Below are 53,833 nucleotides of genomic sequence, written 5' to 3'. Positions count from 1 at the left end.
TTGAAGTCAGTGTTATTAAGGCTATCCATGGTTAAATTTCACAATAATTCATCAATCTTAATTAGATCACATTTTTACTTTAATTGGTATAACTTCCTTTTAAAATGGTCCCGAATGAAACTGAAGTACTGCAGTTTTAGGCTGGTGAAGTACTTTGATACAATGGAATGATTAACTCATTTATGTTGATGCAGGGCCTGAACTGCTTGATTGTTTTCGTTGGCAACCGCTGCTTAAGGCGTACCGCCATACTCGATTGCGTTTGGCAACTGCGTCCTCGGTTTGATGCTCCTAGCTATGCCGAGCGATTAGAAAGCTTTGAATGGTGGCATTGGGATGATGAAACACTAGCAGAAATATTGCCACCATTCCAAAAAGATTGCGGTGAGTTTTTGGCTTACTTTGAGCAAGTCTAACCCCAATATATTTTAAGTCTGAAACTAAAAAAGCAGCCTAAGTGGCTGCTTTTTCGTTTAATAACTTTATAGCGGTTTAGCTGGCAAGCCGTTTAGTTCGCTAACTGATTAATTAGAAAGCTTAGCCTCGACTTGCCCAAGTGCGCGTTGGTACATAAACCAAGCACATGTACCGGCAAGTACATTACCCACCATGGCACCCCAGAACAGGCCTTCAATACCAGCAAGCTGCGAACCAATCCACAAGCAAGGCAAGAAGAAGGCGAACAGGCGCAGTGCTGATATCGTTAAGGCAGTATAAGACTTACCAAGCGCATTCGAGATAGAAACCATCAGCATACAGATACCCAACGGCCCTAAACTGATAGGAACGATAAGTAAGTGGTAGTTCAAAATGGTCGAGACTTCGTCTTCGCTGGTCATGAGATTTACCAACCCGCCAGAGAACATCCAAGTTACTAGTGCGATCACCAATTGGAATCCTAATACAAACATCACGGCAATCTTCACAAGACTACGTATGTTCCCTAGGTTCTTTTCTCCCAACATTCGGCCAATCATAGGTGGCATCGACATAGTCAGAGCAAGCACTGCAACAATCGAAAAGAACTCAAAACGTGAACCTAGCGCCCAAGCTGCAACGGCTGCTGTGCCGTAGCCTGCAAGCAGTTTGGTGGCGAGCATCGAAGAGACTGGTGGCAGTAGCTGACTGATCATCGCAGGCCCCATGATGTTTCCTATAGAACGAATACTCTTGCCGATATCAAGATCGTGCCAGTCGAATGTCATCCAATGCTTCTTAGTTACCTTCGGAGCAACGATAAAGATACCCGCACCGAACGCCAAGATGGTCGCAATCGCGGCTCCGTTGATGCCCATGTCGAGCGTGAATATGAAAATCGGGTCCAATATCAAGTTGATGATGCTGGTCGCGATCATCATCGAACCGGGCAGCATGGTATTACCATTGGCACGACACACACTGTAGAAAAAGTAGAGCAGTGCGCCTGTCCAAGAGCTTACCAGCCAATAGATCCAGTAATAATCAATGATCGGCAGTACCGTCGGTGGTGCATCGAGGAGTTGTAAAATAGGACCACGCAACAGATAGATGATGACCGAGAACAGCGCGACACTCACACTGCCCATCGCAACGACTAATCCGCCGAGCTGTTTGGCATAGCGTATCTCGTTAGCCCCAATAGCTCTCGCGATCACAGCCGTTGTCGCGATGCCTAGTCCGACTTGAATCCCGATAATGATCATTTGAATTGGTAGCGTGAAGCCTTGAACCGCGAGCGGCAGTACGCCTAACTGGCCAATAAAAGCACTGTCTACAAGTTGGAAGCTCATCAGGGAGAGCACCCCAAACAGCATTGGCCATGTCATTGTATAGAGTTGTCGGCCAAGAGAAGGCGAGGGAGTTGCGGTCGTAGAATTCATAACACTCTTATCAGTCTTGAAGGTAGGTTTGTCGTAGTGACAATCCACTCAATGAAGAATTGCGTAAAGGATAACGTAACGTTAGCTCGATACCAATAAATGTCATTAAATCTATCGATATTACCTTTGCACAGTTTCATCGGTATGTGAGCATTGTGCAATGCAACTTTATGCGTTCGCTTATTGAAATTTAAGGTGTCGTATCTTGTTTCTGAGTTTTATATTAGCGGATTGGGTCTAAAGGTTTTCCATTCGACTATTTCTAATGTTTCACTTTATCCCGATAACTTGGTGGCGTGACTCCAACCCAACCTTTGAATGCACGATTGAAATTACTCAAGTCGCTGTAACCCACTTGCCAACTGATGTCTTGAACAGAAAGGTTGGTCTCTTCAAGTAGCTGTTTTGCTTTAGCTTCCCGAACTTGTTCTTTGGCTTGTTTAAAGAGAATGTTTTTGCTCTTCAGGTTTCTCTGCAGCGTTCGTTTTGTCATGCCGAGCATGGTCGCAAACCACTCAATATTGAACCAAGGTAGAGTCGCATAGGTGTCTATTAATATCTCGACAGCGTGATGCCAATCTTGGGTACTATTTCGTTCTGAAATGGCACGATAATCATCGGGCAGCGGAATCGAGAACGCACCGTATTGCTCTTCAAACTGAATATCAGAATCAAAGAAATGCTTAGGTAATTTACGTGCGCTGTTGTGCTTAGAGACCAACTTGGCGTGTGATGGTTGCCAGCGACTGTCAATGAACTTACGGCATAGGCTAATCACGGTCAGGGCGCGAAACCATTCTGCTTGTTCAAAACCTGAGGTCGATGGGTGATAGCAACTTCGATGACACAGCCACCACAATCCATCGCTTTTTTCCGTCCATATGGTGACGTGATTACTTAAGGTCGATATTTCAGTAATCAAGCAGCGTACCGCTTGCTCGAGAGAAGTGCATTGTTCAATTTTTCGGTCTAGCTCAGGTGACAATTGCTCTAGAGAGGCCTTACGTCCAACCTCAATCCCTATCGAATAGCCAAACTTACGCTCAAGGCCATGAATGAAGCGAATCACGTCTTGTGTAGGAAGCCATTGATTGGATTGTGTCAGTTCAATGGGTAGACCGCACGCAACGGCGACGGTGCGCCAATCCAGTCTATGTTTGTCACAATACTGAATATATGGAGCAATGTTACTGGTCGAAGTGAGCAGTATGCTGGTGGTGTTCGATGATGCTTTCATTGTTTTGTGCCTACCATTAAATGTCATCAAGTGACCTAATTAAGTGTAGCGCATCTCCCTATACTTTTCCTAACCCAAACAGGAGAACAATTATGAAACTTAAACACATTGCCGTTCTAGTATCGTTAGCGACCCCATCATCATTTGCTCTTGCAGCAAACCCAGTTGAAGAAGCTCTGAAAGTTGAAGGTGCTCAAGTTACCTTGACCGTGAAAGAGGCGAGCACAGCATTTACCCCAAGTTTTACTGACTCAGCTCGTGAGTTATTCAATAACTTTCATTGGCAGATGGGCGGCGACCACAGCGTTTACTACAACATGCACATGAGTGAGTTTCTACCAACGGCACTGGCGGCTCCAAACGAAGAGTACAAGCCTTTAGTCAAAAATATCGACCCACGACTCGCTGCACTGAAAGTTGATACTGAAAGCAAAGGTCAGTTGACAATGGATGAGTACTTGGCGGATGAACAGTTCCGTACCCAAGGCTTTATGTTGATTCACAAAGGGGAGATCGTTTACGAAGCTTACCCAGGTATGAAGCCGACAGATACGCACGTTTGGGCATCTACAGCAAAAACGACGGTTGGCACAGTGATCGCAATGTTAGTGGAAGAGGGCAAAGTCGACCCTGAAAAAGAGATCGCTGAGTATGTTTCTGAATTGAAAGGAACGAACTGGGATGGCATCACAGTACACCAAGTTCTGAACATGTCGACCGCGCTAGACAATGAAGAGACATTAGAGTCTATCTTGAACCCAGACTCTGATGTGGTGCGTTTCTTTGCGGCATCGTTTAACTCACCAAGAGCAAAAACGGGTGAGATGGAAACTTGGATGGAAGTGGCTCAAGGTGCACAGAAACTGGAAGGTGAAAAAGCCGGTGACCATTTCCGTTACGCATCTATCAACACCATGGTGCTGACTAAGTTAGTTGAAAACGTTGAGAACAAAACTTGGACTCAAGTATTCGAAGATCGTGTTTGGTCAAAAGTGCACGCACGTCAACCAATGCAATTCAACTTGACGCCAGATGGCATGGCGATCGCGGTTGGCTTGGTTTCATCAACGGTAGAAGACATGGCTCGCTGGGGAACACTATTTACACCTAGCTGGAAAGCGGTGGCTGATGAGCCAGTGGTGTCACAAGCTGTGATTGATCGTATCCGCAACGGCGGTGATCCAAAAGCATTCGTAGGTACTAGCAAAGAGAGCAGTTCACTGCACGCATACAACGAAAAAGCAGACTACAACGCATACCAATTTGATTTCATTTTCAATGACGGTGCAATGTCGAAAAGTGGCAACCTAGGCCAATTTATTTACATCGATCCTGCACGTGACTTTGTGGGTGTGATGTTCTCAACCAACCCATACCACTCAGGTTTTGGTGAGAATAAAGGCCCTGCACTAATGCGTTCGGCAGCAAAACTACTTGCTGACAAGTAATCTATTTATTACCTAACAGGATGTTCCAGGCTTCAAGGAGGAAGCAAACGACTTTCGAGAGATATAATGAAAAAGTTTGCTCTATTAATCCCGTTGAGTTTAGGTCTAGCCCTTCCTGCACATGCCGATTCAGATTCCGAACGTGTTATCGATCCTGCTGATGTCACTAAAGTTTATACTCAAGCTGCATTGATGCTGAATGGTAGTTCAGATATCCAATTTCAAGGGCAAGTTTCTGGCGGTTTAGAAAACGGTCAGCAGTTTGCCCTACTGGCCGAAGGGACGTTTGTCGATGAAAGCAACACAGCGCTTCGCGATCCAGACAAATTCGGTACAGAGTACAGCAACTCTAGAATTCAGTACTTCCACGTCTTTGAAACAGGGACGAAAGCTACGCCTAAAGTGGGTCTTTCATTAGATTATATTAATACGCGCAACAGTATTAAAAATGACTTATTGTCGGTTGGCGGTGTTGTTGCGATTAATCCAGCTTATACCGGTGGATTCCTGGTATTTCCAAGAGCAGGACTGATGACTGGTAGTATGGAGATCCCTGGCGTCACTTCATCTAAAGATTATTTAACGGGATACTCGCTTGGTTTGATTACCGCGAAGCATCTCGGTGACTCTGGCGCTTATGTGTCTTTGGTTCCTGAGTGGCAAGATCTTTCTGGTGATGATATCGACATGCAAAACTTCTCATTTAAAACATCGTTAAATGTGCCGATGAACACTGCAAGAACTTGGTGGTTGAATACGCGCTATGACATTACCAAAGCGGATGTTGATGTGAAAGGTGTGCCAATGCCGAATGGTTGGCAAACCGAAGCTTGGGTTGGTGTGAGATACTACTTCTAGCGCTCTAGCCAGCTAATTTGGAAAGAACCTAAAAAAGCCAGTCAACGTGACTGGCTTTTGTCGTTAAGGTACCGCGTGAAGCGTTACTTATTTACTTATTTACTTATTTATTAGCAACGTTACCTAGCTTCAACCACGTATCGATAACCGTATCCGGGTTTAGTGAAACAGAGCTGATGCCTTGCTCCATTAACCACTCTGCTAGGTCGTCATGGTCAGATGGACCTTGGCCACAAATACCCACGTATTTACCCGCTTTGGTTGCCGCATCGATCGCCATTTTCAGCATTGCTTTCACGGCTGGGTTACGCTCATCGAAGAGGTGTGCCACATCGCCTGAATCTCGGTCGAGGCCAAGTGTCAGTTGCGTCATGTCGTTTGAGCCGATAGAGAAGCCATCGAAGTACTTCAAGAACTCATCAGCCAAGATTGCGTTCGATGGTAGCTCACACATCATGATCACTTTCAGACCTTGGTCGCCACGGCGAAGGTCGAATTTAGCCAGAATGTCGATAACCGATGCCGCTTCGCTTGGAGTACGAACGAATGGGATCATGATTTCAACGTTCTTAAGGCCCATTTCGTTGCGAACGCGTTTGATCGCTTGAGTTTCTAGCTCGAAACAGTCTTCGAATACTGGTGAGATGTAACGAGATGCACCACGGAAGCCCAGCATTGGGTTCTCTTCATGCGGTTCAAACGTTTTACCGCCGACTAGGTTGCTGTACTCGTTCGACTTAAAGTCAGACATACGTACGATCACACGCTTAGGCCAGAATGCAGAAGCGATAGTCGCGATGCCTTCTGTTAATTTGCTTACGTAGAAATCGATAGGATCTTTGTAGCCACGAATACGTTCGTTGATTTCCGCTTTTAGCTCATCCGTTTGTGCATCGAAGTTAAGCAGCGCTTTAGGGTGAATACCGATCATCTTGTTGATGATGAATTCTAGACGAGCAAGGCCAACACCTTCGTTCGGGATTTGTGCAAAGTCGAAGGCACGATCTGGGTTACCCACGTTCATCATTACTTTGGTTGGTAGCATTGGTAGCTCATCAACCTCAGAACGTTTGATTTCAAAATCGAGTTCGCCGTTGTAAACGTAGCCTGTTTCGCCTTCTGAACATGACACTGTCACGGTATCGTCATCGTTTAGGCTGCTTGTTGCGCTGCCACAACCAACAATCGCTGGGATACCAAGCTCGCGAGCAATGATCGCAGCGTGACAAGTACGGCCACCACGGTTAGTGACAATCGCAGACGCTTTCTTCATCACAGGTTCCCAGTCTGGGTCTGTCATGTCAGTTACCAGCACGTCGCCTTCTTGAACCAGTGACATTTGGTCTAGAGAATCAACCAAGCGAACAGGGCCAGAGCCGATACGCTGACCGATAGCGCGGCCTTCAACCAAGACATCCGCCTTATTGTTTAGCTCGTAACGCTCGATAACGTTTTGATCGCTTTGAGAACATACGGTTTCTGGGCGAGCCTGAACGATGTAAAGCTTGCCGTCGATGCCATCTTTCGCCCACTCAATGTCCATTGGACGTTGGTAGTGCTTCTCGATGATCATCGCTTGTTTTGCTAGCTCTTTGATCTCTTCATCGTTGAGTGAGAATTCGTTACGCTCTTGAGTGTCGGTGTCGATGATATCGACTTGCTTGCCGATTTCTTGATTGGTCGAGTAGATCATCTTGATCAACTTAGAACCAAACGTCTTTTTAACGATTGGGTAGTGACCCGCTTCTAACATTGGCTTGTGAACGTAGAACTCGTCTGGGTTCACTGCGCCCTGTACAACCATTTCACCCAAGCCCCAAGAAGAGGTGATGAATACCACTTGGTCGAAGCCAGACTCAGTATCAAGCGTGAACATCACACCTGAAGAGGCTTTGTCTGAGCGAACCATGCGCTGGATACCCGCAGACAATGAAATGCCACGGTGGTCAAAGCCTTGGTGTACACGGTAAGAGATAGCGCGGTCGTTAAAGAGTGACGCGTAAACGTGCTTGGTTGCTTCGAGTACCGCGTCGATGCCTTTCACGTTAAGGAAGGTTTCTTGCTGGCCTGCGAATGAAGCATCTGGAAGGTCTTCTGCGGTTGCAGATGAACGCACAGCTACAGACAATTCTTCGTTGTCTTCGATTAGCTCGCGGTAGTTATCACGGATGTCTTGCTCTAGTGATTCTGGGAAGGGTGCGTCTAGAACCCATTGTCGAATCGTTGCACCTGTCTTACGCAGTGCGTCAACGTCTTCAACATCAAGTTCATCAAGTAGTTGGTGGATGCGCTCATCAAGACCTTTGTAGTCAAGAAAGTCGTTAAACGCATAAGAGGTGGTAGCAAAACCATTAGGTACAGAAACACCAGCATTGGACAGGTTAGAAACCATCTCGCCCAGTGAGGCGTTCTTACCGCCGACTTTGTCGACATCTTCCATGGATAGGCCATTGAACCATAGGGTATTATTTTGCATTTATTTCTCCAGAAACATAGCAAGCATTGTAGGGATTTAAAGGCAAACGATTACGTGTCAGTTTAAAAAAATGTAAATTATTTTCTAAAGCTGTGGGGGACGTAATAGTCAGCAGGGTTTTATTATCTATATTATGGTTACCATCCTACTCAAAATAATTTTAAACATTAAATAAAAAATGCAAATTGATATTCAAAGTCGTGATGTATTCTATGTTTCTGATGGAACGGCCATAACATGTGAGACTTTAGGGCATGTTGTTCTAGGTCAATTCCCTTTTAAAGCCAATGAAAAAACCTTTCCGTTTGTGGAAAGTGAGGACAAACTTTCTGATTTATTAAAAGAGATTGAAATTTCGTATCGTGATACCGGATTAGAACCGCTAGTGTTCTTTTCGATTGTGATACCTGATATCAAAACCAAATTGCTAGAAGCGCCCGCGCACTGTTATGACGTGTTAGAGAGCATCGTGCAGAAAGTACAGGATGACATTCAGGTGGCGCCTGTTCCTAAGTTGCAGCGCTCACGCAGTGTAAACAAGGACTCGGTGAAGTATTTCGACCGTATTGCTGCGATTGAGTACACGCTCGCGCATGATGATGGCATCACGCTAAAAGGGCTGGAAGAAGCCGACATCATCTTGTTGGGTGTTTCTCGAAGTGGCAAAACACCAACAAGTTTGTATATGGCGATGCAGTTTGGCTTACGCGTAGCAAACTACCCATTTATCCACGATGACTTGGCACGCTTAAAGCTGTTGCCAGAGTTTGAGATTTACCGACATAAGCTGTTTGGTTTGACCATTGATGCAGAAAGGCTCACTGAAATTCGTGAGAACCGCTTAGCCGGAAGTGAATACGCGAGTGATTCGCAATGCTTGTATGAGTTGCAAACGGTAGAGGCGATGTTCCGTCGAGAAGCGATACCTTACATCAACACCTCTTCACTATCGGTTGAAGAAATTTCGACACGAATCTTGGAGCGAACAGGTTTGAGAAGGCGTCTGCTGTAAGACAAAACCTTAGAGAAATAGAATGGCCAGATAAAAGAAAATCGAAGCACGCAGTTTACACCTGAGAGCTTCGATTTTTTGTTTGTGCTCGTTGTAGTCGCTTGCGAGTCAGAGCTTGTTTTCTTAATCAGAGCTTGCTTTCTTAATCGAGATAGCTTTCTAGCGAAGTAAAGACAGCTTTAGCGTTTCACTTTTCTTTTCTAACCAGCGTTCAAGTGCTGGTGGCCATGTGATGCTTGGTTCTACGCAAAAGCCACGAAGCATCGAGAAATACACCGCTTGATCGACTAGAGGCAGTGATGACTCACCATTCTCTAGATCCAGTAAGAGTTCGGCATCTTTCAGTAATGGGTTAATCAGTTGAACGAACTGAGGCGTCTTTTCTAACAGTTCTTCAAAGTTAAAACCTTCGGTCTCTTTACTGGCACGCCAAGCTTCTTTGGCTCCAGCAGAGCGATATTCAGCCAAGTCGAGGTTCCACCAACGTGGGCGTCCAATCTGTTGAGTAAGAGGGAATGCGCGAGTTTGGAACACAGTCACTTGCTCAGATGGCACACGCTGCTCATCGCTTGATTTCAAGTCCATGAAGTACGCGATGATATCTAGGCTCTCTGCCATGATAGAGCCATCGTCTTTTTGTAAGACGGGTACCATCTTTTTACCGATCAGATCGATAAGGGTTTGGGCATCATCATAATCGACAGAAACAAGCTCAATGTTCAAGCCTAGCGATTGAGCAATGTAGGAGACTCTTGCACAGAAAGGGCAGTGATCGTAAATGTAAAGCTTCATAGCTTCCCTCATTCGGGTCTTTCTTAGTATAAGATGATGCTAATGTACCAGAAACTTTCGCAGACAATAAGCCTTTGTTAACAAGAACTATTCACTGCGATTAAGTGCACGGGAATATCAAGAGAACGATGAGAATAAGCACCTAATGTAGAAACTCGTTGCCTAATTCTATTGTCAGTTGAGTGCGGTTTTATTGTAACGAGTAAGCTAATGAGAAAGCTGGTGGGTAAATGACGGGCATAAAAAAGGCTCTGGCTGCTTACTCTAATGCAGAAGAGTGAAGTCAGCCAAAGCCTCAATTTTGTTACCTTTAGTAGAGTGACTACTAAAAGGGCAGAGTGGTTAAACTATGCTTTTTTAAGATCTTGCGCTGGGTAAGTAAGCGTCATTGCGCCTTCTACCGTTGTAACGTGAACGTAGCCGCCACCAGCACTTAGGCCAGTTACTACCATTTCACCTAGTTCAACACCTTTTGTTGCTACAACGCGATCATCAACTGAAAACACTTTACACACCTTCAATAAATTAAATAAATACGATAGATATCGAACGCGGATTTAAACAGATGGGACCTCAATCAACTAATCCGGTTATTTGTCGTAAAGATTAAATTCAGTTATGTATAAATAATTATGTATTAAAAATCAGTTTGTTAACTTACGCTGTGACGTTATTTATCCGCTGGATACACTACACCAACTTGTTGGCGCATCTCTGTAATTAACTTCGCAACCGTTAAAGCGCGCAGTTGGGCCTGCGCTTGTGTTGCGTTGTCGCCAGCAATGCAGCTAGCAAAGGCCTGCGCTTCGTAACTCATGGAGTTTTCGCTTTGTGCTTGAGTAAGGTTTTCTACCGTGCCATCGCGGTAGCGGATCTTAACGTCAGTACATTCAGCGATGTGATCGATGATGATCGCCCCTAATTCACCTTGGATCTCGCTTGGCGCATAAGAGTCGCTGACTTTGGAGTGCGCAAGGGTCACATCAAACTCAGGGTATTGGAAGATCGCACAGCCATGAGCATCGACACCTGAATCAAGTAGCTTTGCAGAAGCCTGTGCGTTTTCAGGTTTGCCAAATAGCGCGACTGTCGCGGCAACACAGTAAAAGCCAATATCGACCAATGAGCCGTTAGAAAAAGCTGGGTTGAAGGTATTTGGGTTCTCGCCGTTTAGGTATTTTTGGTAGCGCGATGAATACTGGCAGTAGTTGATGTGTGCTTTATGTACCTTGCCAATCTTTTCTAACCCAAGTTGAACTTGCTTAAAGTTCGGTAGGAATTGAGATTTATACGCCTCAAACAGCACCACACCGTTTTTCTCAGCGACTTCGAACATGCGTGTTGCTTCATCAATATTTGATGCAACCGGCTTTTCACAGATAACATGCTTGCCGTGTTCCATCATGAAGATAGATTGCTCGCAATGCAGTGAGTTAGGGGAAGCGATGTACACGGCTTCTACAGTGTTGTCATTGGCCAATGCGTCGAGTGAGTCATACGTGGTTTCAACGTCAAATTCTTGGGCGAACTGTGCCGCGCTGTCTAGATTTCGAGAGTAAACCGTAGCAAGTTGCATCGATTGAGATTCGTGCGCAGCTTGAACAAACTTTTGTGTAATCCAATTGGTTCCAATTACAGCAAACTTAATCATATAGGTATCCAGTCGTTAGTATATTGATTCTGCAGAGATAGTAGCACTCAACGGCTGGCAATGTGCCTGAGATTTACGGAACAATTTCCCTAAACATAGTGCCTAATATTAATGTTCAGCCTTCACAGAGCGTCTGAGTTGACCAGTGTAACGGTGCACAACTAAGCCATTTTTGCTAAGGTGTTATTGAATTCAAACAAGGTGATGATATGCAAATCCGGACGGCCAAGGTAACTGATATTAACGCGATCTTAGCGCTCTCTGAGCAGATAAACCGTCAACATCATCTTGGTGCGCCTATGGTATTTGCACCAGCGTCACAAGGCTTGGCCGACAGTGAAGAGTATTGGTTAGGTTTGATGCTTGACCCACTTGGCGCTTTCTTGGTTGCAGTAGACGACAAGCAAGTCGTTGGCTTTTTAGCGGGTAAGGTAACGCAGAACAAAGGCGTCAGTTTTATTCAGCCGCACAAGGTGGCAAGGGTCAATACGATTGTGGTGAACGATCAGGTTCAGAGCAAAGGTGCTGGTCGAGCGTTAATGAAGTCTTTTAATCAATGGGCGCAGGCGAGAGGAGCGATAGAACTTAGGTTGGAGGTAATGGAGTTTAACCAACAAGCTCAGGGTTTCTATGAGTCGTTAGGAATGGAAACTCAGTCACGAACCATGTCCATGCGTTTTGAGGAGATCTAAAGGTGCGTCTGTTTCTGCCTTTATCACTGTGTTTACTGTTTGTGGCTTCGAACGCGAATGCTGAGCAAGTCGTGGTCGAGAAAATAGTCTCTGACGCGACCGCTATCGAAACCATCGTATTCGAGTCTGCACCGGCTCATTCTCAACGTGTCTCAACGTCTTCATCTAACTCAACCTCTTCCACGAGCTCAAACTCCGAGCATGTGATTATTGTGGATGATGTTCTTAACAGTAGCCCTGATGAAAAGGTAGCTCAGCTTTCTCAAGGGTCATCGAAACGTCCACCTCAAAGTTCCTCTCGACAGTTTTACAACGTACCGGATAGCGCATCTGAGATAGATTCGCTGTCGCAAGTGGTTACGTTAGTTAAAGTCGATAAATCGAAACGTAGGATGTATCTGCTAAAAGGTGAAGAGGTGATTCAGGAGTTTCGTATTGCGCTAGGCAAACAACCGAAAGGGCATAAACGCTTTGAAGGGGACAACCGAACGCCGGAAGGGGAATACCAGCTCGATTATGTGATGGAAGAGTCAGACTTTTATCGTTCAGTACACATTAACTACCCGCAACCTTCGGATATGCAATGGGCGGAGCAAAATGATGTAGACCCTGGAGGGAACATCAAAATCCATGGCATCAAAAACGGCGAGCGTCGTTCGCCGAGCTTTATTCAAAGCTTTGATTGGACGGATGGCTGTATCGCGTTAACCAATCAAGATATGGATGAGTTTCTCCAACTTGTAAAAATGGGTACCCCTATCCATATCGAATGGTAGTCATTGGTACCCAGTTTTCTTAATCACTTTCCGCAGTCAATTAGCGCAATCAATTCGCGAAACCAATTCGTAAAAGCAACGTCCAAAATTAAACGCTAAAGCCGTTACAGTAAGACTCGACCTGCACTGAATATTGCAATCACAATCAGCAATGCAATGGTGACTGGCTTAAACTTCGCTCCACCAAATCTTTCGAACAGTTTAGAACCCACATAACCGCCAAGCATGCTGCTTGGTAGAAGCGCGAGAGTCAGCCAAACTACATCGCGGTCGACTAACCCAGCGATAGATGCCGAAACAAACGCAGTGGAATCAGCCAATACAAAGAAGGCTATCAGGCCTGCTCTGGCAATGTGCGGAGCGACTGGGCTTGCTAATGCATGAGTGCCAATTGGAGGCCCTGACATCGAAGCCGCGCCGTTCATTACACCCGCAAGGCTTCCTAGAATATAGGGAGTAAATCTAGGTTCGCTTTTGTACTGGAAACCTTTGTAGATCATAAGTGCAGACGCAAAAATGAAGGCACTGATGATCAAGATGATCGTGTCTTGGCTAACGGATTTAAGCAGAAGTAAGCCGACTGGTGTGAAGGCAAAACAAGGGATAAATACCTTTAAAACCCAGCGCCAGTTAACATGCTTTCGAACTTTAGGCAGTAATTGAACATTGCCTAGGAGATCGATCAACATGAAGACGGGAACCAGTTCGATAACAGGCTCGAATAACGCACTTAATGGCAATGCCACTAAGGTGAAACCGAAACCTGAGAAGCCACGAACAATAGCGGCGAAAATGAAGATTGCACCCAAAATTGGGAAGGTTGGACTAAAAATGAGATTCCATAAATTAAGTAACCAATGAAGCCGTCTAAATAGAGCGAGCTAATGAAACCAAGTGAGTAGCGGAATGTACTCCTACTCACTTGTGTTTGCTACCTAATTTTAAGGTTTCCCGAGAGTTAATTTTAAAGTCTCTCGGGGTTGTTTTTGCGGTATTTGTTTGGTCAATTTATAGAGGTAAATTGATTCGGAAAATCAGTGAATACGGCATCTACTTTTGAGATGAATTTGAAGTGAGACGGATCGTTTACTGTGTAGCACCATGTTTGGATGTTTGCTTCACTGAGTGTATCAAGATCGCTCTGATTCACATGCTCGTAGTTCATGTGACAGCTGAACGCTTTGACCTCATTGATGAGCATAAGATCATCTTGAGTCAGTTGCTCGGTGATCAGACCTACGCGGTATCTCGGCAGGTGACGAGCCATTTCAGAAACGACTTGATGGCTGAAACTTGAAAGCAGCACTCTGTCGGTGTCTAGATTTGAACGAATCAACTCGGTATGCAGCAAATCAACGACATGAGGCGCTTGATGTCGACTGTCGACTTTGATCTCTAAGTTCACGCTGAGATCATGCTGTTCAGCAAGCGCGAGCAACTCTTCCAACGTCAATATTCTTTCACCAGCGAACTGCTCAGACTTCCAACTGCCAAAATCGAGCTGACGCAGCTCAGCAAGGGTGTGTTCATCAACTCGACCCTTGCCATCGCTGCAGCGATCAAGCGTGTGATCGTGACAAACGACCAGTTGGTCATCCTGAGTGGGCTGAATATCAACTTCAATCCATTTCAAGCCGAGTTTAGCCGCTTGTTCAATGCTTGCTTTGGTATTTTCTGGGTGAGTACCTGCAACACCCCGATGACCTACGATGATAGACGACATAATTAATCCTTCTTAAAGACGCACCGTAAAAACGCATTAAATATCAGTGTACTCGATTAAGCTAGAGCCGTCGTTAAGCTTGTCGCATCTTCGTGTGACTCCTGTGAGGTGAAGTTATTTGGGTGAATGCGTTTGCCAAGATTGTCAAAAATATGCAGGTTGGATTTATCGATGCTTAGCCCGAGAGGGACGGCTTGGCACAGCGTCGTTTCGGGTGTCACTGCAATAAAGGGTTGTTCGTTCACAAGGCCATGAACCAATTGATTCGGCCCCAATGGCTCAACCACACTGATACGCAGTTCGAGAGGCAAGGTGTTCATTTTTAATTCGGAACAAACCTCAGAGTGTTCAGGGCGAATGCCAAGCGTGATAGTCGCGTTCTTAACGTGCGCGTACTCTGGCAGGTACATTTGTTGATCACCGATTTCAAGATAGCCATCATCGAGCGTGGCAGTTAGGAAGTTCATCGCGGGGCTGCCAATAAAGCTTGCCACAAAGGTACTGGCAGGCTGGTGGTAAACTTCTCTTGGTGTGCCGACTTGTTCTATCTGACCTTTGTTGAGAACCACGATTCTATCTGCCAGTGTCATGGCTTCGACTTGGTCATGAGTCACGTAAATACTGGTTACGCCTAGCTCGCGTTGTAGCTTTTTGATTTCTAACCTCATGTGAGCGCGCAATGAGGCATCTAGGTTAGACAAAGGCTCGTCAAACAGGAACAGTTGAGGGTCGCGTACAATCGCTCGTCCCATAGCAACGCGCTGGCGCTGACCACCTGAAAGCTTGGCTGGCTTGCGGTCTAGGTACTCTTCGATCTTTAGTGTCTTGGCGACTTTCTCAATCTTCTCTTCAATTACGTGTTGGCTGACACCTCGGTTCTTTAAACCATAAGCGAGGTTTTTGTATACCGTCATGTGAGGGTAGAGTGCGTAATTTTGAAAGACCATTGCGATATCTCGTTGAGCTGGCTTTTCGTTATCAACACGGCGGCCACTTAAGTGAATCTCTCCGCCAGAGATACTTTCCAGCCCCGCTATTGAACGTAGGATAGAAGACTTGCCGCAACCCGATGGGCCAACCAACACAAGAAATTCACCCTTTTCGATATCAAGCGAGACATCTTTCACTGCACGATGACCGTTCTCATAAGTCTTTACCAAGTTTTTGATGCCTAACATGGTAGGTGCTTTGTGCGTATGGTTGTGAGTGGCTTGGGTGTGCCCTAACGTTTGTTTTAACTTTGGCATCGGGGTGTCCTCTGTATTTTTGTGGATAGCTTGGTGAGAATGCAGGTGAGACATCTTGTACTCAGCGAGTGATTGAATGCGGTTATCGTTCATTTGATTTTTGTCGTTATTATTTTTCACTTTCTACTAGCCCTTTTACAAACCAACGTTGAAATACAACCACCACTAAAACGGGTGGCAACATAGCTAAAATCACCATGGCAAAAACATAGTCGTAGCGCGGTAAACTGGTTTCATTGATGTTGTTGAGTACTTGTTTGATGCCCATCACGATGGTGTTGTAGCCTTCGTCCGTGGTCATCATGATTGGCCACAGATATTGGTTCCAACCCACCACAAACATGATGATGAAGATTGCGGCAATCATGGTTTTAGACAGTGGCAATAAGATGTCGACAAAGAATCGAAATGGACCTGCGTTATCTAGCTGAGCGGCTTCTAACAATTCATCGGGGATGGTTTTGAAGAACTGCCTAAAAAATAACGTCGCGGTGGCTGAGGCGATCAAAGGCAGAATTAAACCTGTGTAGCTATTAAGAAGCCCAAGCCCAGCGACAACCTCATAGGAAGGGATAATGCGCACTTCTAATGGCAGCAAAAGCGTCACGAAGATCAACCAGAACCAAGCTGTAGCATAAGGCAGTCTGAAGTAGACCAAAGCATACGCGGCCATCATCGAAATGATGATCTTACCGATCGCAAAACCTAGCCCCATGATCATCGAGTTGGCGATCATTTTGCTGGCGGTGACTTCGCCACTGAAGCCCATGCTTTTGTTCCAAGCTTCGCTATAAATGGCCGTAAAGTTATCGCCTGGCAGCCATTGCAGGCCCTCGCTGACAATGGTGTTCGGGTTATGCGTCGAGCTGGCGAAGATTAGCCAGATAGGGACCAACATGAACAGCATCCCAGCAATTAGAATTAGGTGGTCATAGACCTTATTACTTTTCATAAATAACTCCTGTCGCGTTAAAACCTAGCTGTGGTGGGCTAGTAGTGAACACGCTTTTCTACAACGCGAAACTGGATAAATGTAAGAGTGAGTACCAGTAGCAACAACACAACTGACTGCGCAGAGCTGCCGCCTAAATCTGCGCCAACAAACCCGTCTCGATACACCTTGTACACCAACGACGTTGTGCCGCCACCTGGGCCGCCATTGGTCATGGTGTCGAGCACGCCAAAGGTTTCAAAGAACGAGTAGGTGAGGTTGATGACCAGAAGAAAGAAGCCTGTAGGTGCGAGTAGCGGGAAAGTAATGGTCCAGAAACGTTTTGAGTCGCTGACGCAATCGAGCATCGCCGCTTCTTTTACGGCGTAAGAGATCGATTGAAGCCCAGCCAGAAAGTAGATGAAATTCACCGAAACCTGTTTCCAAACCGAAACCAAAATCAGAGCAAACGTGGCATCTAAAGGGTCGGTTTGGAAGCTAAAGTCCCAGCCTATAACCGCAAATATCTCGGTAAACACGCCAATGTGTGGGTTAAACAAGAAAGCACCGATTACGCCTGCAATCGCAGGAGCAACCGCGTAAACCCAAGTAAGAGTGACCTTGTAAGCGCCTTGTCCGTGAATGATGTTGTCGGCTTTAACCGCGAGCAGCAGCGCTAAGGCAAGCGATAAGAAAGAGACCACGATTGCGAACATTAATGTGAAGCCAATCGAGTTCAGATACTCGCTCGATTCGAATAGCATCTGATAGTTTTCGAACCACACGAAGATGGAAGAGGTGCCCCAAGGGTCTTCTAGCATGAAGGACAGGTAAACTGCCTTTGCCGCAGGGTAGATAAAGAAAACCGCAATGATGAGTATCTGAGGCGCCAAAAATAGGTAAGGCAGCGGAGAGTGAAAGAATTGCTGACGTCGTTCCACAGGGTAATCCCCAAAAATTAGTGACTGTTATCACTGTTAGTTACGGTGAGCACTAGCGCTATAGCAAAGGAATGCATCCAGTTGAGTTGTAGTTTTTGGAGCAAGAAATGGCGCTAGTGAAGAATCTCCTCACTCCTTGCCATTACGTTTTTAATGACGCAGTGACAAGTGGTGAGGAGCAATGAACGGCTTTGGTTTGTTAAGCCTTTAGCTCAGTAATCTGCTTTGGTTAAAAAGCCAAATTAGTTCATCGTACGAGCGAAGCGTTTCAGCAGTTTGCTGCTCTCATCTTCGACTTTATCTAGGCTATTCTCGACGCTAGAGCGGTCAGCGAAGATATTGTCGAACTCACGATGCATCACTTCACGAATTTGAGGGTAGTAACCTAAGCGGTAGCCCTTAGTCCATTCGCCCGATTTTAGGCTTAGCTGCTTAACGCCCACTTCTGCATCTGGTTGTTCGTTGTAGTAGCCAGACTCTTTCGCTAGCTCATAGGCAGCCGTTGTTACAGGTACATAACCAGTGGTTTTGTGCCAGTAGACTTGAGTTTCAGGCTTAGTCAGGTAATCAAAGAACGCTGCGACACCTTTGTCTTGTTGTTGGTCATGGCCATTGAGTGCAAACAGAGCTGCGCCGCCAATGAAGGTTAAGCCTGCGTCTGGGTTAACCGATTTCCAGTATGGAAGGTATGTGGTGCCGAGTTCGAAAGGTACGCGGTTACGTAAGCCACCGAATGAGCCTGAAGAACCCATCCACATCGCCACTTCTTGGCGCTCGAAAGGGGTTTGGTTTGCATCCCAGTCGCTGCCGTAATACTTGTAGTAACCTAGATCTGACCACTCTTTCATCTTGCTAACGTGCATCATCATGTCTTTGGTGTTGAACATGATCTTAGTGGACAAGCCATCGTAGCCGTTGTTTTGATCTGCGACTGGCAGGTTGTGGCGAGACTTAAAGTTCTCGAACATGATCCACGGCGTCAGAGATTGAGAAAACGCGATGTGTCCTTCAGCCTTCAGTTTCTTAGCGACCACTTCTAGTTCTTCATAAGTTTTAGGCGCGTCTGCACCCACTTCCGCGAGAAGATCTTTGTTGTAGTAAAGAACCGGTGTCGAACTGTTGAAAGGCATACCAACCATCTTGCCTTGGTTGTCGGCATAGAAGTTACGAACGCCCGCTAGGTAGTCGTTTGAATTAAAGTTGTAACCCGACTCAACCAGAATATCCTGTACCGGTTTCGCGACGTCTTTCGCGTTCATGATGGTTGCTGCGCCTGCATCGAAGACTTGCAGAATATTGGGTGCTTCACCTGCTCGGTATGCCGCGATACCGGCTGTTAAGGTCTCTGTGTATGAACCTTTGTAGATTGGCGTGATCTCGTAATCATCTTGTGACGCATTAAAGTCGGTCGCAATTTTGTTTACTGTTTCTCCAAGCTGGCCGCCCATTGCGTGCCACCAAGTGACTTGAGTCGTTGCGAACGCTGGCATTGCCGCTGTCGCAGAAAGAACGCCTGCCAAAATTAGCTTATTCATCTTCGTTTCCTTTTGGATGAAATCGATGTCGAGGTATTGGATAAGAGTGTTAACGAGACGGTAGGGGTGTCGTTTGAAGCTATCTTGAACAGGGCGTATTTCACTTAAGTGGCTAAACCGTTTCACTGATATGAAAGATTCATTTCGATTTCATTTAAGAGAAAAGTTATTGATGGTTTTAATATTTATTGCGTGCGGTTTTTAAGAGGTATGTTGTTCAATACTCGCTCAATATTTGTTCCATAAAAAAGCCTCTCGAAGGAGAGGCTTTGAATAAGCTAGAGCTTGTTATAATCGGCTTTGTTCTAGTGTGCGATATCGAGTTGGTTGTCTTTCACGCCGTTAATACGGAACCAACCTGCAATACTGAATCGCTCTGTGTTTGTCGGCAGTACCTCGTGTGGGAACTGTTCAGATAAGAACACAAATAAGCGGCCTGACTTTGGTGGAATGGTCGCGATGTGGTTGTCTTTTAGGTCGTAAACCACAAGTTCACCAGCGTCTTCTTCTGTCCACTCATCATTCATATAGAACACAGTGGTCAGGCGGCGGTTTTCATTGCCCTTGAAACAGTCTAAGTGCTTCTGGTAGAAGTCGCCTTTTTCGTATTTAGCAAAGTGCGCTTCGTACTCGAACAGACCCAAAAAGAACGCTTGGTTTGCCGCTAAACGAATTTGTTCCATTTTGTCTAGGAACAGAGATGCTGGCTGACCCATATCGCGGCGCACCCATTGAATCTTGTCACTACGAATGGTCGACTCTCGCGTTACTTCATCGTTACGGCCAATCCTAGCCTTTTTCCAGTTCTCTGGAATGCAATCCCTCAATGCCACCACTTCTTCTTGAGTTAAGAAGTCATCCCAAACGAAATAACCTTGGGTAGAAAGAGCATCGATTAATTGGTTCATGTATAGCACTCAGACAATAAATTAGAGGCGCATATATAGTCCTAATAACTCAGGCCAACAAATCACATGTTTTGTCGTCACGATAAAACATGTGGAGGCTAGAGTAGCAAGGCCTATAGAGTAAGGTTTACGGCAATGCGGGCATTCGATAATGCTGAAAAATATCGGATGAAATTGATGGCAATCTTTGGAATTTGTTCCTGTGCACTGAGTTGAATTGGAATTGAGTAATTGAGTGAATACCAATAGAAATCTTGATTCGGGTTCTCTATCCGGTTTTAGATTGTTGTCTTTAACAAAATGATCACAATTGAAGTTGAATTTGCTATTGTATAGGTCTGACCAGTTGTTTTATCACAAGGAGCGGTTTTGCAGCTGCATACCATCAAAGGCTATATCCAAGACATGTATCTCGTAGAGTACCCAGATAGGTTGCTGTTACTTGATGGCGCGTGCCGTGCGGATATACCCCATCTTAAAGCTTTCATTGAAGATGAGCTTGGCCGTGAATTTAGCGACCTACACACTGTAGTTGTGACGCACATGCATCCCGATCATGCAGGCGCTGCGCATACGCTCAGAAAGCTGACGAACTGTAACTTGGTGGCAGCAAATAGAGACAAGGATTGGTATCACGGCATCGATGGCATTTTGATGCACCTGACCGACTTAGCGCTTGCTAGGTGGATGGCGAACCGCTTAGGCAAGCCTAAAGCAAACCTATGGTATTCAAGAAAGTTAAAGCCGGATTACAAGCTGTCTGATGGGGATAGCATTCCGGGATTTGATGATTGGTTGGTTCTAGAAACCCCGGGCCATACCGACCGTGATCTTTCTGTCTATTGCCCATCACACAGCGTGGCTTATGTAGCCGATTTAATGGTCGAGGTTAAGAAGAAGCTGATTCCGCCATTTCCTATCTTTCACCCTAATAAGTATCGAGCGTCTGTATCGCGTATTTACGACATGCAGCTTGATACCTTGCTGGTGGCACATGGCGGGCGAGTCGATTTCAGTCAGAAGGCTTTTGAACATCTGCTGATGAGTGCCCCAAGAAGGCCTGTTACACATTGGCGAGTGACGAAAATCAAAACCAAGAAATTACTGTTATCGATTTGGCGATTTGGTTTTCAATCTCATGGTAAATCGAAGAAATAGATCAGAAGTCTGAATGCAAAGTCGTGTATTCAGAGCTGAAAGTAGAAATAGAAAAATAGATAGCAATAAGGCCAGTCATGAGACTGGCCTTATATCGTTGTGAGTAGCTTTAGTTATAACCTGTGGAGCGGTTACGATGACTCGGATTAGTGAGTCAGCAGGAATTCACCCGCAGGGTCAACAATCACTTTGTCACTCATGCCTTGACGTCCAAGCAACATCATGTAAGTCATGTCTTGACGGTTGCTTAGCGTGATATCGATCGGCCATTGTTGGCCACCGATTCTTAGCATGGTTTCAATCACGCAACGGTGTTCAACTTCGCCGTTAGATGATTTAATTTTCTTACTTGTTTTCAGTTTCGCCTTGCAGCGCACCGTCTCTTCTAGGTGATAAACGTCTGGGTGAAGGTCGAACTCTACGAATTTCTCACCATTTGATTTAACACATAGTAGATTGTCTACGTGTAGAGAAGAGGTTTTAGCCCCTGTATCAACACGTGTATGTAGTCCAGTTATCCCTAACTCTGGTAAGCAAAGTGCTTCGGTATTCCCTATGATCATTTTATTGTTCATTTTCTTTCCAATCATGAGTTATCGGTATTCAATCAGCCCTTGCCACGAGTACGGTTAGCGTTTGGTTTTGCATTCTTCTCGATGAATTCGAAAATCATGTCTGCTACATCTTTACCCGTTGCTTTCTCGATGCCTTCTAGGCCTGGAGAAGAGTTTACTTCCATTATTACTGGGCCGTTCTTAGATTGTAGGATATCTACACCACATAGGTTTAATCCCATGATTTTCGCTGCATTGATTGCTGTTGCGCGCTCTTCTTTGGTTAGTTTAACCAGCTGAGCAGTGCCGCCACGGTGCAGGTTAGAGCGGAATTCACCTTCACCAGCTTGACGCTTCATTGCAGCAATTACTTTGTTGCCAACAACAAAACAACGGATGTCTGCGCCATTTGCTTCTTCAATGAACTCTTGAACCAAGATGTTCGCTTTTAGGCCCATGAACGCTTCGATAACGCTTTCTGCTGCTTTGTTTGTTTCTGCTAGTACAACGCCGATACCTTGAGTGCCTTCAAGAAGCTTGATCACAAGTGGCGCGCCGCCTACGTTTTTGATCAGGTCTTGAATCTTGTCTGGGCGGCTAGCGAAACCTGTTTTTGGTAAGCCAATACCTTTACGAGACAACAGTTGTAGTGAGCGCAGTTTGTCGCGAGAGCGACTGATTGCTACTGACTCATTGATACAAAAAGTGCCCATCATTTCGAATTGGCGAACAACCGCAGTTCCGTAAAAGGTAATGGAAGCGCCAATACGTGGAATAACAGCATCGTATTGAGGTAGCTCTTCACCCATGTAGCGAATCTTCGGATTGTTACTCGCGATATCTATATCACAGTGCAACGTGTCGATAACATCGACCTGATGACCACGTGCTTCTCCAGCCTGCTTTAGACGAGCGGTAGAGTATAGATTTTCGTTGCGAGAAAGAATTGCGATACGCATGGCGTTTCCTTAGTTAATACCTGATTGGTAACTGCAAATAAATTAGTTGTTAGCTGAGCTTTCAGTTTTTTCTGAGGCTCCTTGCTTGCTTCGGGGCGAACCTTAAGGCTTTTCGTTCAACTAAGAAAACGAATTAAATTTGTCGAGTCGACAACGGAAATTTATCGATTGTGTGAGCTATTGGTACAGCAGGCTTGAGAGGGGAATTGGAATGGAAAAGCGAGTTGAGACCTAACTCATATTGGGGGTAGGAGCATATTAGGTTGTACCCAACTCGCGTTTACTCGGTGCTAAAAAGTGTACTAATAACGCCAGTTACATAGATCTATAAGTGTTCGTAGTGCTTCTCTTTCGAGCTTACTGCAGGTGCTTTTTAGCTTGTTAAGATAGTATTTTCTCATGGTCATTACTCTCTCTGGTTAGGCTTTATTTACAACCTATGGTTTGTTGCTGACCCGTTCATTATGGATAATTAAGAGGAACTAAAAAACAGATGTTATTTTTATTGGTTGTTCCTGTTTTGGTCGCATTACACTACTTTTTGATGAATGTGTTTTATAATGGGCTTAATTAGGAAGAGCTATCTTTAAAAGGTTCATTATTTGTCTGATCTAAACATGATGCGTTACTACACGCGGCTAGAGTCGTTCGAGCCAAACATTTCTCATTCAGTCACCCTAGCCGAAGTAGCGGATATGCTGTTTACAAGCTTGCGTCACGCTCGAACCTTACTTGGTAAGATGCATCAAGCTGAATGGGTGGTGTGGGAGCCAAAAGTTGGCAGGAATCAACGCTCTAACTTAACACTGCGTTTTAGCAATTCAGAGTTGGCGCAGCATGTTGCAAGTAAACTGATAGAGCAGGGCAAGTACGAAAAAGCACTTTCCATATTGGATAATGACCGCGCTGTGTTTGGTTCTTTACTGCAAGAAACTTCCGGCGCGACCATGCGTGAAGGGCTGCTGCACGTTCAATTAACCTATAAGCGTAAGTTTGAGGATTTGTTTCCGCACCATATACACCGCAGTAGCGAACGATTTTTGATAAGACAGGTTTTTAGCTGCCTAGTGACGTGTAATGGTAAAGGTGAGTTAAAGCCTGAATTAGCTCACCATTGGGAATATGACACAGAGCAACTGGTTTGGACTTTCTATCTGCGCCCCGGTCTGACTTTTCATGATGGGCAACCTGTGGATGCTAAGCAATTAGTTTCGATGTTTTCTGCGTTGCAAACCTTACCTTTCTATCAGACAGAGCTAGCCCATGTCGCTTCAGTTTACAGTGAGCAGCCATTGAGGATCAGCTTTCAACTCACCAAAGCAGACACCGGGTTCGCGGGCTTATTGGCTGGCGTTAAGTATTCGATTCAACCTGCTGCGCAAGTCACACGAGAGCCATCGCCATTAAATTCGGTCTCTCATGCTGTGATTGGAACCGGCCCATTTAAAGTGGTTGATGCCAACAACGAACGAATCAAGCTCGCCGCATTTGAGCATTATTATGGTTGTCGCTCGTTAACCGATGAGGTGACTATCTGGCAGTTTGAGGAATCAATGACGGGCACTGCTCGTTTCGATGACAGCCAAATGCACGTATCGCCTTATGGAAATTCTTCTTGTTTCCATCAATTAGGGAAAAGCGATGCGGAACTTGTTTCAGCAGACACAGACGGCCTTCGTAGCCGAGTCGAGGATGGATGCTTGTTTATCCTGTTCAATCAGAACTCAGCGGCTAGCCCACTAAATAATGAGCAGCGCAAATACCTTTCACAACTGACCAACCCACAAGCGATTTTGTCTCAGCTGGAACACAACAAGGGTTTGTTTAGTGTCTCTTTAGCTCAAAATATACTGCCAAGTTGGCAGAAATTGTATCGAACGCCTTCCAGAGAGAGCGAGTTGCCTAAGAAATTGAGCATTGCGGTATATAACTACTATGCCCTTTATCGGTGTGCCATTTCCGTGTCGGACATCCTTAAACGACATGGAGTGGAAGTTGAAGTGAACACCTATAGCTTTCGAGAGTTGGCGCTGCTTTCTCAGCGGGGCGATTTAAAAGAAGATTTGGTATTGTGTAACCTGAATCTCGATGATAATGCGCCATCTTCGCTGTTCTCGTGGTTGATGAATGACCCTGTATTGCATTCCGCGCTCGGAGAGATGAACAGTGATTGGCTTAAACAGCGCTTAGATCATCACAAAGCCTCAGTTGAACTGCCGAATTACTTGGCAGAGTTGGAGCCTGTTGCATCGACGTTGATTTCTGATTATTGGCTAGTGCCTATGTTCCATCACCTACAAACCGTGCGTTTTCAAGGCATTTTGAAAAACGTGGCCATTACCAACTGGGGATGGCCAGATTTCAAGAATGTATGGTCTGCTGATTAACCTTTCTTACTAGCTAAATAACTAAGTTAACTCGTTGCCAAAATTGGTTTTTCCAAAATCGACTTTGACACGCTTACGTCTAGATAAATTAAAAATTACACTCGGTGGTTTACTTTTGGTTTTGGCATATAAACTAGTCGGTGTAGTTTATGTGTTGGGTCTATCCCAACGGTTAAAGAGATACCAATGAAAAAATATCTATTACCGATTTTAGGAGTACTTGCCGTGGTCGCTATCGTAAGCACAGGTTCACAATCAAACGACAATCTAGATAAGCTTCCAAAGAAGTTTGCTAACAGTGAGTTGGAATACAAATCGGGTATGTCTGATATTTTTTCAATCTTGAAAGCATACGTGACTGTGGAAAGAAACGAGCCAGTGCCGCGCGCTGCATTGCCTTTGATTCCAATGACAGCTGAGCAATTGATCGAAGAACAAGACGACGTTGCGTACCGCTTAGGTCACTCAAGTGTGATGATGAAGCTAGATGGCAAGCTAGTGATGACTGACCCTGTGTTCAGTGATCGAGCATCACCAGTGCAATGGATGGGGCCAAAGCGCTTTCACCCAACCCCAATCTCACTGCAAGATCTACCTGACATCGATGTGGTAGTGATCAGCCATGATCACTACGACCATTTAGACAAAGGTGCCGTGAAGGTATTAGCCGACAAAGTAGGGACGTTCTTAGTGCCATTAAGAGTGGGCGCACTGTTGGAAAAGTGGGGCGTGGATAAAGAGAAGATCATCGAATTGAACTGGTGGGAATCGGCAACGGCCTCAGACATTGAGTTCACGTTGACGCCGACACAGCACTTCTCTGGACGTGGCTTGCTTGATCGTGACCAAACACTGTGGGGCAGTTGGGTTATTAACGCTTCAGATAAGAAAGTCTTCTTTAGCGGTGACTCTGGTTACTTCAATGGCTTTAAAGAGATTGGAGACCGTTTTGGGCCGTTTGATTTAACCATGGTAGAAACGGGCGCGTATAACTCACTTTGGGCAGGTATTCATATGTTCCCAGAGCAAAGCGTTCAAGCGCACATCGACCTGCAAGGTAAGGTGATGATGCCAATCCACAACAGCACGTTTGATCTCTCTATGCACGATTGGCAAGACCCAATGGATCAAGCTCTCACGATAAGCAAAGAGCGAGATGTACAAATGGTAAGCCCTGTGATGGGTGAACGTTTGGTGATCTCAGAGCCCGTACCTGTTCAGGCATGGTGGAAACTGGCATCGAATAATTAGAACGGACATCTAATTAACACTCTCATCTAAGTGAGAAGTAGTCATGCTGCTAATCTATATAAAGCCAGTTGATACAAAATACGCCACCGATCATTCGATTCGGTGGCGTTTTTTCGTTTTATTTTGAAGATCAGCTTTCTAAGTTCTGCGCCATTTTCTTCGCAATTTTTCTGAATTGCTCTAACTCATCTTCGGCCATGCCTTTGGTCATTCTCTTCAGCATGTCTCGATCTATATCCGAGACCTTAGTCATGATCTCTTGACCCTTATCGGTCAGAACCAATAACTGGCTACGCTTGTCTTCTGGGTTCGGAGATTTCTTTACAAGTTCCTGACTGATCAAAGCGTTAATCAATCGAGTGACCTGTGCTTTATCGCGATTTAGGAAGTGTGCGATATCGATAGCCGTACATGGAGACTTCTTGGTAATGATCTTCATGACACGAATGTTCATAGGTGCGATCTCTGAGTCTAAGCTCTCAATCTGTTCGCTCATTTGACGTTTCAAAGAGTGCACTAGACGAAAGATTGATTCTAGCGATGTGTTATCAGACATAAACGATCCTTAGAAATATAGTTGACATTATCAACCACTGTATTTATAGTTGACATTATCAACTTAATTGTTCGTAAATTCAAGACAGGAAATAGATATGACGATTCAAGCAACTCTAACGCCAACTCTTCCTGAGCAAAAAGGCACACCGGTTTTATACAAAGTTTTGGTCATGATGAGCTTAATGCTGACGATTGGCGGCAGTTTAACGGCTGTGATGACTTACATGAATGTCGGATTCGGCGAGGAATTTATTGGCAACTGGCTTTCTTCGTTAGCCCTTGTTGTCGTGATCATGATGCCAATGGGCACGGTGATGATGGCTTTAGTCACCAAAGCCGTTGCTAGAGTGTTCACAACTTATAGCGAGAAAGTTCGCAACCTGATCGTAGGACTGATCATGGCATTCATAATGGAGTCCATGATGGCATTTGTAACAGCGGCAAATAACATTGGATTTTCGGATACATCGGCGTTTACCAGTGGATGGTTTAATGGATTTATTGCCGCACTTCCCATTGGCCTTGCGATCATGGTCGTGATGTCGATGACGGTTAAACCTAAGCTCGAACGATTCATGAAGAGCTAACCAAAACACTTTTTAAGCATTTTAGGAGGTCCAAATGAAAGCATTCACAGGCAAACACAATAACTACCGTATCACTATCGAAGAAGTGAACATCAAAGAAGATCGTGAACTTCAAACCATGCAGTTTGAAATTGAAGACAGAGAAGATATGTTCGCGATTGTTGAGAAGATCAAACATGACAGCGGCTTAGACGAGCAATCAGCAGCGCGACTAGGAGTGAGCATTCGCTTGTTAGGCCCATTGATGATGCAAGATAGAAAACACCCTCTGTTTGTTGATTTCATGCCTCACTTCAGAAACTTCATGCAGAATTTGAAGAAGACGTTGAAAGGGCAGTAAAGCCTGAACATCAGTAATACATCGAAAAGTCAGTAATCAAATTACTGGCTTTTTACATTTAAATCAAAATAGTTTCAGTTGTTTGCGTCTAGAATATGCGAAAATTGATGGCTGAATTTTCGGTGTAGTACCGTTGTTGAATTGTCTATTCAAGCTTTAAGAAATCCGATATTATACTGGTCATAAAACTAAAGGTGGTATTATATGACAAATGTATTTAAACAAGCAGCTGAAGAACTGTTGAGTCGTCGTGTTGCTGGCACCAAAGCACCAAGATTGGACGAACAGTACCGTCCGAATAACTTGGAAGATGCGCTAAAGATCCAATCTTCAATGATCGATTTGAAAAGCGATAAAGTCGGCGGTTGGAAGTGCTTACTTCCTCTGGCTGAAGACAAGTTTGTTGTTGCACCAATCTTCTCGGGCAGCGTTCAACAAGGCGAAGTTTGTGAACTGTTTGCTGACAACGGCGTAGTACGCGTTGAGCCTGAAATCGCATTTACGCTTGCTAAGAGCCTGCCTGCAAGCCAAGAAGGCTACAGCGAAGAGCAAATCAACGAAGCGATTGGTTCTTGCCACATGGCACTTGAGTTAATGCAGTCTCGTTTTGCGGATGACAGCGGCGCTGAGTTCTATGAAAAGCTGGCCGATGGCCTAGTAAACCAAGGTCTATTTATTGGCTCTGAGATTGATCGCGAAAAAGCGTTCACTTCTGCAGAGATCAGTATTGAAGTGACTCAAGGCGAGCAAGTTCAAGCATTCGACGGTAAGCACCCGAATACACTGCCACCAAGCCCAATTTACTGGCTGATTAACTACATGACACGTCGTGGTGTTGATTTCCAAGCGGGTGAAGCCATTATCACGGGCTCTTACTGCGGTATCGTGGAAATGGAATTCGATAAACCAACGACCTTCCACTACGAAGGCATTGGTGAATACCAAGTAACGTTCAAGCAGAAACGCTAACTTCTAGCGGCGCACTATCTGTTATCGAAAGGCTGTTTACTGATGAGTAAATAGCCTTTTTTATTACGTGATGCTCAATAGGGTTCTTATTACTTTGCATTAAATTAGGCGTTTAGACGTCTAGACGTTGACAAGTTCTAAGTGTGACATTAGTCTGCTCACCTTCCTGTTCTATTGTGTTGTCGTTCCATGTCCAATTCAAAAAATTCTAACGCGGTAATTGCCCCTTCTGCAGTGGCGCTTATCCCTCTGATCGTTTTCCTTGCGCTGTTTATTGGCGTGGGTACATACCTGTCGCTACAAGGCGTCGATTTTGCTTTCTATCAACTTCCAGCTCCGATTGCGGCTCTGCCTGCTGTGATGTTAGCGTTGCTATTGAGCAAAGATAAATTGAACCGTGCGATTGAGCAGTTCTTAGGTGGCGTGGGTCACAAAGACATTATCGCAATGTGTATGATCTACCTATTGGCGGGTGCTTTTGCTGCTGTGGCTAAAGCTTCTGGTGGCGTGGACGCGACGGTAAACCTTGGTCTATCGGCTATCCCAACGAGCATGATCCTACCGGGCATCTTCCTTATTTCGGCGTTCATTGCGACAGCAATGGGCACCTCTATGGGTACTATCGCTGCGGTTGCTCCTGTTGCACTAGGCATTGCTGACTCAGCTGGTATGAGTATTCCTCTAACCGCTGGCGTAGTGCTAAGTGGCGCTATGTTTGGTGACAACCTTTCTATCATCTCAGATACCACGATTGCCGCGACTCGCTCGCAAGGCTGTGAGATGAGAGACAAGTTTAAAGAGAACATCCGTATAGCACTTCCTGCTGCACTTATCGCGATTGTTATCTTTGCTTTCAACAGCACAGCAACTCAAGTTCCTGAAACAGGCCCAATTGAATGGCTGAAAGTCCTTCCGTACATCACTATCCTAATCCTTGCGGTATCGGGCATGAATGTGTTCGTTGTGTTGACGATTGGTATCTTGCTGGCGGGTGGCGTGAGCCTAGGTTCTGTTGAGAACTACGGTATGACTGATTACGCTCAAGATATCTATGCAGGCTTCGGCAACATGCAGGAGATTTTCTTATTGTCGATGCTAATTGGCGGTTTGAGTGAGCTAATGCGTCGTCAAGGTGGATTGGCGTTCCTGACTAACTTAGTAAGTGGTGTGATTCGTGCGTTTGGCTCTTCACACTCTAAGCAAGCGAATGGTCGTGCGAGTGAGCTAGGCATTGCTGGCTTGGTATCTATGGTGAACCTATGTACTGCAAACAACACGGTAGCGATTATTGTGTCTGGTAGTGTGGCTCGTCAATTGGCGGAAGAGAACAATGTGTCTCCACGTCGTTCTGCAAGCTTGTTGGATATCTTCTCTTGTGTGATTCAAGGCGTGTTGCCTTACGGTGCGCAGGTATTGCTGTTAGGTTCGGTATTTAACCTATCGCCTTTGGATATTGTAGCTAACTCTTACTACTGTTTTGCTCTTGCAATCGTGGCTGTGGTTGCTGTGTTTATTAAACACCCAGCACGTCAAGTGGCTCAAGCTTAGTAACAATTGACCAAACTGAGTGCTCACTGGCTCTGATAAGAAGGCTCCTTAATAGGAGCTTTTTTGTGCGTGAAACTCATGGCTTGAAAATTCAATGTACGTCTTCAAATACAAGAAAACCGCCTATGTAGACGGTTTCTAATTTCGTTATAGCGGTTTTCAAGTTTATTGTAGTGTGAATGACAATTAGGCTTGAGAGCTTTAATTCAGCTTATTAGTCACGAACTCTTTGTTTCTGACCATTAGCCACATCAGGCCGCCTAGCGTACCGACGGATAATTGAATAAAGCCTAGGTTTTCAATTAGTGACTCTGGGCGTATTGAAACCAACACCATGCCAAGCGAGCCACAAATCATGCTGAAGAACTGTATCAGTGCGACGGCAGAGCCCGTGTCATGATCTTGCTGATTCAACATCAAGTTGGTACCCGGTACTCGCATGATGATCGCCATTAATGTCGCTGGTGCAGCGATGAACATGAAGAACCAAGGGGACAGGTCGCCAATGGTTAGGGTGAAGATTCCCGCAAGCGCTAATAAAGCAAAACATCCTGAGATGACCTTTTGAACCGGCATTCGGTAGGACAACTTCATGTAAATTGTTGGACCAAATGAGGCGCACAGTGCATTGAATGCGAACGCGTAACTAAACTGTTGTTCGGTCAATCCAAAGTGATCTATGTAGATATAAGAACCCGCCGCAAGAAAGCCCATCAATGCCATCGGTATGATAGAGAAAATGACCAGTAGCTTGAGGAACGAGCGGTTTTTCATGACCACGCCCATTCTTCCCCATGAGCGGAATATAGAACCTTGGTATTTGTTTTCGAGTGTTTCTCGGTAGCAGCAAGCTAATACTGACGCAAATGCACCAAAAACGGCGAGGGTGACAAACATCATTCGCCAAGACGCAATTTTCAGTAGAAAGGCACCAAATACAGGCGCAACCATTGGTGCGATGATCACCAGTGACATGATAGTCGCCATGATCTTTTCACGTTCTCGGCCGTCGTAAAGATCTTTTACAATGGCAGTCGCGATAACGGTGATGGCACTGCCCGCAAAGGCTTGGAATACACGAGCACCAATCAACTGTTCGATGCTATTGGTCATCGCGCACAATATGCTCGCGACCATATAACCCGCTAATCCAATTAATAGGATCGGCTTACGACCAAATTTTTCGCTGAGCGGCCCCCAGAACAAAAGACCGATGGCGTAAGTAACGAAGTAGCTGCTCAGGGTTAGGTTGACCATGGATCGGTCAGTATTAAACACCTCGACCATCTGCGGAAGCGCAGGTAAGTAAAGGTCGATGGTCAATGGAGGGAAAGCACTTATTATGACGAGAAAAAATAGCATACCGGTCTTTCCCAGTACTGGTTGTGGTCTCTTCAAGGTGGCTCTCCGTTGTCCAAGGTAGGTTTCTAATTGATGTGATATTGATATACAGCAGGTTAAGGCACGTCAGACAAGAAGGATAGAGTCGTTCAAGAATATGGTGAAAGTATCGATGAACTTATCTCTATGAGTCCGAATCTACGAAGTCGGTCTGCGCACTGAATTGTATTACAAAACATTATTACTTTTATAGCTAACGAGTTCAATCAGTTAGTAGCAGGGTGGCTTGTGATCGCCAACGACACATTGTAATGATTATCGAGTTGGCTTGTTATCTTTTCTTTGGTCGTTTTTCGACTAAACCGTTACGCTCTAAACCGCGTCTAACACTGCTGCATAGCTTACCAAAACGGCGCAGTTCTTCGAAGTTGGGGCCTTGGCCAATGGAAATACTGTGCTCCCAGTACATCAACTCACTGTCGACCATCTCTAGTAGCTTCTTAGAGCAACCCGAGCAGTTTCCTTTTGGCCCACAGATAAACGTCTCCGATTCGTAAAGTGGGAGTTCGTTTTTAACTTCTTCAATTAAGCTTAGCATTGCCAAATTTAGATTAGGCTTTTTGGTTGCTAGTGGTTTCAAGCTTGGTGCTTGCGCAGTTATCAAAGAAGAAGTTTGTGTGTTGTGGTGTAAATTCAAAGCAGCTGATGACATATCAAAGGCCTCAAGGAGAGAAGAAGGAGGGCATCCTACTCTTCACAACAAAGTGAATCTTGATGTAGTGCAATAAGCGTTGAGATATACCCAAAAGAGGTAGGAGCCACAAGCGGTGTGACTCCTTTTAAAGCTCGGTACTAATGAGAGGTTTTAGAATTCAGCGTTGAACTGGAATTCCATCCACTCTTTGGTGACTGGGTGGTGCAGTGCAAGTCTTTCTGCGTGTAGGTGCAGTCGGTCGGCTTTATTGCCATATAGGCCATCACCGACGATAGGCATGTTAAGCCCTTCTTGGTGTGAACAGTGAACACGTAACTGGTGTGTACGGCCTGTTTTAGGGTGCAGGTAAACCTTAGTGGTTTGCTCGTTTCGCTCAATCACTTCCCATTTGGTTTCTGCAGGCTTGCCGTGTTCGAAGCAAACAATCTGACGAGGGCGGTCATACAAGTCACCACGCAATGGCAGTCGAATATAGCCTTCGTCTTGGTCTAGCACACCTTCAATCATTGCGACATATCGCTTCTCAACTTCACGAGTAATGAACTGCTTCTGTAAGCTTTTGTTCGCACGTCGTGTTAGAGCAAATATCAGAATGCCAGAGGTCGCCATGTCTAAGCGATGAATCACAAATGGGCCTTCAACATCGGGATGCATTTCTTGAACACGTGTGTAGGCGGAATCTTTGATGGTTTTACCCGGCACGGATAGAAAACCTGCTGGCTTGTGTACTACCACGATGTGCTCATCTTGGAACAGAATATCCAGCTCTTTGCCTTCTGCTGGGTTCTCTAGCAATGGGTTTGGATCGACTTCTAGGCCTTTCATCATATGGCCTAAAATCGGCACACATTTACTCTGACAAGAAGCGTAGTATTTCTTGTGCTTGCGGATTTCCGACTTTGGAGAGCGGCCCCACCAAAATTCAGCCAGTGCCAATGGTGTGTAACCGTTTAAATACGCGTATTGCAAAAGCTTGGGTGCGGCACACTCGCCAGAACCTGCTGGTGGTATCTTGTTTGGGGTGTCTTCAAAGATCTGGTTCAGATCCTCAATGTTTCCTTCCGCATTTTGGAAAGCGTATTGTGAAAACAACTTGTGTTGAAGCTGATGAGAAAGGTGTGCTCTTTGCTCTTTGAGTTCAGCTAATTGATTAGTGAACACATCAACTTTGATTTGTAACTCGTTTAGGATCTGTTCCCAGTTGAGCTTTAGGTACTTCTGCTGGTTCTTGTCGGCAACACTGGCCTTGTTAAGCTCATTATTCAGTTGTTCGAAGGCTTGTTCATCAAGGTTTTCTTTACCTTGTTCGCGTTGTTCTTTACGTGTTTTTCGGCCTTCTATAATCAACAAACGTTGCGCTTCGATCTCCTGTTCTGCCTGTGCTTTCTGTTGTGCTAACTGTTCACACAATTCAAGGTATTCAGCGTTTGCTTGCAGCGCTTTAAATTTCGCATTTACAGCCATCATGTCGGCTGTGTCTTGATGGAAAAAGCTGTCGCTGCTCAACATGTCGAATACGGGTGGCACAAAATGGGGCAGTAGGTTTTGGTCGGCGATTTTTCCAGAGAAAGCAGAGAAGTAACCCAATTCACCTTCTGGGCTTTTCACCAGTAACACACCAAACATTTTGCCGCGACCAGCGTCAGAATCCAGTCCGAAGTCATGCTGCCAGTCGGTTTGAGTTTCTAGATATTGTTGAAGCTGATGAGAAGCGATTTCACACAGTGCGTGTGGTTCATAATAGAACGGGAAGGTGAAACGCTCAGGCAACGAATATGACTCGATCGGCTGTTGAAAGCGAGTGAAGCAATGCTCAGGTGTGTGGCTGTTTTCTGAGACGTGCGTTGGTTTGGATGAGTGCATATTGTCGTCTTACTACTTATATCGTGGTGATAAATGGTTGTGAGTCTACTGTGTATGTTTAAAGGCTTTAAACACAGTACAAGGCGGCGATTCTACTCTTTATCGAAATACGCCTCAAATAAGAAATGGTTCTATTACTGGATAGCTAAGCGAGATGGTTAACACTGAACCCATGAGCTATGGCTTGAACTTCATTAATTGATGAGTAACTTCTCGTTTTTAATCATAGAAGGTAACTTCACAAACGAAGAGTGGTAGCCTTGCCGCCCTCTTGTTCAACCTAAGGTAACGCTATGATTCCACTCAATACTTCGATTGTATCCGGTGTCGCTATTTCAGAGATCGACGGACAAATGAAAATGCTATTAATGAAGCGTGTGAAAGGCGAATTTTGGTGCCATGTCGCAGGCTCGATTGAAGCGGGCGAAACAGGTTGGCAGGCTATCGTGCGCGAATTTGAAGAAGAGACCCAAATTAAAGTGGAAGCTTTGTATAACGCGCAGTTTCTGGAGCAGTTTTACGAGGCGCACGTGAATGTAATTCAGCTAATCCCGGTCTTTGCAGTGCTATGCCCACCCAACCAAGCGATTGAACTGAATGACGAGCATACCGAGTATCGTTGGTGCAATTTAGAAGAGGCAAAAGCGTTGGCGCCATTCCCTAACCAACATGCCGTCTACGATCATATCTGGTCGTATTTTGTCGATAAGCCAGTTAATCCGCTTTACCGAGTGAAATTGAACTAATACTGGCTGTTTAGATCTAGGACTTACCAAGGTAAGGGGTTAAAAAGGCGCTCACTTGTTCTTGGCATAGTCCTACATCCACTTTCACTCCGTGTGATTCAAGTATCACCACACCACGACCATTATTGCGAGGGTCTGGGTCTAGCATCGCCATTACTACGTGTTTTACACCTGCTTTAACCAATGTATTGGCACAAGCGGGTGTTCTGCCAACAAATGAACATGGCTCTAGAGTTACGTAAGCGGTAACGCCTTCCATTTCTCCGTCCGTTTCGCTGTCATAGCTATTCAGTGCTTCAACCTCGGCGTGGTTTCCACCGACCTTTTTCGTATATCCAACAGACACCACCTTATCGTTCTTCACCAAAATACAACCCACAGGCGGGTTTGGTTGGCAATCGGGTAGGGCTTGGCGCGAAGCTTCGAGTGCTTGCAGCATGTATTGTTGGTTCATGGTCGTTACTCAGTATGACGAGAGAGCGTAGCAGCTAGTCGCCACGCGCGGTTGATGAGTTGGTTAGTTACTAACTAACTAACTTACTAAGCTAATAAGTTAATAAGTTAATAAGCTAACAAGTGGGGCATGTTCGATCTGATTGGGATTTTAGTCAATGGTTTTAGCGTTTGAATTCGAAAGCTAGTTCACTGCGACTAATCGTTAACTTGGGCCACTGGGTCAGCCAGTTCTTGGATTGTACTCTTTGATCAAAGATATCTCGGCTACGCTTTGGATTGGGTGTGATTTGCAAATCAAACAAACTCTCTAAGCCAAAGGCAGAAATACACTCGATGTTTCCATGGAGGCTTTGTTTCACGGCGACGGCGGTTTCTTTCTCTGGCCAATAACTCATCGCATCCAATGAGCCTTGGTAAGGTTCATCCCCATTTCTAGTGTGCATGTAGGCTTGATTGCGAACTTGCCAATTCAGTTCGGGTAACCGTTGTTTAAGCTGAGCCTCGTATCTAAGATCCGATTCGTAAGAGGTATCAATGGGATCAAAGTAGATCACATCAATATCATTGAATGGAGTCGGGGAGGCATAACCATGCTGGTGATCCCAAACGAGGTTTCTCACAAAGCCCGCAGCGACATAACACTGCGGCAAATCCAACTGAGCGACACAGTCTAAAACCTTCATTCGTAAGGGATCTTGTTTGATCAACGTGACGATGCGTTTGGCTAGCGGATGTATCATTATGATGTCGGAACATCAGTGACTTGGTAATGACGTGTCACGTTCTGGGAGATTTCACCCCATTCAGAGGCTTTTACTCGCTGTTGGTGCATTTCGAATGCTTCTCGGCTAGTGAATTCTTCATACACTTCAAAGCGATTAGGTTGAAGCGTGCTTTGACTGACTCGAAACACAATACAACCAGGTTCTTCTAGTGTCAGTTCTTTGTGCACAACCAAGGCTTGTGTCACTGCTTCTAGGTCGTTGTCTGGCACTAGAATATGCCCTTGCAGAATTACTTTACTCATAATTACGTCCATTTAATTACGTCTATTTAATTTGGTCCATTACGGCTTTTTTCTATCAAAAGCTCTATCCGTTACAAACATAATCCCATTTTGATGTTGTAACGTATAGGCTAATGTGGCAATTATTAGTTCACATTGAATGTATTTTTTAGTTACACCGTAACTTTAAAGGTGATGTAATCAACAAATGATAAGACACTGGAACTAAATCAGCGTTGGTCCGGTCTATTAAATTAGTATCATTGAACTGTATTGATACTGAAATGAATTTGTCATCTGAGAGAACTAACCTTAATTTTGAACAGCGGCTCATAGGATTGAATTGAGCCATAGTTGATATCTAGGTCATACTTTGATGTAAATGGTACTAAAAACTCTATATATTTTGTGATTTGTATCATTGAACTGGGCATCAAACACCGTTAGATTCGAATGGTTGGCAATAAAAATAGCTCATGAAGAGCAGTTAAAGAAAAGGAAATATCCCTTATGAAAAAAATGAGAAGAGCACAGCTTCATCGCGTTCGTATCCAATACTGGAAAGACACGTCAAAAGAAGCATCAAAGAAATAAGCTTTAATCGTAGAGCTTTAAAAGCTGAAAAGCTTAATCAAATGTAAAACGCAACAAACTGATTTCATTAGCACTCTCAAGGACCTTCATCTGGTCGGCGACTAACGAAATCATCCCCAAAGAGCTGGCAGGCATTAACAACAATGCAATTCAATGTCAGCTCATTATACCTCCGCTTAGATTCTCTTGTTGCTTCACTCTGTTACTCCTAACTAAAACCCCTTTGCACCTTTGTTCTTGTTACCCATATCTGTATTCGCAAAGTCGTGATCAAAAAAAGCTTCCGATTTCTCAGAAGCTTTGATTTAGATTTTGATATCTGGTGTGGTTACCTGCTCGGGAGAGATAACACCAACGTCAGGAGCGAATGCGTTAACGTTGGAACAGCGTCTTTAAGCTCACATCGTCCGTTCTATTTAGCTTTAGGCTCAGTAGATAGCCACCAACACCGATCAGTGCGTAAATACCTAAAGATAAAATCGGCGCTTCTGCAATCGCACTTAATGGGTTGCTTGCTATGAGTACATTCATTGGTAATGACGCGATGAGAGATAGGAAGTCATTGATGCTATAGAACCCAAACACTGCGACAGAGAGGAACTTAATCGCATAGCTTGAGATGAAAATGACAAGCAATGGAGAGTTTACCAGCTGCGAAATCGCTAGAGTGACGGTTGCCAGTGGCAATAAAACCAGTGCAACTAACATCATTCGTCCAAAAAACACGACCCAGTTGCTCAGCACATAAAACAGAGATTGTTGTTCAACCAATAGCGCCAGTTGTTGTTCACTTGAGACGTTCAATATCCAGAATAGAAAATCTGCGAACAGTACTAACAATGCACAGATAGCCGGAATCACCACTAAACCGAAGCCGAGTTTCACACCGTGAGTCATTGCGTTAGATACCGGCATACTTCTCCAAAACATCGAACTGCCTTCTTGGCGCTCTTTACGCAGCGTTTTAGGGATGTAAAGCGTTGATAGGATCAGTGAAATAAGGCCCGCGCCAAAGTAGATCACTGAGTTGAGGTCTTGTGCGAACTCTCTGTGGATGTCGCTCACGTCACCGTTCACTTGCATTTTAAAGAAAAACTCATGTTGTGCTGCGCCATTAAAGAACAGACCAACGAACAGTAAGAAACCACATAACGCGACAAACAGAGGCAATCGAGTGTTAACTTTGTGCTCGATGAGTTCTTTTTCTAGCATGTAAAAACTTGGATGCATTATGCCTTCTCCATCTGTGTTGCAAGGAATAGATCTGCGAGACCAACGTTATAGATGTTACCCAGTGATTCAACCTGCGCTTTGTATTGACCTTCCAATAACCACTTAGTAGTGCCTAGCCCTGATTGTGAGGTCAGTGGGTTGAGTTTCTGAATCTCGCTTGAATGGTTGTTTGCGACTTCAATAATGAAATAGTCGCTTTCGATGTCTTCCATGCTTTTTTGCAGTACACAATGACCTTGCTTCAAAATCAGTACATCCGTTAATAGGTGTTCAATTTCTGAAACCTCATGGCTTGCAATGATCATGGCGCGTTCACCGTCGTGAAACCATTCTAGTAGGTGGCGATAAAAAGTATCGCGGTACAGCAAATCTAAGCCCAGTGTAGGCTCATCTAAGATCAACACTTGAGTGTCAGTCGCGATGATGATCGCAAGGTGAAGTTGTACTTTCATCCCTTTAGAAAGCTGCTTGATAGTAGAAGACAACTTAATGTTGGTGCTGCTTAGCGTCTGTTCTGCTTTTTGCTTGTTGAAGCTAGGGTGTACACCTTGTGTGTATCGAAGTAGTTGTTTAACCGTCATCCACTCTGGTAACACGTTAACATCTGAGATGTACGACAAGTGCTGCATGAGCTCTGCGTGCTGGTGGATAGGGTGGTAGCCGTTTACTTCAATCTCACCTTGATAGTTGTGTCCACCAAGCAGTGATTTGATCAGAGTCGATTTACCTGCGCCATTGTGGCCCAGCAGTCCAAGCACTTGCCCCGGTTTTAACTCAAAGCTGATGTTCTCGACACCCACTTGATTTGAATAGGTTTTGGTTACGTTTTTCACGGAAAGTAAAGTACTCATGACTTGTCCTTTATATGTTGTGCTAGCTGTTTCACGAGTTCTTCGACACTCATATCAATGATGCTTAGCGTCTCAGCGATGGCTGGGATCTGTGTGTTGATGAATGATTGGTGTGCGGACTCTTTCAATTTTTGAAGTGCCCCTTCGGCCACATACATGCCTTGGCCGCGTTTTTTCTCTACCAAGCCTTCATCCACCAGTAACTGGTAGCTTTTCATGACAGTAAGGTGGTTGATCTTGAGATCGGCGGCAACCGCACGCACAGAGGGCAATGCTTGTAGCTCTAGCCAAACACCCTGAAGAATTTGGTCACTGATCTTTGCGGCAAGTTGCCTAAAGATCGGTTGGTCGTCTTTCCATTCGGTCATAATTAAAACTGCATGGTGATATACATGTGTATAACACTAACCTTTTTATTCGAATTGGCAAGGGTTTTATGAAAATGGATCGGATATTTTTATATTTGGATAAAGCATGTTTGGCGGGGAGGGTACTTGAAGCCTACGTCCTTGTGGGCTCTCAAGCAGCTGTACGAGCGATGATTATTTGAATAGGGAATGGTTGCTGATCAAGATTTCTATTAGGCTGGGCCTATTGCTCCTTTGAGTCATTAGGCCGGCTATACAGGTAACCTTGATGTAAGTTGTAGCCTAACTGACACAAGATATATTGCTGCCTACGCGTCTCGACACCTTCATAAATCATTGTGATATTTGATAGGCGTCCAATCTCCGAGATATTGAGCAATACACCCTGATGATGCTCTCCTGACTCGATATCCTTAACAAAGCAACGATCCAGTTTTAGATAGGCCGGAGAGATAACATTGATGATTTCGATGTTGTTATTGCCCGTACCAAAGTCATCCAGAGCGATAGTGATACCAAGCTTTTTGATATCCTTAATGTTATCGATAACCTCACACCCATAGCCAATGTTCGAATATTCAGTAATCTCTACGACAAACTCATTCGCTTCCATCGCGGCTAAATGCTCTCTGAGCCTTGCGAAGTTCGACCCTACCAAAGCACTCGGACACACGTTGACACCATAGATCTCATGGCTGTTGTTTAACTTCGCTTTTCTGACTGTCTCGATGAGTAAAATAGTATGAAAGGTGAGTAAATTGGTGCGTCTCATGGTGTTGATGAAGCTTAAAACGCCAACGTTACGCACACGAGATAACAACTCGTAGTAGAGAACGCAGTTGTCTTCGGTGTTGATGATCGGCTCTTCTTCAAAGGAGATGTGTTTCCAACGAAACAGGTAGATCACGAAACCCAGAATATAGGAGCGATAAAGCAGGGTGGCGAGTATCAGAGAAAGCGCAATCCATAGTGCAACAATGTCGTCACTGTAGAAGGTGATGGTTGCACCCGTTGGTAGGGAGGTTTGATAGATAGATTTACTCTCTTCGCCAAGGTTTAAGATGTGGTAACCATTCTTCTGGATGGAAATCGAATCGACTAATAGAGGCAATAGTGAGTTCTTGTATCGAGCTTCGATAGATCGTTTAGATATTCGAGCAACCATCTCAATGTCGTGCTCGGTATCCATGAAGCGTGAATAGGCAAAGTCAGCACTATCGTAGAAGTCGTCTAATTGATTGAGCTCTATCATCTTAGAACGTGTTTTAGAGATATAGCAGGAGTCATAAGGTGTGGTCATGACGACAGAATCAAGGTTGAGCGAGTGCCTTAGCGAGTGCACAGCCCCGTGGCTATCGCAACCGTAGTCCATGACTTCTGCGGCAATGTGTTTGGTGTTCTCACTGTATTCATTCGCAATCTTCGTCGTATAAAGGATTTGGGAAAAGTAGACAACGAATAGGAAAAAGGAAGAGATGGTGAACACGGCTATCAGAGCCTTAATCAGCTCTCGATGATAGGTGTTGAACATCAGTTTCAACATCTCGAACTGGCTGGGCTTGAACTGGTTGATGTCGTACTTAGGTGCGATACGGTTGGTTGAGCTTTTATCGAGATCGATAAAGTAACCTACCTTATAAAGGTTAGAGATAAGTTCGCTATTATTATCTACCTTCGCTTTCTTACATAAGCTTCGATATTTCTTTCTTATAGAAGCAATAATATTTTTTAACGCGTATAAGCTAAACTCTTCGTCAAAGTGTAATTTAAAAGATTCTTCAACATCTCGTGCAGATTGAGGGTTTGATATTGACGAGTGTTCAATAAGGTATTTGAAAACAAAACTCTCTTTACTATTAAGAGTTTCCTCTGATATCTTATTACTGTCTCTTTTTATGTATATTTTTTCTTCATTGTAGATTAGTTGCAAGCTCTCATTATTGTTATTTATATTGAAAGAACAGTGCATAGCTTAACTCCTAAGCGATAGTTATTATATTTGTGTGATGGATATGTGATGGCTGGGATTTTCATTCAACACAAGAGTTCGATCTAAATAATATAACCAAAATGTCACCATTTTATCTCAAGATGTTGATACTAATCGCAGAATTTGGGCTTTAATGAAAGGTTATGGAGATGTTCACCCAAAAGTTGAATTTATAAATGAAAGCCAATGATTTACAAGGGGTAAGGGGGATTTATCCATTTGTTTTGGTATTTATCCATTTCACAGCTTCTACGCGGTAGGTTTAGCGACTGGATTTAGAGGTTTCTAATGTAGCTTCTGATGGTATTCATTCGGTTTATCGATGTGTGAGATTTATCAGAATTTTTCATGATAAAATTAAATTATGTCATTTTATGTGATATTAATATAATTTATGTGGCGTATTGTTTTGGTGATTTAATTAAAGTAATCAATGATAGAATTAATTATATTTGTTGAATGATTGACTTTAATTTATTCTGTTACGAAATTCAAATAATTAAACTTTAAGGTGAGATATTTAAAATAGGGAAAGGATGATTTTTATCATGATGTGTTGATTAAAGAATTTTAATGGAATTATTATTGACATATGTATCAAATATGTGTCTATGTAAATATTAATCGGCTAGTGATGAAAATAAGATATGAATGAGGTTGGTGTTATACCATGAGCACTGCCTAAAAGTATAAGCAGCAACAAGTTAGATCAATTAGTGTTATTTTTGAGCAAATGTTAGCGTAACCACATGATATTCAAAGATCTGTTGCGGTGGCTTTGTGTTAACTATGGAAGCGTGCAATCGTTGAGTATTTAACATGCACCATCAAGCACCACGATCTGTGGTTCTTTTTCTGGCTGATAAAGCACCTGACAAAAGTCTCCTTCTGGCGAATAGGTGTAGTTTTCGGTGTCGAAAGAGATGGCGGCTACTCTTTCTGCATTGCTGCCAGAGTCTACTTCTTTGTTGATGACATAAAGCTCTGTTGCGTCGATATTGAGCAGTCTTCTTAGTGAGTCAACATAGGCGATTGGGTAACCATGACAAACGTAGTAGGTCTCAATCTCCGTCTTTTCAACATAGTTGCACTCATCCTCAACGCCAGCAATCGCTGACTTCGCGTAGATCATATCGATACCCGTGCGAAGGTTACCAGCCACATCATGTATTTTACTCGCCCGAGCACTTCCTTGAACGTCTAAGAACTTGACCATAGCTGTCGCCGAAACGATCGCTAAAATTAATACAGAGATGATGAGTTCTAAAAGAGTGAAGCCGTTTTGTCTGTTCATGGTTACCGATTATTTGCTCTGCTAAAGGGACGGAATGAGGGTAATCTAAATACCAAAGTCATTACAGTTAGTGGGTATAATGGTTTGGTGTTTTATTGTGTGAATTTCTAAGTAATTTTCTTTATAAACAATAGCTTAATTATTTCCTCTTACTGTTAAATGCTATGTAAGCATACGTAAGCGTACACACCCACAGCAGCCGATTGTTTAGGAAGCATTCAAACGACTTAATTTATTGATAAATAAGTCTTTAATTGTAGGATTGTCGACCATTCAAAAACTGACTTTCGACTTCATTTGAGGGAATTGGTTTACTAAATAAAAATCCCTGAAGATACTGGTATCCACAATCGATTAAGAACGCTTTTTGCGTTTCGGTTTCGACACCTTCAGCAACCACTTTTAGCCCCAATTTTTCACAGATAGCATGGGTGGCTTGGACAATCGCTTTGCTCCCTTTGTGTGAACCGTGGACGAAGCTTTTATCGAGTTTCACGGTGCTAATCGGTAAGTCATGCAACATCGACAGTGACGAGTAGCCTGTGCCAAAGTCATCAAGGTGAAGCTCTACGCCCAATTTAGAAATATCGCTTAACGCTTGCCTGACTTCACCATGCTTGAAGATCATGGAAGATTCGGTGATCTCAAGGGCGATGCTTTGAGGTTGGATATTGTAGAAGTTCAACATTGCTAATAGCTGCTCGGCAAAGGTCGCGTGCATCTGAATACTCGAAATATTGATACTCATCATCAACTCACTATCAAACTCACGTTGCCATATCGATAGCTGTTTGAGTGCAGAGTTCAGAACCCATTTCCCGAGCGGTACAATTTGCCCCGTCTCCTCCGCTAAGCTAATAAACTCATCAGGGCCTATGTTACCTAGCTCTTTGTCTGACCATCGAAGCAAGGCTTCAAACCCTTTCACCTTGTCGCTGTTGGTGTTCATGATCGGTTGATAGTGAAGGTTGAGATCGTCGTTTTCTATGGCGCGTGCCAGTCGATGGCGGATCTCTACTTTGCGATGCAGGGTTTGTGCTAAGTCTGGGGTAAACGTTTGGAAGCGGTTTCGACCATTCGCTTTTGCAAGATGCATCGCCATACCCGCTTGCTTTAGCAATGTTTCTTGGTCAACCGCGTTATCAGGGAAATGCGCGGTACCTATGCTGCAACCGACAGATAAACTGCCGATGCCTCTGATATGGAAACTTCGGTTTAAGGCATCAATGATGCGAGATCAAAGTAGTGGGATATTTTGATTTCGGCAGGTGTGGGCAATCACAATGAATTCGTCGCCACCAAATCGCCCTATCATGCATTTCTCATCAACCAACTGTTTAAGGCGTTCACCAACCTGTTTGAGTCGTTGGTCTCCGACAGTGTGCCCATAAGTGTCATTAACTAATTTGAAGCCATCAAGGTCGACAAACATCAATTCAAACGGTGAGCGATAGGCAATGCTGGTTTCTAGAAGGTTGCTGATCCCACGGCGATTATAAAGCTCCGTTAAACAGTCGTGTTCTGCGTTGTATCTGGCTTTTATCAGCTTCTCTTTTTGCTTTGTTGTACAGGTTAGGTTTAGCAGCAGTTCGCTTTTATCAAAGAGCCACTTTCCTTGCACATCAAAATGGTGTGCTCTGAAGGAGGAAACCTTGATAAACCAAGGCGCACCGGTTGTTGGTTCTCTATTCTGTAAACGTGTATGTACAAAAGTGATTACTATGTTTTGCGTACGGTAAATGTAGGGCTCTGATTCCAATATTGATGATCTATGACCAGTATATATACTGCCTTCGATTTTAATAAATACTGGTGATAGGAATGTCGAAAACCAAAGTGCTCATTGTTGAAGATGACCAAGAGATAGCTCGTCTAACGACGCTTTACCTCGAAGCTGAAGGTTACAATGTTAGCGTTGTTCATGAAGGGAACTTGGCACTTGAAGCGATCCGTAGTATTGAACCTGATTTAGTGCTGTTGGACTTGATGCTTCCAGGGATGAGCGGCGCGCAAATTTGCCGTCAAGCCCGTGAGTTTTACAATGGAATGATTTTAGTGCTAACGGCTTCCGCCGATGAAATGAGCGAGGTCAGCTTGTTTAAATTTGGTGCGGACGATTACGTTGCCAAACCGATTCGTGGCCATGCCTTGTTAGCGCGAATTGAAGCGTTATTGCGTCGAGCGACTCCCGTAAAAACTGCGCAAGAAACTACGGCTGAAAAACAGTGCGATATTGTAATCAACAGCTCTGCTCAAAGTGCCACGCTCTACGGCCAAAACCTCAAGCTTACTTCTGCTGAATTTGAAATCTTAAACCTTCTCGTTAATAACATCTGTCAGGTCGTGACTCGAGACCAGTGCTGTCAGTTATTTAGAGGGATAGATTACGCGTTCAACGACCGCTCGATTGATATGCGCGTGTCTGGGTTACGCCGAAAGCTGCGCATTCACGCAAAAGACAAACAGTTGATTCGTACGGTTCGCAACAAGGGGTACATGCTGGTTGCGTAAGTTCATTGCTACGAAGCTTCGCTCGGTTTCGATGTTTGCTCGCTTATACCTTGGGATTGTGACTGGGATGTCGGCAACGATATTTTTGTTCTTGAACCTTGGTGAGGGGTACATGCGACGCACCGAGATCGAAACCTTCCTCAATGATGGCATCTACTTTGCGGAGCAGTATGTTCGTCAACACAATCAAGAAAACTCACTCTATAAAGAGCTCGATAGAACAGGCTACCAACAATTTTATATCTTCAATTTACGCCTGTTGGAGAATTGGTCGGGCGAGGCGCCTTGCCAACAATGTGAGTTATACACAACCTTAAACGGTGTGCCGATATATCTAAGTGATGACAACCTCTATTCGACCGTGTTTCAGCTACCAAACTCTAAATTCAGTTTTGGGTTCAGTGAGGTAGGGGACTTTTTCTCTCCTGACATTGAATGGTACGAAGACTCAGAACGACACTTTTTGTTAGGGCTGTTGTTGGCTGTGATTGTGGCGATTGGAGCAAGTGTTTACTTACCTGTGAGGCGTTTTCAAGAAAGAATAGAGTTGCTCGTCGAGAAGCAGAAACAGTTTGGTAAGGGCAAGCTTAGTACTCGATCTGACATGGACGACATCCATCCTGTTTCTGATTTGGCCAGCAGTTTTAACTTCATGGCTGAAGAGATCGAAAGCAAAGTAAAACAAAGTCATATTTTCGCTCAAGCTATCCCACACGAAGTACGAACTCCGCTAAGTCGTATTCAACTGGCGACCGATATCCTAAGAAGGGGAGCCCCCGATAATCATCAGGTTCTTTTCGATGACATTGATACCTACATTGAGGATATCAACGAGCTCACGTCAGAAATCATCATGCTGTCGAAGTTGAATGTCATGGATAACTCTTTCTTTGAGCTCGTTAAAGTGACCTCCGATCTTCGTGAGTATTGCCTAGACCGAATTCGTTACTCGAAACTAGACAATGCCACCTTTGAATCTAAGGTACAGCTAGAGTGCAAGATTAAGTGTGATTGCTCAATGGCACGCTTGGTGTTCGATAACGTTCTCAAGAATGCGGGTAATTACACACAAGACAAAGTGTGGATGACGCTGGATGAGAACTCAGAAAACTGGCTGGTGGTGATTGAAGACAATGGTTCTGGAATACCAGAGAATAGGCGTGATGAGGTATTCCTTCCGTTCTCTCGACTAGACTCAAGCAGAACGTCGACCAACGGTGGATTGGGGTTGGGCCTCGCGATTGCTCTATCGGCGGCTAAAAAACTTTCTTGGGATATCAAAATCGACGACAGCAACCATGGTGGTGCCAAGTTCAGTATCGTGATTCCTAAGATCGCATAAACTGTAGCTTTAAGAACTCTTCAGGCTCGTCAAATAACAAAGCCACGGACTAATACCGTGGCTTTTTCATATTCCGATTTACAAGCTAGTGACTTCTTAGTTACTGCTGCCTAGAGCCTAGAGCCTAGAGCCTAGAGCTTAGAGCGATGAAGTCCATAAATAGCGTGGTCTACGATGCGGCCATTCAAGTTCTCGTTACGAGTTATAATACCTTCTAACGTGAAATGTAAGCGCTCACAAACCTTGCGGCTGCTTTGGTTACCGGTTGCGGCTGATATCTCTACCTTTTCCATATCTAACTCATTGAAAGCAACATCAATCAGCTTCTGGACAACGCGCGTCACAATCCCCTTTCCTTGGTATGTCTCAGATAACCAATAACCTATGGTCACCTTTTGCTTATCATGATCAATGGTATTGAAACTGCAGTTACCGACGACCTTGTCTTGATACACGATTGCACAAGTCATGCTTTTACCTTCGGCATAATCGTGTAGCGAGCGTTGGATGAAGATCCTAAAGTCTTGCTCGGTTTTACAATGTGGCGGCCACACGAGCCATTGACTTAGGTACTCATTCTGGCTTTGTGAGATTTCCGCGTAGTGAGAAGCGAAGCTCTCTTCAACCAATGCGATGGATAGTTCATTATCGATAACTGTTTTAAACATGTTTTTCCTTTTCTTATGGCTGCTGATTTTAGTGAATCTTAGTCGGCAGGGTATAATGTCGCATGATTTTTAATATGCAACCACTTGTAGCACGGAATTTTCGTGATACGTTAGATCTATCACGAAACTTATTAAACCTTACAATAGTTGTGTATATAATCATTAGCTATGCATTAGTATTGGCAGCCTAAATATATAAAAACTATAAAAATGCTAGGCTTAAATAATGAATCAACATTGCCAGGACGTGACCGTAGACCTAAGGAAGGCTCTATTCGGTATTGCTAAGGCGCTTGATAACGTCGGTTTCGAAAGCAAAAATCATGGACAGAGGGTGGGTTACATCGCGTATCGGTGTGCTCTGAGTGTGGGGTGGGAAGAAGAGCAAGCACAACTTGCGTTCTCATTGGGGTTAATTCACGACTGCGGAGTATCGCAAATTGACGAGCAGCGTAGTTTGGTTTCAGGGTTCATTCCTGACTCGAGTTACCACCATTGTCAAAAGGGGTACCAAATTCTAAAAGAGTGCCCGGTTCTTTCTATATTCGCTAAGCCGGTGCTTTATCATCATACCCCTTGGGTTGAGTTAAAGGCTATTTATATCAGTGAGTTAGAAAAAGAGCTAGCTGCTATCGTGATGCTTGCCGATAGGGTTGACTACTTGTATGGCATTACCTCTTCAGATCGTTATGGAAATCTCACACCCGATGGCAAAGCGAGCATCATTGAATGTTTAACAGAACAAGCGGATGAGATGTTCGAAACCAACCTTGTGCAACACATGTGTGAGTTGGTTGATTTGGATGATTTTTGGTTCTCGATGGAGATCCCTTACATTGAAAACATGAGGGATAACTTTGAACCTGTGCCATTTTTCTCCCAGCAAATGTCGCTGGATGAGACGGTGGCCTTTGCCGAGTTTATCGCCAATGTTGTTGATACCAAAAGTTCGTTTACCTTTAAGCACTCTTTAAAGGTTGGGCAGCTTTCAGAATACCTCGCCAAACAGCTGGGTTATTCCTACACCACTCAGCGCAAACTCTATCTGGCTGGGTTAGTCCATGATATCGGTAAACTGCAAACCCCTAATGACATTCTGCATAAGCCGGATTTACTCACTGAAGAAGAGTATTGCTGTATTAAACGCCATGCAACGGACACTCGATTCGCATTGCAGGAGTTGTTCAGTTCACCTCAGGTTTGTCAGTGGGCATCTAATCACCATGAAAGGTTAGATGGTTCGGGTTACCCAATGGGAAAAACGGCGGAAGAGTTGGATCAACCCAGTCGAATTGTTGCTGTGGTGGATGTGTTTCAAGCGCTAACTCAGTCTCGACCTTATCGTGGAGGCATGACGTTAGAAGAGACTCTCGCTATTTTGAGGGACCACGTTGATAACTTTAAGTTGGATCGAGAAGTGTTTGAGTGCCTTAATAAACACGCGCAATATTGCTTTGAATTATCGACAGACAAACGAATGTACGCGTTTTAACGCCACTGAATGCTTTCGAGGTGTGACGCCTAAACTCATACTCGGTCGAAATGACTAAACACCAGAAACAGAAAAGCGATAGCCGAGGCTATCGCTTTTTTTAATGGGGGCTTATCAGGATTTTTAGATCGAGATTAGTATCGCTTTAAGATCTCGATGATCGCTTGCTCAGTTTCCGCTGCGATGATGGCATCAATGTCATTATCATTTTGGAACAACTCTGATAGCGCCATAATCGTATGGATGTGGCTATCTGAGTCCATCGCCGCCAGAGTAATCGAAAGGTAAACGTCACCGTTGTCTTCTGACTCTAAATCAACACCCTTTTTGAATACCGTTACTTGCAGTGATGCTTCGTTCACACCATCTTCAGGGCGAGCATGAGGCATCGCAATTTTTGGTGCCAGAACATAGTACGCGCCGATGTCCTTGTGCTTTTGCTTGATAGCTTGAACATAATCTGTTCATTTCATAACGTTCCGTTACAAACCCTTGTTATTGACTGATGACTCAATAAATTTAACCCGATGTGTGAGCGAATTTATATAAATAACAATTATGTAAAATATTGATTTTATGAATGTTTACTCATTAAGTCGATTTTTGTTAGAACAGCCTATTCAAAACAATAAGATAGGTAAATCTATGAAAAAACTCGTCAGTTTACTGCTCGCTGCAGTATCGTTAGGGCTTTCTGGTTGTGCAACGGTATTAACAGCAGAACAAAGTGCGCCTCAACTCAATGAAGTTCCACAGGAAAAAGCGTTGACCGTCGCTGTAATCGATAAGAGACCATACGTTCTCGATCATGATAAAGAGCCAAAATTTGAGGGAATTATTCGCAGTTCGTTAGGTATTCCTTATACCTACAACACGGCGACACAGCAGCCAATGTCTCAATTTTTGACTGACAGATTGGTCGCAGGCTTGAAAAAACAGCAAGTAGCTGTTGAGTCGGTTGAGACGACGCCTGAAGAGGATATCACCAAGGTTGCTGAGCAGATGAAAGCATTCGACAACAAATCGATGATGTTTGTCTTGAATGAGTGGAAGTATGACTTCCACGCATTTACGGATAACTCTTGGTACAACGTTAATGTGATTATCTATGATGAAGCTGGTAATAAGCTACTCAGCAAAAATTTCCAAGGCGAGAATGATGTACCTGATGGTGGTGCAATCATCAATGAGATGCAACTGATCTACAAACAGCGTTTTGAAGAGATATTCCGAGATGCTGAAGTGAAAAGTGCCCTGCTAAACTAGTTATTCCCACTTTGATCTCATATTTTGAAAAAGCCACACTCTGTGGCTTTTTATTTTAATGATGGTTTTTTTGCATTATTTCTTGCTGGAAAAATTAATTATTGCGAGAAGTAGTTCGATTTGTACGCTTTATGACCGCGCGATCGTTTGCGTTAAAAAATGTGATGAAAGTCTCACTTAACTGTTTATACTTCTCTTCCGGTTTTAAGCCGGTGCTTAGCCAATACAAGCCGTCACATGGATATGTGAATGACCCCACGGACCGGACCAGCTACGTTCCACTGCTTGTATAAGGTGATTTTTTACATGAACAACTCGTTGTTACATTCGCTAACCCTGTTAGCTCCTTCATCGCGTAGCGTTTTGCTTGCGGTTCTTTGTCCTGTTCCTTTGATGTCATTTGCTTGGCTCATGTTCACTCTTTAAGGATTACTAGGACACATTATGAATATTCTATTTGGTTTTGTCGGTGTTCTTGCACTGATTGCTTGCGCGTACCTGTTATCTGAAAGTCGTTCTTCAATTAACTGGAAAACGGTCTCTCGTGCACTATTATTTCAAATCGGTTTTGCAGCCTTAGTATTGTATTTCCCTTGGGGACAACTGGCGTTAACAAGCCTAAGCAATGGCGTTTCGAGTTTGCTTGGTTTTGCAGACGTTGGTATCGCTTTCCTATTTGGTGATCTGGCTACTGAAGGTTTCATTTTCGCGATTCGCGTACTTCCAATCATTATCTTCTTCAGTGCTTTGATTTCTGCGCTTTATTACTTAGGCGTCATGCAAAAAGTGATTCAAATCTTGGGCGGAGCGGTGCAAAAACTGCTGGGTACAAGTAAAGCTGAATCTCTGGTTGCTACAGGTAATATCTTCCTTTCTCAGGGTGAGTCTCCTCTTCTTATTCGTCCCTTTTTAAAGTCTATGACTCGTTCGGAACTGTTTGCTGTAATGGCAGGTGGTATGGCGTCGGTAGCGGGTAGTGTACTTGGTGGTTATGCTGGCCTTGGTGTTGAGCTTAAATACCTTATCGCTGCAAGCTTTATGGCGGCTCCGGGCAGTCTGTTAATGGCGAAGATCATTGTTCCTGAGCGCAGCACACCAAGTGATTACGACCATATCGAACTAGATAAAGCTGACCAAAGCAACGTGATTGATGCATTGGCAAGCGGCGCGATGAACGGTATGAAGGTTGCGGTAGCGGTTGGTACTATGTTGGTTGCATTCGTGAGTGTGATTGCGATGGTCAACACTGGCCTAGAAAGCCTAGGTGAAACGTTCGGTTTTGCGGGTATTACGCTACAAGCTATCTTTGGTTACCTGTTCTCGCCTCTTGCATGGCTGATCGGTATCCCAAGTGACGAAGTATTGATGGCGGGTTCTTACATCGGTCAGAAGATCGTTATGAACGAGTTTGTTGCTTTCATCGACTTCGTTGAGAACAAAGCTCTGTTATCTGAACACAGCCAAGTGATCGTGACTTTTGCTCTATGTGGCTTTGCTAACATTGGTTCTATCGCGATTCAGTTAGGTTCAATCGGTGTTATGGCACCAGAGCGCCGTGCTGAAGTTGCAAACTTAGGTTTGAAAGCTGTAGCTGCTGGTACGCTAGCAAACCTAATGAGTGCATGCTTAGCGGGTATTTTCATCCTGCTTTAAGCTATATTCAGTTAAAGCGGACACTTTACTTACGGAGTTAACGTAAGGAGGGTGTCCGCTTTTTTGTGCCTGTTAATCAGGCGAAATCAGGTTTTGGCCGTCGACTGTGATTTGTCTATCGTGAGTAAAAGCTCACTCGGAAGAGTAATAGAGCCAGTTCCTTTTATCCGATATACTTGAATATCATCAGGTTGCGATTAATAACATTCGGCTTCGATTAAGAACATTCGATTTCGATTGAGAATATTCGGTTCCGACTAAGCATATCCGCTTTCGATTAGGAACAATGGCAACCAAGCTAAATTAATCAAGGGTCTCTCCATGAACATTCGCGTTCTCATCGGTCTTATTGTTACCTTCATTGGCTTGTTTGCGATGGTTTACCTAATTGCTGGCGGCGCTCAGTTTCCTATCTACCAGTGGCCAAAAGAGGCTTATCTCGGTTTGGTGTTCAGCGTGGTGTGGGGGGCTGGTGTCGCAGCGTCTGTAGCGTATTTCTTCTCGGCATTGGTGTTTGTTACTGTCGCCGTGGTTTGCTATGCGATCGGTTATAAAATCGGTGGGCTCTTTTCTTCAAGTTCTAAAGCTTAATCTTATCAAGGTGTGCTGATGTTCATTGAAGTAGGGCTGATTTGAATGCACTGGCTCGATCGTTGGAAGGTGTATCGCTATCATCGGAAACAAACTAACCGCTCGAATGGCGACAAGGCTAAAGTTTTAGGTTGGACTAGCGAAGAGAGTCAATTGTGTCGCTTTGAAGTAATCGCTCGTGCGGCGGACTTCGAAAAGAAGAGTGTTTTAGATTTGGGTTGCGGCTATGGCGAGCTGTTTGAACTGCTCGACAGCATCTATCGTATTCAATCTTATACCGGCGTTGACCAACACGCAGGCTTTCTTAAGAAGGCGAAGCAAAACTACACAGAAGATCGTTGTCAGTTTTTGGCGGGTGATATGAGCAAAATGAACCTTGAGGCGCACGACATTGTCATCGCTAGTGGTTCACTGAACTACATCTCTCGTGATTCTGATTATCTGACAAACATGATTACTCGCATGTATGAACTGGCGAATCAGACGGTGATTTTTAATCTTCTCAACTCAAGCCAGTATCCTTCGCGTAATACCTTGATGAGTTATCACCCTCAAGGTGTCTATCGTTTCTGTAAAACGCTCTGCGATGATGTCTCTTTAACGGAGGGCTACGCAGAAAGGGATTTTACGATAGTGATGAACAAAGCCGTGTCAGGAGCTTGATGTCGTCTTTGTTTTTATCTTTACGCAGGTTTTGATATTAACAACTTTTGATACGAGTACTGACGTAGTAAACAGCAAAAAGCCGCAGCCTTGAAAGGTATGCGGCTTTTTGGGTTCTATGACCAACCTAGGCTAGGTATGCTGCTAGTTCTTCGGTGGTTGGTTTTTAATAAGTCCGTAAGGGATGTTAGTAAATACCTTAGGGTTGCCTTCATAGGTCGGCGCTTCATTCACTTGCTGCCAATCGAGTAGCATGATTGCTAGCACATTGCGGTGTTCACCGTACTCAAGATCAAAATCACCAGTGATAGAAGGGATCATGCCTTGTTTCTCATCGATAGAAGCTTGAATCGCGAGTCGAGTTTTCTCTAGAACTGGGTCATCTTCTAAACCTGCCAGTAAGAAGGTCAATCCAACCTCAGCAATCACATCTTCTTTCGCACGCAACAGAATCGTATCGATGTTTTCTCTGAAGTAATCGTAGACCCATTGATGATCTTGCTCGCTCACTTGATGCTGATAGTACTCGGAATCGCCAAAGATGACGTGTGTCATGCCGTAGAGTTTGTTGCCAAATTGCTGACTTGAAAGCTTCTTATCTTCATCGTCTGGGTACGCTTTTTTGAAGGTTTCGACAAACTCATCAACGACATCTTGTTCACCCAGTTGGCGCAGCCAGTAGACTTGATTGGCGAGTTGAGCCGCCCACGCTTTCACCATGTCTTCATTGGTCACGTATCGTGAGAAGTCATAGCGACGAATGATTTCGCGTAGCTTGGCATCGTTCTTGTGT

50 protein-coding genes and 2 pseudogenes (1 of these 52 only partly in view) are annotated in these 53,833 nt (G+C 44.4%); 21 read left to right on the top strand and 31 right to left on the bottom strand.

The genetic code is table 11. The features are described 5' to 3' along the window. The first annotated feature begins 182 nt into the window (after positions 1-182). The gene (locus AB6E51_RS05795) at positions 183-416 is read left to right on the top strand and encodes a phosphonate metabolism protein (protein WP_010428389.1); all 234 of its coding nucleotides are present in this window, start codon (positions 183-185) and stop codon (positions 414-416) included. Between the two features lie 108 nt (positions 417-524). Here AB6E51_RS05795 and AB6E51_RS05790 read toward each other — a convergent pair whose 3' ends face one another. Both AB6E51_RS05790 and AB6E51_RS05785 read right to left on the bottom strand, forming a co-directional pair. Beyond that, positions 525-1,859 carry an MATE family efflux transporter gene (locus tag AB6E51_RS05790; protein WP_372058089.1) on the bottom strand — a complete coding sequence of 445 codons (1,335 nt, stop codon included), beginning with the start codon at positions 1,857-1,859 and terminating at the stop codon, positions 525-527. A gap of 262 nt (positions 1,860-2,121) precedes the next feature. Next, a complete protein-coding gene (locus AB6E51_RS05785) occupies positions 2,122-3,096 on the bottom strand; it encodes a helix-turn-helix domain-containing protein (protein ID WP_372058088.1) in 975 nt (324 codons plus the stop codon). Positions 3,097-3,188: 92 nt separating this feature from the next. On the opposite strand from AB6E51_RS05785, the gene AB6E51_RS05780 reads away from it, so the two are divergent. Together AB6E51_RS05780 and AB6E51_RS05775 are read left to right on the top strand one after the other, a co-directional pair. Further along, positions 3,189-4,544, top strand: coding sequence for a serine hydrolase (locus AB6E51_RS05780; protein ID WP_017060556.1), 1,356 nt, complete (start codon positions 3,189-3,191; stop codon positions 4,542-4,544). 66 nt (positions 4,545-4,610) lie between these two features. Further along, entirely contained in the window at positions 4,611-5,402 is a 792-nt protein-coding gene (locus tag AB6E51_RS05775) for a hypothetical protein (protein WP_372058087.1), read from the top strand. A 103-nt stretch (positions 5,403-5,505) separates the two neighbouring features. On the opposite strand, the gene ppsA is transcribed toward AB6E51_RS05775, so the two are convergent. Continuing rightward, entirely contained in the window at positions 5,506-7,878 is a 2,373-nt protein-coding gene (gene ppsA / locus AB6E51_RS05770) for a phosphoenolpyruvate synthase (RefSeq protein WP_372058086.1), read from the bottom strand. A 178-nt stretch (positions 7,879-8,056) separates the two neighbouring features. On the opposite strand from ppsA, the gene AB6E51_RS05765 reads away from it, so the two are divergent. Beyond that, complete coding sequence (locus tag AB6E51_RS05765) at positions 8,057-8,890, top strand: pyruvate, water dikinase regulatory protein (RefSeq protein ID WP_372058085.1); 834 nt, start codon at positions 8,057-8,059, stop codon at positions 8,888-8,890. 159 nt (positions 8,891-9,049) lie between these two features. On the opposite strand, the gene grxB is transcribed toward AB6E51_RS05765, so the two are convergent. The 3 genes from grxB to AB6E51_RS05750 all read right to left on the bottom strand — a co-directional run bounded on the left by grxB (position 9,050) and on the right by AB6E51_RS05750 (position 11,333). Further along, positions 9,050-9,682 carry a glutaredoxin 2 gene (gene grxB, locus AB6E51_RS05760; protein WP_102394180.1) on the bottom strand — a complete coding sequence of 211 codons (633 nt, stop codon included), beginning with the start codon at positions 9,680-9,682 and terminating at the stop codon, positions 9,050-9,052. A gap of 347 nt (positions 9,683-10,029) precedes the next feature. Further along, positions 10,030-10,188: a hypothetical protein gene (locus tag AB6E51_RS05755; RefSeq protein WP_004733064.1), complete on the bottom strand. Its 159-nt coding sequence runs from the start codon at positions 10,186-10,188 to the stop codon at positions 10,030-10,032. Positions 10,189-10,352: 164 nt separating this feature from the next. Continuing rightward, positions 10,353-11,333, bottom strand: a complete 981-nt coding sequence (locus AB6E51_RS05750) for a Gfo/Idh/MocA family protein (RefSeq protein WP_372058084.1) — start codon at positions 11,331-11,333, stop codon at positions 10,353-10,355. A gap of 209 nt (positions 11,334-11,542) precedes the next feature. On the opposite strand from AB6E51_RS05750, the gene AB6E51_RS05745 reads away from it, so the two are divergent. Beyond that, positions 11,543-12,025 carry a GNAT family N-acetyltransferase gene (locus AB6E51_RS05745; RefSeq protein WP_017064907.1) on the top strand — a complete coding sequence of 161 codons (483 nt, stop codon included), beginning with the start codon at positions 11,543-11,545 and terminating at the stop codon, positions 12,023-12,025. A gap of 2 nt (positions 12,026-12,027) precedes the next feature. Continuing rightward, positions 12,028-12,801, top strand: coding sequence for a murein L,D-transpeptidase family protein (locus AB6E51_RS05740; RefSeq protein ID WP_017067270.1), 774 nt, complete (start codon positions 12,028-12,030; stop codon positions 12,799-12,801). A gap of 104 nt (positions 12,802-12,905) precedes the next feature. Here AB6E51_RS05740 and AB6E51_RS05735 read toward each other — a convergent pair whose 3' ends face one another. The 7 genes from AB6E51_RS05735 to AB6E51_RS05705 form a co-directional block, all read right to left on the bottom strand. Beyond that, on the bottom strand, positions 12,906-13,634 hold the full coding sequence (locus AB6E51_RS05735; RefSeq protein WP_372058091.1) for a sulfite exporter TauE/SafE family protein: 729 nt from the start codon (positions 13,632-13,634) through the stop codon (positions 12,906-12,908). Positions 13,635-13,804: 170 nt separating this feature from the next. Beyond that, positions 13,805-14,524 (bottom strand): glycerophosphodiester phosphodiesterase family protein, encoded by a 720-nt coding sequence (locus AB6E51_RS05730; protein WP_372058083.1) that lies wholly within the window; start codon positions 14,522-14,524, stop codon positions 13,805-13,807. Between the two features lie 56 nt (positions 14,525-14,580). Further along, the gene (locus AB6E51_RS05725) at positions 14,581-15,891 is read right to left on the bottom strand and encodes a sn-glycerol-3-phosphate import ATP-binding protein UgpC (protein WP_372058082.1); all 1,311 of its coding nucleotides are present in this window, start codon (positions 15,889-15,891) and stop codon (positions 14,581-14,583) included. After that, positions 15,881-16,723: a sn-glycerol-3-phosphate ABC transporter permease UgpE gene (gene ugpE, locus AB6E51_RS05720; RefSeq protein ID WP_372058081.1), complete on the bottom strand. Its 843-nt coding sequence runs from the start codon at positions 16,721-16,723 to the stop codon at positions 15,881-15,883. The genes AB6E51_RS05725 and ugpE overlap by 11 nt, the downstream gene beginning before the upstream one ends. A gap of 38 nt (positions 16,724-16,761) precedes the next feature. Next, positions 16,762-17,643: an ABC transporter permease subunit gene (locus tag AB6E51_RS05715; protein ID WP_372058080.1), complete on the bottom strand. Its 882-nt coding sequence runs from the start codon at positions 17,641-17,643 to the stop codon at positions 16,762-16,764. Positions 17,644-17,885: 242 nt separating this feature from the next. Continuing rightward, the gene (locus AB6E51_RS05710) at positions 17,886-19,178 is read right to left on the bottom strand and encodes an extracellular solute-binding protein (protein ID WP_017064900.1); all 1,293 of its coding nucleotides are present in this window, start codon (positions 19,176-19,178) and stop codon (positions 17,886-17,888) included. A 305-nt stretch (positions 19,179-19,483) separates the two neighbouring features. Further along, positions 19,484-20,086 (bottom strand): 2OG-Fe(II) oxygenase, encoded by a 603-nt coding sequence (locus AB6E51_RS05705; protein ID WP_017071587.1) that lies wholly within the window; start codon positions 20,084-20,086, stop codon positions 19,484-19,486. 369 nt (positions 20,087-20,455) lie between these two features. Between AB6E51_RS05705 and AB6E51_RS05700 the strand changes: the two genes are divergently transcribed. Next, positions 20,456-21,244, top strand: coding sequence for an MBL fold metallo-hydrolase (locus AB6E51_RS05700; RefSeq protein ID WP_372058079.1), 789 nt, complete (start codon positions 20,456-20,458; stop codon positions 21,242-21,244). Positions 21,245-21,390: 146 nt separating this feature from the next. On the opposite strand, the gene AB6E51_RS05695 is transcribed toward AB6E51_RS05700, so the two are convergent. Together AB6E51_RS05695 and rimK are read right to left on the bottom strand one after the other, a co-directional pair. Then, the gene (locus AB6E51_RS05695; protein WP_004740039.1) at positions 21,391-21,819 is read right to left on the bottom strand and encodes a RimK/LysX family protein; all 429 of its coding nucleotides are present in this window, start codon (positions 21,817-21,819) and stop codon (positions 21,391-21,393) included. 32 nt (positions 21,820-21,851) lie between these two features. Further along, positions 21,852-22,757 (bottom strand): 30S ribosomal protein S6--L-glutamate ligase, encoded by a 906-nt coding sequence (rimK, locus tag AB6E51_RS05690; RefSeq protein ID WP_372058078.1) that lies wholly within the window; start codon positions 22,755-22,757, stop codon positions 21,852-21,854. A 602-nt stretch (positions 22,758-23,359) separates the two neighbouring features. Here rimK and AB6E51_RS05685 point away from each other — a divergent pair. After that, positions 23,360-25,144 (top strand): SgrR family transcriptional regulator, encoded by a 1,785-nt coding sequence (locus AB6E51_RS05685; protein WP_372058077.1) that lies wholly within the window; start codon positions 23,360-23,362, stop codon positions 25,142-25,144. A 186-nt stretch (positions 25,145-25,330) separates the two neighbouring features. After that, a complete protein-coding gene (locus tag AB6E51_RS05680) occupies positions 25,331-26,395 on the top strand; it encodes an MBL fold metallo-hydrolase (protein ID WP_372058076.1) in 1,065 nt (354 codons plus the stop codon). A 130-nt stretch (positions 26,396-26,525) separates the two neighbouring features. Here AB6E51_RS05680 and AB6E51_RS05675 read toward each other — a convergent pair whose 3' ends face one another. Further along, positions 26,526-26,951: a MarR family winged helix-turn-helix transcriptional regulator gene (locus AB6E51_RS05675; protein WP_017094528.1), complete on the bottom strand. Its 426-nt coding sequence runs from the start codon at positions 26,949-26,951 to the stop codon at positions 26,526-26,528. Between the two features lie 97 nt (positions 26,952-27,048). Here AB6E51_RS05675 and AB6E51_RS05670 point away from each other — a divergent pair, with 97 nt between their 5' ends. From AB6E51_RS05670 to AB6E51_RS05655, 4 genes are all read left to right on the top strand, one after another. Then, on the top strand, positions 27,049-27,540 hold the full coding sequence (locus tag AB6E51_RS05670; protein ID WP_017081271.1) for a DUF2798 domain-containing protein: 492 nt from the start codon (positions 27,049-27,051) through the stop codon (positions 27,538-27,540). A 34-nt stretch (positions 27,541-27,574) separates the two neighbouring features. Beyond that, the gene (locus tag AB6E51_RS05665) at positions 27,575-27,880 is read left to right on the top strand and encodes a DUF3861 domain-containing protein (RefSeq protein ID WP_017060575.1); all 306 of its coding nucleotides are present in this window, start codon (positions 27,575-27,577) and stop codon (positions 27,878-27,880) included. Between the two features lie 204 nt (positions 27,881-28,084). Then, positions 28,085-28,849: a hydratase gene (locus AB6E51_RS05660; RefSeq protein WP_017060576.1), complete on the top strand. Its 765-nt coding sequence runs from the start codon at positions 28,085-28,087 to the stop codon at positions 28,847-28,849. Positions 28,850-29,038: 189 nt separating this feature from the next. Continuing rightward, complete coding sequence (locus AB6E51_RS05655; RefSeq protein ID WP_017083216.1) at positions 29,039-30,397, top strand: Na+/H+ antiporter NhaC family protein; 1,359 nt, start codon at positions 29,039-29,041, stop codon at positions 30,395-30,397. Between the two features lie 201 nt (positions 30,398-30,598). Here the strand turns inward: AB6E51_RS05655 and AB6E51_RS05650 are convergent, their stop codons facing one another. The 3 genes from AB6E51_RS05650 to AB6E51_RS05640 form a co-directional block, all read right to left on the bottom strand. Next, a complete protein-coding gene (locus AB6E51_RS05650; RefSeq protein WP_102446850.1) occupies positions 30,599-31,759 on the bottom strand; it encodes a multidrug effflux MFS transporter in 1,161 nt (386 codons plus the stop codon). Between the two features lie 310 nt (positions 31,760-32,069). Next, complete coding sequence (locus AB6E51_RS05645) at positions 32,070-32,450, bottom strand: hypothetical protein (RefSeq protein WP_004729929.1); 381 nt, start codon at positions 32,448-32,450, stop codon at positions 32,070-32,072. Between the two features lie 153 nt (positions 32,451-32,603). Beyond that, entirely contained in the window at positions 32,604-34,316 is a 1,713-nt protein-coding gene (locus tag AB6E51_RS05640; protein WP_372058075.1) for a pseudouridine synthase, read from the bottom strand. Positions 34,317-34,609: 293 nt separating this feature from the next. On the opposite strand from AB6E51_RS05640, the gene AB6E51_RS05635 reads away from it, so the two are divergent. After that, entirely contained in the window at positions 34,610-35,062 is a 453-nt protein-coding gene (locus tag AB6E51_RS05635) for an NUDIX pyrophosphatase (RefSeq protein WP_016769103.1), read from the top strand. 16 nt (positions 35,063-35,078) lie between these two features. Here AB6E51_RS05635 and AB6E51_RS05630 read toward each other — a convergent pair whose 3' ends face one another. The 9 genes and pseudogenes from AB6E51_RS05630 to AB6E51_RS05590 form a co-directional block, all read right to left on the bottom strand. Next, positions 35,079-35,516, bottom strand: a complete 438-nt coding sequence (locus AB6E51_RS05630; RefSeq protein ID WP_372058074.1) for a bifunctional diaminohydroxyphosphoribosylaminopyrimidine deaminase/5-amino-6-(5-phosphoribosylamino)uracil reductase RibD — start codon at positions 35,514-35,516, stop codon at positions 35,079-35,081. Positions 35,517-35,679: 163 nt separating this feature from the next. Continuing rightward, the gene (locus AB6E51_RS05625; protein ID WP_102331993.1) at positions 35,680-36,258 is read right to left on the bottom strand and encodes a nucleotidyltransferase family protein; all 579 of its coding nucleotides are present in this window, start codon (positions 36,256-36,258) and stop codon (positions 35,680-35,682) included. Next, positions 36,258-36,545, bottom strand: a complete 288-nt coding sequence (locus AB6E51_RS05620; protein WP_372058073.1) for a putative quinol monooxygenase — start codon at positions 36,543-36,545, stop codon at positions 36,258-36,260. Before AB6E51_RS05620 ends, AB6E51_RS05625 begins: the two co-directional genes overlap by 1 nt. A gap of 945 nt (positions 36,546-37,490) precedes the next feature. Further along, positions 37,491-38,348 (bottom strand): hypothetical protein, encoded by an 858-nt coding sequence (locus AB6E51_RS05615; RefSeq protein WP_372058072.1) that lies wholly within the window; start codon positions 38,346-38,348, stop codon positions 37,491-37,493. Beyond that, on the bottom strand, positions 38,348-39,202 hold the full coding sequence (locus tag AB6E51_RS05610) for an ABC transporter ATP-binding protein (RefSeq protein WP_017079596.1): 855 nt from the start codon (positions 39,200-39,202) through the stop codon (positions 38,348-38,350). Before AB6E51_RS05610 ends, AB6E51_RS05615 begins: the two co-directional genes overlap by 1 nt. After that, positions 39,199-39,570: a GntR family transcriptional regulator gene (locus tag AB6E51_RS05605; protein WP_017060587.1), complete on the bottom strand. Its 372-nt coding sequence runs from the start codon at positions 39,568-39,570 to the stop codon at positions 39,199-39,201. Before AB6E51_RS05605 ends, AB6E51_RS05610 begins: the two co-directional genes overlap by 4 nt. A 223-nt stretch (positions 39,571-39,793) precedes the next feature. Continuing rightward, complete coding sequence (locus AB6E51_RS05600) at positions 39,794-41,539, bottom strand: EAL domain-containing protein (RefSeq protein WP_017066680.1); 1,746 nt, start codon at positions 41,537-41,539, stop codon at positions 39,794-39,796. Between the two features lie 835 nt (positions 41,540-42,374). Continuing rightward, on the bottom strand, positions 42,375-42,854 hold the full coding sequence (locus AB6E51_RS05595) for a type II secretion system protein (protein ID WP_372058071.1): 480 nt from the start codon (positions 42,852-42,854) through the stop codon (positions 42,375-42,377). A 250-nt stretch (positions 42,855-43,104) separates the two neighbouring features. Continuing rightward, positions 43,105-44,493: pseudogene (locus tag AB6E51_RS05590) on the bottom strand (putative bifunctional diguanylate cyclase/phosphodiesterase); the annotation flags it as partial. Positions 44,494-44,675: 182 nt separating this feature from the next. Here AB6E51_RS05590 and AB6E51_RS05585 point away from each other — a divergent pair. Together AB6E51_RS05585 and AB6E51_RS05580 are read left to right on the top strand one after the other, a co-directional pair. Beyond that, positions 44,676-45,365 carry a response regulator transcription factor gene (locus AB6E51_RS05585; RefSeq protein WP_017060591.1) on the top strand — a complete coding sequence of 230 codons (690 nt, stop codon included), beginning with the start codon at positions 44,676-44,678 and terminating at the stop codon, positions 45,363-45,365. Further along, positions 45,358-46,707: a sensor histidine kinase KdpD gene (locus tag AB6E51_RS05580; protein ID WP_017064877.1), complete on the top strand. Its 1,350-nt coding sequence runs from the start codon at positions 45,358-45,360 to the stop codon at positions 46,705-46,707. Before AB6E51_RS05585 ends, AB6E51_RS05580 begins: the two co-directional genes overlap by 8 nt. 131 nt (positions 46,708-46,838) lie before the next feature. Here the strand turns inward: AB6E51_RS05580 and AB6E51_RS05575 are convergent, their stop codons facing one another. After that, positions 46,839-47,375, bottom strand: a complete 537-nt coding sequence (locus tag AB6E51_RS05575; RefSeq protein WP_017069226.1) for a GNAT family N-acetyltransferase — start codon at positions 47,373-47,375, stop codon at positions 46,839-46,841. 226 nt (positions 47,376-47,601) lie between these two features. On the opposite strand from AB6E51_RS05575, the gene AB6E51_RS05570 reads away from it, so the two are divergent. Further along, positions 47,602-48,867: an HD domain-containing phosphohydrolase gene (locus AB6E51_RS05570; RefSeq protein WP_372058070.1), complete on the top strand. Its 1,266-nt coding sequence runs from the start codon at positions 47,602-47,604 to the stop codon at positions 48,865-48,867. Positions 48,868-49,001: 134 nt separating this feature from the next. On the opposite strand, the pseudogene AB6E51_RS05565 reads toward AB6E51_RS05570, so the two are convergent. Beyond that, positions 49,002-49,325, bottom strand: a pseudogene (locus AB6E51_RS05565) (PTS sugar transporter subunit IIA); the annotation flags it as partial. A 187-nt stretch (positions 49,326-49,512) separates the two neighbouring features. Here AB6E51_RS05565 and AB6E51_RS05560 point away from each other — a divergent pair. The 4 genes from AB6E51_RS05560 to AB6E51_RS05545 all read left to right on the top strand — a co-directional run bounded on the left by AB6E51_RS05560 (position 49,513) and on the right by AB6E51_RS05545 (position 53,040). Continuing rightward, on the top strand, positions 49,513-50,133 hold the full coding sequence (locus tag AB6E51_RS05560) for a hypothetical protein (protein WP_017060596.1): 621 nt from the start codon (positions 49,513-49,515) through the stop codon (positions 50,131-50,133). Between the two features lie 444 nt (positions 50,134-50,577). After that, the gene (locus AB6E51_RS05555) at positions 50,578-51,786 is read left to right on the top strand and encodes a NupC/NupG family nucleoside CNT transporter (protein WP_372058069.1); all 1,209 of its coding nucleotides are present in this window, start codon (positions 50,578-50,580) and stop codon (positions 51,784-51,786) included. A 321-nt stretch (positions 51,787-52,107) separates the two neighbouring features. Continuing rightward, on the top strand, positions 52,108-52,377 hold the full coding sequence (locus tag AB6E51_RS05550) for a hypothetical protein (RefSeq protein WP_017064869.1): 270 nt from the start codon (positions 52,108-52,110) through the stop codon (positions 52,375-52,377). Positions 52,378-52,422: 45 nt separating this feature from the next. Then, on the top strand, positions 52,423-53,040 hold the full coding sequence (locus AB6E51_RS05545; RefSeq protein WP_372058068.1) for a class I SAM-dependent methyltransferase: 618 nt from the start codon (positions 52,423-52,425) through the stop codon (positions 53,038-53,040). A 144-nt stretch (positions 53,041-53,184) separates the two neighbouring features. Here AB6E51_RS05545 and AB6E51_RS05540 read toward each other — a convergent pair whose 3' ends face one another. Then, positions 53,185-53,833 carry the 3' portion of a DUF3541 domain-containing protein gene (locus AB6E51_RS05540; protein ID WP_372058067.1) on the bottom strand. Its footprint extends 494 nt past the window's final position, so only the last 649 of its 1,143 coding nucleotides appear in the window; the start codon falls outside the window, past its right edge; it ends in the stop codon at positions 53,185-53,187.

It is taken from the genome of Vibrio sp. 10N.247.311.47, assembly GCF_041467535.1.
In the GTDB taxonomy this organism is placed as follows: Bacteria; Pseudomonadota; Gammaproteobacteria; order Enterobacterales; family Vibrionaceae; genus Vibrio; species Vibrio crassostreae_C.
Note: the sequence above shows the minus strand (reverse complement) of the source record. Positions and strands in the feature narration are given on the sequence as shown.

Coding starts and splice junctions, on each gene's coding strand:
- ugpE (WP_372058081.1), bottom strand. CDS start 16,723: ATGAAAAGTAATAAGGTCTATGACCACCTAATTCTAATTGCTGGGATG.
- AB6E51_RS05620 (WP_372058073.1), bottom strand. CDS start 36,545: ATGAGTAAAGTAATTCTGCAAGGGCATATTCTAGTGCCAGACAACGAC.
- AB6E51_RS05545 (WP_372058068.1), top strand. CDS start 52,423: ATGCACTGGCTCGATCGTTGGAAGGTGTATCGCTATCATCGGAAACAA.
- AB6E51_RS05570 (WP_372058070.1), top strand. CDS start 47,602: ATGAATCAACATTGCCAGGACGTGACCGTAGACCTAAGGAAGGCTCTA.
- AB6E51_RS05745 (WP_017064907.1), top strand. CDS start 11,543: ATGCAAATCCGGACGGCCAAGGTAACTGATATTAACGCGATCTTAGCG.
- AB6E51_RS05640 (WP_372058075.1), bottom strand. CDS start 34,316: ATGCACTCATCCAAACCAACGCACGTCTCAGAAAACAGCCACACACCT.
- AB6E51_RS05670 (WP_017081271.1), top strand. CDS start 27,049: ATGACGATTCAAGCAACTCTAACGCCAACTCTTCCTGAGCAAAAAGGC.
- AB6E51_RS05610 (WP_017079596.1), bottom strand. CDS start 39,202: ATGAGTACTTTACTTTCCGTGAAAAACGTAACCAAAACCTATTCAAAT.
- AB6E51_RS05605 (WP_017060587.1), bottom strand. CDS start 39,570: ATGACCGAATGGAAAGACGACCAACCGATCTTTAGGCAACTTGCCGCA.
- AB6E51_RS05550 (WP_017064869.1), top strand. CDS start 52,108: ATGAACATTCGCGTTCTCATCGGTCTTATTGTTACCTTCATTGGCTTG.
- AB6E51_RS05660 (WP_017060576.1), top strand. CDS start 28,085: ATGACAAATGTATTTAAACAAGCAGCTGAAGAACTGTTGAGTCGTCGT.
- AB6E51_RS05575 (WP_017069226.1), bottom strand. CDS start 47,375: ATGTTTAAAACAGTTATCGATAATGAACTATCCATCGCATTGGTTGAA.
- AB6E51_RS05680 (WP_372058076.1), top strand. CDS start 25,331: ATGAAAAAATATCTATTACCGATTTTAGGAGTACTTGCCGTGGTCGCT.
- rimK (WP_372058078.1), bottom strand. CDS start 22,757: ATGCGTATCGCAATTCTTTCTCGCAACGAAAATCTATACTCTACCGCT.
- AB6E51_RS05585 (WP_017060591.1), top strand. CDS start 44,676: ATGTCGAAAACCAAAGTGCTCATTGTTGAAGATGACCAAGAGATAGCT.
- AB6E51_RS05645 (WP_004729929.1), bottom strand. CDS start 32,450: ATGTCATCAGCTGCTTTGAATTTACACCACAACACACAAACTTCTTCT.
- AB6E51_RS05785 (WP_372058088.1), bottom strand. CDS start 3,096: ATGAAAGCATCATCGAACACCACCAGCATACTGCTCACTTCGACCAGT.
- AB6E51_RS05795 (WP_010428389.1), top strand. CDS start 183: ATGTTGATGCAGGGCCTGAACTGCTTGATTGTTTTCGTTGGCAACCGC.
- AB6E51_RS05635 (WP_016769103.1), top strand. CDS start 34,610: ATGATTCCACTCAATACTTCGATTGTATCCGGTGTCGCTATTTCAGAG.
- AB6E51_RS05630 (WP_372058074.1), bottom strand. CDS start 35,516: ATGAACCAACAATACATGCTGCAAGCACTCGAAGCTTCGCGCCAAGCC.
- AB6E51_RS05650 (WP_102446850.1), bottom strand. CDS start 31,759: ATGCTATTTTTTCTCGTCATAATAAGTGCTTTCCCTCCATTGACCATC.
- AB6E51_RS05555 (WP_372058069.1), top strand. CDS start 50,578: ATGAATATTCTATTTGGTTTTGTCGGTGTTCTTGCACTGATTGCTTGC.
- AB6E51_RS05675 (WP_017094528.1), bottom strand. CDS start 26,951: ATGTCTGATAACACATCGCTAGAATCAATCTTTCGTCTAGTGCACTCT.
- AB6E51_RS05625 (WP_102331993.1), bottom strand. CDS start 36,258: ATGATACATCCGCTAGCCAAACGCATCGTCACGTTGATCAAACAAGAT.
- AB6E51_RS05750 (WP_372058084.1), bottom strand. CDS start 11,333: ATGATTAAGTTTGCTGTAATTGGAACCAATTGGATTACACAAAAGTTT.
- grxB (WP_102394180.1), bottom strand. CDS start 9,682: ATGAAGCTTTACATTTACGATCACTGCCCTTTCTGTGCAAGAGTCTCC.
- AB6E51_RS05730 (WP_372058083.1), bottom strand. CDS start 14,524: ATGTCGTCTATCATCGTAGGTCATCGGGGTGTTGCAGGTACTCACCCA.
- AB6E51_RS05705 (WP_017071587.1), bottom strand. CDS start 20,086: ATGAACCAATTAATCGATGCTCTTTCTACCCAAGGTTATTTCGTTTGG.
- AB6E51_RS05765 (WP_372058085.1), top strand. CDS start 8,057: ATGCAAATTGATATTCAAAGTCGTGATGTATTCTATGTTTCTGATGGA.
- AB6E51_RS05615 (WP_372058072.1), bottom strand. CDS start 38,348: ATGCATCCAAGTTTTTACATGCTAGAAAAAGAACTCATCGAGCACAAA.
- ppsA (WP_372058086.1), bottom strand. CDS start 7,878: ATGCAAAATAATACCCTATGGTTCAATGGCCTATCCATGGAAGATGTC.
- AB6E51_RS05600 (WP_017066680.1), bottom strand. CDS start 41,539: ATGCACTGTTCTTTCAATATAAATAACAATAATGAGAGCTTGCAACTA.
- AB6E51_RS05595 (WP_372058071.1), bottom strand. CDS start 42,854: ATGAACAGACAAAACGGCTTCACTCTTTTAGAACTCATCATCTCTGTA.
- AB6E51_RS05775 (WP_372058087.1), top strand. CDS start 4,611: ATGAAAAAGTTTGCTCTATTAATCCCGTTGAGTTTAGGTCTAGCCCTT.
- AB6E51_RS05790 (WP_372058089.1), bottom strand. CDS start 1,859: ATGAATTCTACGACCGCAACTCCCTCGCCTTCTCTTGGCCGACAACTC.
- AB6E51_RS05560 (WP_017060596.1), top strand. CDS start 49,513: ATGAAAAAACTCGTCAGTTTACTGCTCGCTGCAGTATCGTTAGGGCTT.
- AB6E51_RS05655 (WP_017083216.1), top strand. CDS start 29,039: ATGTCCAATTCAAAAAATTCTAACGCGGTAATTGCCCCTTCTGCAGTG.
- AB6E51_RS05780 (WP_017060556.1), top strand. CDS start 3,189: ATGAAACTTAAACACATTGCCGTTCTAGTATCGTTAGCGACCCCATCA.
- AB6E51_RS05695 (WP_004740039.1), bottom strand. CDS start 21,819: ATGAACAATAAAATGATCATAGGGAATACCGAAGCACTTTGCTTACCA.
- AB6E51_RS05710 (WP_017064900.1), bottom strand. CDS start 19,178: ATGAATAAGCTAATTTTGGCAGGCGTTCTTTCTGCGACAGCGGCAATG.
- AB6E51_RS05665 (WP_017060575.1), top strand. CDS start 27,575: ATGAAAGCATTCACAGGCAAACACAATAACTACCGTATCACTATCGAA.